Origin of the sequence: Serratia sp. CY32780 (assembly GCF_052169135.1) — a bacterium.
Taxonomy (GTDB): domain Bacteria; phylum Pseudomonadota; class Gammaproteobacteria; order Enterobacterales; family Enterobacteriaceae; genus Serratia; species Serratia sarumanii.
In genome coordinates, this window is record NZ_JBJNLI010000001.1 from 2,414,182 (window position 1) to 2,471,469 (window position 57,288).

Sequence of the window (57,288 nt, forward strand, 5' to 3'; positions counted from 1 at the left end):
CGCCTGGAAATCATCGAACACCGCTTTGGGGGTGCCCTGCGGATTGGCGTCGGTTTTTACCATCAGCGGCGGCACCGCGCTGATCAGCACCGCTTTGGACACCTTGTCCTCGGCGTGGCGCACGATATAGCGCACCACTTCGCCGCCGCCCGTCGAGTGGCCCACGTGCATCGCGCCCTGCACGCCGAGGTGTTTTACCACCGCGGCGACGTCATCGGCGTAGTGGTCCATGTCGTGCCCTTCCGACACCTGGCTGGAGCGGCCGTGGCCGCGGCGATCGTGCGCCACCACGCGGAACCCTTTGTTCACGAAGAACAGCATCTGGGCATCCCAGTCGTCGCTGGACAGCGGCCAGCCGTGGTGGAAGTAGATAACCTTGCCGTTTTTGGGGCCCCAATCCTTGTAGAAAATCTCGACGCCATCGCTGGTTGTTACGTAACCCATGTCGTTTCTCCCATTTACACTATGGTTAAAAAAGAAGGTTTATACTGCGCGCGGCGCCGGGATCTCTGGCTCCCTCATCCCGGTTGGCCGACGATCTTGCGTTGATCGTTTAACGAGTATAGGTTTAAAGCTCACTTTAAGGTCAAACAGGATTCGGCAAACCGCATTCCCGCTTTCACTCGGCATCAGGAGAATTCAAGTGCAGGGAGATGACATCCTCATGACGATGGAGCAACGGCTTGCCGCCCAGCGCCATGCCTTCCTGCGCGACGGCGCACCGACGATCGCTCAGCGCAAAACCGCCCTGCGCCGCCTGCGGAGCGCCATTTTGGCCCAGCGCGGTGCGCTGACGGCGGCCGTCAGCGCGGACTTCGGCCACCGCTCGCCTTACGAAACCGAAATTCTGGAGATCCTGGTCACCGTGCAGTCGATCGATTATCTGCTGCGCCACCTGAAGCGCTTTATGCAGCCGGAACGCCGCCACGTCGCCCTGCCGTACCAGGCCGGGCGCGCCTACGTGCAATACCAACCTAAAGGCGTGATTGGCGTCATGGCGCCGTGGAACTATCCCTTCTCGTTGACCTTCATCCCGCTGGCCACCGCCCTGGCCGCCGGCAACCGCGTGATGCTGAAACCTTCGGAGCTCACGCCGCGCACCAGCCAGCTTATCGAAACGATGCTGGCAGCGCTGTTTCCCGCCGATGAGGTCGCCGTGGTGACCGGCGGGCCGGACGTCGGGGCCGGGTTCAGTGAGCTGGCGTTCGATCACCTGGTGTTCACCGGCAGCACGGCGATCGGCCGTCAGGTCATGCAGGCGGCCGGTAAAAATCTGGTGCCCTTGACGCTCGAGCTGGGCGGCAAAAGCCCCGCCGTGGTGGCGCCCGGCGCGGTTAACGCCAGAACCGTTAACAGCCTGGCGTTCGGCAAGCTGTCGAACGCGGGCCAAACCTGCATCGCGCCCGACTTCCTGCTGATCCATCAGGACGATGTGGAAAACTTCATTGCGCTCTACGACGCGGCGGTCAAAGCGTTTTACCCCGACGGGCCGACGAGCCATGACTACGGCGCCATCATCAACGACAGGCACTACCACCGTTTGCAGGATCTGCTCACCGACGCCCAGGCGCGGGGCGCACGGATCGTTCCGGTGGGCCACCGCCCGGACTCGGCGGCGAAACGGCCGAAAACCCTCGCCCCCACGCTGATCGTCGGCGCCCCCGACGACAGCCGGATCATGCAAGAGGAGATCTTCGGGCCGCTGCTGCCGGTGCGCACCTACGCCGCCTTTGATGAAACGATCGACGTTATCAACGCCGGGCCGCGCCCACTGGCGCTGTACTACTTTGGCCCAGGCGGCACGCTGCAGGACAGGCTGCTGGCACGCACCACCTCCGGCAACGTCAGCGTCAACGCCACCCTGCTGCACTTTGCCCAGGACGATCTGCCGTTCGGCGGCATCGGCCCCAGCGGCATGGGGGCCTGTCACGGCATCGAAGGATTCCGGGCGCTGAGCCATGCCAAGGGCGTCTTTATCCAAAGCCGCTGGCGCTTCACCGATCTGCTGCGCGCGCCGTTCGGCAGGCTGGCAGACGCGGTACTCAAGGTGATGCTGCGGCGCCGATAGAGCGCCGCGCTGACTATCAATAACACAGCCATGAATCGCCGCAAGCTATCACAGTATTCAATCATTCCTATTTTATCTCTCCGCCGCCGCTGACTAAGCTTAGCCATGAGTCGCCCTTTGCCCGTTAGCGGCCGGGGCGATGTGATTCCATTGAGTTCAGTTATTTAGCGCAACACCCGACGCAAGCCTTACCCGCATGCCTTGTTAACCGCTCCACGCCCGGCGGCTGGAGCACCCTTACGGAAGCAGAGAGCGCATTATGACAACTGAAAGCAAATGCCCGTTTTCGGGCGGCAAGCAGCCCGCACCGCAGAACGGCCCCACCAATCAGGATTGGTGGCCCAATCAGCTCAGCCTGAAACCGCTGCATCAGCACTCCCCCCTGTCCGATCCGATGGATAAAGACTTCAACTACGCCGACGCCTTCAACAGTCTCGATCTGGCGGCGGTCAAACAGGATCTTCACGCCCTGATGACCGACTCGCAGGAATGGTGGCCGGCGGACTTCGGCCACTACGGCGGCCTGTTCATCCGTATGGCCTGGCACAGCGCCGGCACCTACCGCATCGGCGACGGCCGCGGCGGCGCGGGCGAAGGCCAGCAGCGCTTCGCCCCGCTCAACAGTTGGCCGGACAACGTCAGCCTCGACAAGGCGCGCCGCCTGCTGTGGCCGATCAAACAGAAATACGGCCGCAACATCTCCTGGGCCGACCTGATTATCCTGACCGGCAACGTGGCGCTGGAATCGATGGGCTTCAAAACCTTCGGCTACGCCGGCGGCCGTGCCGACACCTGGGAGCCGGACGACGTCTACTGGGGCTCGGAGAAGATCTGGCTGGAGCTGAGCGGCGGGCCAAACAGCCGCTACTCGGGCGACCGCGACCTGGAGAACCCGCTGGCGGCGGTGCAGATGGGCCTGATCTACGTCAACCCGGAAGGCCCGGACGGCAATCCCGATCCGGTGGCCGCCGCGCGCGACATCCGTGAAACCTTCGCCCGCATGGCGATGAACGACGAAGAAACCGTGGCGCTGATCGCCGGCGGCCACACCTTCGGCAAGACCCACGGCGCCGGTCCGGCGTCTAACGTCGGCGCCGATCCGGAAGCGGCCGGGCTGGAGTCGCAGGGCCTCGGCTGGCACAGCACCTTCGGCACCGGCGTCGGCAAAGACGCAATCACCAGCGGCCTGGAAGTCACCTGGACCACCACCCCAACCCAGTGGAACCACGATTTCTTCCGCCACCTGTTCGAATACGAATGGGAACTGAGCCAAAGCCCGGCCGGCGCGCACCAGTGGGTGGCGAAAGACATCGGTGAAACCATTCCCGACGCCTTCGATCCGAACAAGAAACGCCGCCCGACCATGCTGACCACCGACCTTTCGCTGCGCTTCGATCCGGCCTACGAGAAGATTTCGCGCCGCTTCTATGAGCATCCGGAAGAGTTGGCCGACGCCTTCGCCCGCGCCTGGTTCAAGCTGACCCACCGCGATATGGGGCCGCGCCCTCGCTACCTCGGCCCGGAAGTGCCGCAGGAAGAGCTGATTTGGCAGGATCCGATCCCGGCGGTCGATCATCCGCTGATCGACGAGCAGGACATCGCCGCGCTGAAAAACGCCGTGCTGGCTTCCGGCCTGCCGGTATCGGCACTGGTCTCCACCGCCTGGGCTTCCGCTTCGAGCTTCCGCGGTTCCGACAAACGCGGCGGCGCCAACGGTGCGCGCATTCGCCTGGCGCCGCAAAAAGACTGGGCGGTCAACCAACCTGCGCAGCTCGCCGCAACGCTGGCCAAGCTGGAGAGCATCCAACGCGCCTTCAATGATGCGCAGGCCGGCGGCAAGCGCGTCTCGCTGGCGGATCTGATCGTACTGGCCGGCGCCGCAGGCGTGGAACAGGCGGCGAAGAATGCCGGTTTGGCCCTGACGCTGCCGTTCGCGCCGGGCCGCATGGACGCTTCGCAGGAGCAGACCGACGTGGACTCCTTCGAGGCGATGGAGCCGCTCGCCGACGGTTTCCGCAACTTCCTGAAGGGCAAATACCGCGTGCCGGCCGAGACGCTGCTGGTCGACAAGGCGCAGCTGCTGACCCTGACCGCGCCAGAAATGACGGTGCTGGTCGGCGGGCTGCGGGTACTCGGTGCCAACGTCGGCGGCACGCCGCACGGCGTATTCACCCAGCGGCCGCAGGCGCTGACCAACGACTTCTTCGTCAACCTGCTCGACATGGGCACCACCTGGCACCCGGTGAGTGAGGACGGCCTGTTCGAAGGGCGCGATCGCCGCAGCGGCGCGGTCAAATGGACCGGCACCCGCGTCGATCTGGTGTTCGGTTCACACGCGCAACTGCGCGCGCTGGCCGAAGTCTACGGCAGCGCCGACGCGCAGGAGAAGTTCGCCCACGACTTCGTCGCCGCCTGGAACAAAGTGATGAACCTCGATCGTTTCGATCTGGCGTAAACTCCCCGCAACGGCCTGCTTCGGCAGGCCGTTTTTTCTCCCGAGATCAACACCGCCTCCGCTCAACGCCGGCCACAGTGCCCGTCGTTATATTTTATTTTCCGCTTATTCGTATTTACTCAACAAGTCATATAAAAATTTGATGGGCGGCAATTCTTTTAATGCTGTATTTATATTTAGACGGCAATGAAGACCGTAAACTCAGCTGGCTAATGCGATATATCCCATCCAGGAGAACACCGTTATGGATTATCCTCGATTCGCCTCAGCGCGCGGCGAGGCGGGCCTTATGACCCTCGCCGTTCCTTAGCGACAGCGGGCTTAGCCGGCAAAGGCACCCCACCGTTTTTATGCCAATAAAAAGAGAGGTTCGCACCTGCGCGATATTCGCTTAGGCGCCAAAATTTCGCCCTTATTTAATGTTTCACGACGCGCATTGCGTTTTTAGTTTTTATTTTTCAGCCGACGGGAAAGCTCATAGGAAATCACGCTTCACTCAGGAAAATAACCGCTACCTGGAGGTCATCATGCAACATATTATCGGTATTTCTTCTCGTCGGCTGAGGATATCAGCCCTTGCGCTGCTGCTCCCTGCCGTATCATGGGCGGCCGATACGGCGTCTCTCGCCGTGGGGCCGCAATATGACACCACCCATGTCTACGTCGAACGCGGCAAAATGGATGCCTTTGTCGACAGCATCCTGAAAACCTTCGGCGGCACCAGCACCGAACGCGTGCTGGTCAACGTCACGCCCACGCCGAGCGAAACCTACTCCCAGCTGATACTGACGCCGGCCGGCAGCTTCTCGGTGTTCGATTTCAAAACGCCGATCCCACACCCGTTCGGCGCCGAGCGCAACGGTTTTCTGGTCAGGGATATGGACGCCGCCATCCGCCAGGCCAGGGCCGCCGGTGCCGATGTGCAGGTTGCGCCTTTCGACGATCCGATTGGCCGCGACGCGGTGATCCAGTGGCCCGGCGGCGTCAACATGCAGCTCTATTGGCACACCAAGGCGCCCAACTACAAGCCGCTGCTGAGCGTGCCGGAAAACCGCCTGTATCTCTCCGCCTACCGCGTCGACGATTTCCTGAAAAGCTACCAGGCGTTCTCGCACGCCACGGTGGTGAGCGACGAACAGGTCAGCGATACGGCGATCGGCCGCAGCGACAGCGGCAAGATCCGCCAGATCGAACTGGACTCGCGCTTCGGCAAAACGCGCATTTTCGTCACCGACGGGCATCTGCCTTATCCGTTCGGCCATGAGCGCACCGGCTATGGCGTCGACGATCTGCCGGCCACGCTGGCCAAAGCGACGGCCAGCGGCGCGCAGGTGCTGTGGCGCTCGACGGCAGCGGAGCGCCGCACCTCGGCGCTGGTGCGTTTCCCCGGCGGCTACATCGCCGAAATCCACCAGACGGCTAAATAAACCCAAGGCGCGCTGCGGCGCGCTTTTTTCTTCGGATACCCATGATGAAACGCACGCTTCCCGCACTGTTGCTGTTCTCCTCGCTCCCCGCCCTGGCGGCGGAACCCGCCGCTTCCCCCTGGAAAAACATCCCGTTGGGCGATGCGGCCACCCTGTCTTTCGACGGTTCACTGCGCGAGCGCTATGAATGGACGGATCAACGCGATCTGAGCGGCGGACGCGACGACACCTTCATGCAGCGCCTGCTGATTGGCGCGCGCCTCGACTACGGCGACGACTTTGGCGCCTATCTCCAGTTGGGATCGTCACTGGCCACGCCGCGCGATCGCGGGCGCAAGCCGACCGACGAAGATCATGCCTATCTCGGCCAGGGCTATGTGGACTTAAAACTGCCCACCGCCTATGGCCTCGGCACCCTGCGGGCCGGCCGCCAGGAGATTGCGCTGGGTTCGCTGCACCTGATGGGCACCCGCGACGGCCCCAACGTGCGTCGTTCTTTCGACGCCATCCGCGCCAGCTGGGCCAAGGATAAAAACCGCCTCGACGCCTTTATCGGCCACCCCGTCACCCTCAAAACCGGCAGTTTCGACGACGATACCGACAACAGCCAAAAGGTGTGGGGGCTGTACGGCACCACGCCGCTGGCAGCGCTGGCATCCTCGCTCGATCTTTACACCTTTGGCTTTGAGGATAACGACGCCCACTACGCGCAGCTCAGCGGGCAAGAACGGCGCTATACCGTCGGCGCGCGCATTTTCGGCGCGGCGCAGGGGTTCGACTGGGATAATGAAGCCGCCTGGCAGTTCGGCAGCGCAGAACAGCGCGACATCCGCGCCTGGTCGGCGTCGGCGCACGCCGGGTATACGGTGAGCGACTGGCGCTGGCAGCCGCGCTTTGGCGGCAAGATTGGCATCGCCAGCGGCGATAAAAACGGTCACGATGGGCAGCTCAATACCTTTAACGCCATGTACCCCAAGCTGCCCTACCTGACCGAAAACGGGCTGGTGGCGCCGGCTAACCTGATCGCCATTCATCCTTCGGTCACGACTACGCCGTGGCAAACCCTGTCCATCGATTTCAGCTGGGACGCGTTGTGGCGGCAACGCCGCGAGGATGCCTTCTACCTCGGGCCGATGCGCCCGGTGAAGGGCAGCGCGCAAGGATCGCGCTTTATCGGCAATCAGTATCAGGTCGAAACCATCTGGACGCCGCGCAGCGATCTTCAGTTCAAGGTGGCCTATGTCTACTTCGACCTCGGCCACAGCCTGCAGCAGCATGCCGGGCTGAAAAACATGAACTTCATCCTGGCGCAGGGCACCTACAGCTTTTAATTATCAAGCAAGTTAATCGGTGTACGCGAGCGCCCTTAATAATCCCTTACTCAATTAATGACGTTCGCCGGCGTGTAGCCGCCTATATGCATTGCGGCAATGGTGGCTACTCGTCGCCATTTACAGATGAAAATTAATGAAAAGCAAAAAGATAAATCAGTTAGGTAAACTCCACGAGCCAATTACAGAGTAATATTAAATAAAGATTTAATTCCACCTGGTTATTTAAGTACGCCTTTTACACATATCTTATGTAAAAGATTCATATAAGAATAACTCATTAATAAAATAATTATGCCTATACTGCTTTCAGCCAACCATTGCGCGCCATTAATTCCTCACCGTGATTAATGATAAGGACATATCCCGCTTGAGTGCGATATTCAAGACAAACAAGGAGGCAAGCCAATGATAACCCAATACCCCCCCCTATTTTCAAACCTGTGTACGAGCATATAGAGCGTTAAGTGCAATATTGTCAACGTCCAAAGGAGTTTGATATGTCATTAGCTACCGATAAAATCTCAGATTATTTAACCGATTATGAAAGAGGCGATCGCGAGGGAAGCAGCAAGCCTTCATACGCCACGGAAGACGTTTCAGATCTGTTGCTGAGGAGCCATTATTCCGCCAATGGCAAAGGCGTGACTGACCATGCGGCAACAATAACCTACTCTTTCCCCGTATATACCGACAGCGATAAGCCAGGATCCGCACAGCTTACCGCCGCCCAACAGGCCCAAACCAAGCTTTCATTGCAGTCCTGGTCAGACGTGGCCAATATCGCCTTCACCGAGGTCAAAGGCACCGATGCCAAAAGCGCTGATATAAAGTTTGGTTTTTATAAGGCGGCCAGCGGAGGCAATTACACCTCCTATGAAAGTACGCAAAACGACCTGAAAAGCACCATCTGGATCAGCGGCAACAAAGGCTACGACGCTTCGAATCCGCAGACCAATAACTATGCCAGGGATACGCTGACCCACGAAATAGGGCATGCGCTCGGGCTCTCCCACCCCGGAAATTATGATGCCTCCAACGCGACTTACCCCACCTACACCAACTCGGCGAAATATTATGAGGACGACCATCAATATTCTTTGATGAGCTATTTTAGTGAACAAAACACCGGCGCCGACTATAAAGGCGTATGGCCCTCGGGGCCGCAGCTGGATGATATTACCGCCATTCAGAAGCTGTACGGCGCGAACACCACCACGCGCACCGGTGATACCACCTATGGTTTCAACTCGAATACGGATCGAGACTTTTTGAGCGTTAAGGCGTCCACGGACAAAATCGTGGCGGCTATCTGGGATGCCGGCGGCAACGACACGCTGGATTTTTCAGGCTACAGCCAAGATCAGCGCATCAACATTAACGAAGGCTCATTCTCAGATGTGGGCGGATTGAAGGCGAATATCGCCATCGCCTATGGCGCGCAGATTGAAAATATCATCGGCGGCAGCGGTGCCGATATCTTAGTGGGCAACGCACTGAACAATACGCTCAAAGGCGGCGCAGGCAACGATATCATTTACGGTGCCGACGGCGCCGATCAGCTCTGGGGCAATGCAGGCGCCGACACCTTCGTCTTCAGCGCAGCCGACGACAGCCAGGCCGCCGCGCCGGACTGGATCCGTGATTTCCAAACGGCGGTGGATAAAATCGATCTGTCGTGGCTCAACCAGACGGTTAAGGCCGAGGGGGGCGAGTTGCACTTCGTCGATAATTTAAGCGGCTCGCTGTATGAAGCGGCGCTGAATTATGACTCGCAGCAGAATGTCACCGATCTGGCGATCAATCTCTCCGGCCATAACCAGCCTGATTTCCTGGTTAAAATCGTTGGGCAGGTCGACGCTTCCGCCGATATTCTCGTCTAGCCAAGAAATCCGCAGTCCGGCGCGAACGCCGGACTGTTTATCTCTTTTCAGGCCTGCCGATGGCGTTTTTTGCGCGGTTCCCACATCACCAAAGCAGTAAATGGGTGTGAGGAGCAACGGAACAATAAACGCACTTAAGCAGTCAATTTAAATGATTATTACTCTATAAATCAATAAGTTATTACGTCATCACCAGAAATCATCCGTTCTTCTTTCTTGTCTCATCCATCACACAGCAAATGATAGTCATTATCATTTGATATCTATTCCTGATGCCCATAACCTACTGTTCATGCATACAGTTTTCGTAATTTTTAACCATCTTCGTCTTAAATGCGCAGCGTCGTTAACTGTCTGTAAAGCGTTACCATGTGCCATTTCCATGGCAGGAACTTATTAATAAACTGAGGAATTATCATGGCTGAACAAAAGAAAAATGCCCAGGTACAGAGTGGCGTCAACGACGACATCACCGAACTAAAGTCGCTGACTACACTGCGCAAACGGGTCGTCAGCGACGGTGAAATCGTCTCCAAATCTGCCAACGGCTTTCGACTGGCCAACGGCAACACCGGCGTAATGTTGCGTAACGACGGCAAGGATTTTTATGCCCTGACCACACCAACCGGACAGGCACAGGACGGGCAGTGGAACACGCTGCGCCCCTTTTCGTTCAATCTGGCTTCCGGTCGGGTGGCACTGCGCAACGGCGTAGATATCTCCGGCGGGGCGATGGTTTCGCATAATGCCGACATCTCCACCGCGACCACCGGCCCGGCTCCGCTTATCAACGGGCAGGTCTATAATGCGGCAACTATACATACCAAATTTACCAGCGGTAATATCACCACGACCATGCTGATGGGGTCACGCGTGGTCGCCGGCAAAGAGGATTATGGCCTGCTCTCTTACCGCGACTGGCAGGGAAACTGGAATGAACTCCGGGTCAAACCCAATGCCGAGCTGTCTGTTGGACAACTGACCAAGCGCAACGCTCACGGCTGGTTCACTGCAAGCCCGCCTGAGAATGTCGATAAATCGCAGGAATCCCTTACCAACGGGCTTTATTTACCTAATCCAGGTAATAAACACGTAAAAATTTATCACCACGACCATGTGAAGTACAACGAGCTGGTCATTAACGTGAGTGACGGCAATAAAAATAGCTGGTTCGTTTTCAAAGAAGACGGCTATGCCGTCACCGGCGGCGGGTGGAACATCAGCTCTGACGTCCGTATGAAAACGGAAATAACCCCAATCGACGGCGCCCTGGACAAGCTGGCCAACATCGGCGGCTACACCTACCTCAAACAGGGCGTGCCGGAAGCCGGCGTGATTGCACAAGAAGTGGAAGAAATTCTCCCCCAATCCGTGACCCAGACCGAGCTGAAACTCAATGACGGCAGCGTGCTGAAAGACGCCCGCAGCATCAATATCAACGGCGTAGTCGCGTTGCTGGTTGAAGCGCTTAAGGAAGAACGCTCACTGCGCGAAGCAGAGCGAGAGGCTTTTGAAAGACGACTGGTTGCCTTGGAAAAAGGCATTGAGCGCGCCTGATTAACAATATTGGGGGGTTAGCACTGAATACCTCTCAGCGCCTTTACAGGCGAGTACCACGCTTACAACACGATGACGGAAAGGAACTCAATTATGAATGGATTTAATTACGGTGATGGTAAAGGGAGGGAGCGTCAAGGCGGTGTAAATGCAGAAGCTGCTTCCCGGTTCAATAATGTCTGCGTTATTCGCAGCTCGGCAGCGCGTCGATTACATCGTTCTATTTGAAGAGGGATCGGATTATGACACGATATGAAGATACAACGCAGTATGAACGCGATGTAATGACTTCAATGGGATACAAGTGGAATGGACATGGGTGGCAACGAGGGTTTGACTTATCAGATAGCAATATGGTTGTAGAAGCATGGGTTGGCGAGGGTTTACCTGATAGACAGAAGGAATTGAGTAATATTACCCATATCTGGGATCAAAAAATTTCCGATATTAATAAACCGATAAGTGCTTTTGCTCCTGAAGATGATGATATCACGCCATTCAGTAATGAAGCAAAAGAGAGTTACCGTGAGGATTCAGATACAGCCATTCAGTTTGCAGCTAATAAAGCAAATGAAATTGACAACCAAATTAAAGAAATTCAAAAGGATATTGACGCATTAAGCAAGAAAGCTGAAAGTAGTCAACTGACTGAGTTCGAGAAAGCAAACCTAAAAGTAATTATTAGCAAGTTAAAGGTAAGTAAAGAACGCCTTACCATTCTTCGAAATGAAGCTAATAAACGAAAAGTACATCAGGAATATTTAAAGCTGAATAATGAAGACTGGTTCTTCTCTAGAGAAAAGCCCACCTCCTGGGTTAGGGAGCAGCAATCATTAAACAGAAAGGAAATGGGTAAAAAACTGGAAGAAGAGAAGAGAATACAGTCAGAAATTGACACAGCCAAACAAAATATTGAACATTTAGAAAATGAACAGCGTGAGAAGGAAGAGGAAGTCCGCAAAGCTGAGGAAGCTCGCAAGGCAGAGGAAGCCCGTCGAGCTGAAGAAGCCCGCAAAGCCGAAGAGGCCCGTAAGGCAGAGGAAGTCCGTCGAGCTGAAGAAGCCCGCAAGGCTGAAGCAGCTCGGAAAGCGCTGTTCGCCAAAGCCGGCGTACTGGACGCCCCGGTCTATACACCCGGCATGATAAAAGCGGCCAATGCCGCGATGGCCACGGCCGGGGTCATGGTGCTCAACCGCGCGGGCGGTATGGTACAATTATCAACATGGATCAACAGCGTGATGACCAGCGCCAGTGAGCTGGCCGGCTGGGTATCCGGTGGAGTGTGGCGCGGCGCCGTCGAAGTTTCCCGGGTTACCACGCTCACTGCGGTAGCTCCGGCAGTCGGCGCCTTCGTTGTCGGATTCTGGCCGGGGAAAGCCGGTGAAAGTCAGAGCGATATTGATAAATTGCTGGGTCGTGATTTAACACAGATGTTTACCGTTCCGGCCAGCCTGGTTGCCGCAGGGAAAACACCGATTCAGCCGGAAATGACCACGGTCGATTTACCGGTGCGCGGGTTTATTCGCAGAGGGAATAGCGGTCAGCAAGAGGTAATACTGGTCAAAACAGGAACGGGCGGCGTCTCTGCTACCGTGCCGGTGTATCGGCCGGTTCGCGATGAAAAAACCGGCCTGGACCGGATAACCTTGCCGGCGGTTGCCGGTGCGCCGGGGCGAACCATTTTGATAAACCCGGGCACCGCCCCGTCGGGTCCGTGGCATACCGGCAATCCTGCGTCTGCAGCGCCGGTAACGCCGGTGCATACCGGTACGGAGATAAAGCAGGCCGACAGTATCGTCACGACGACGTTCCCTGCAGATGACATGCCACTGCAGGATTTTATCTACTGGCAGCCTGATGCAACGGGAACCGGTGTTGAGCCTGTCTATGTCATGCTCAGTGGTATCTATGGTGAAACTAACGCTAAAGGGCAATACAGTGGTCGCGACTACAACACGGACAAGGCCGGTGGCCCAATTCAGAATCTGGACTGGAAAACCGCCACCATTGACCGCGTCGGCGTGGACAAAGTGAAGCTGCATACCGGGCGGTTTGGCGAATCTCCCGATAACAAGGTGATGATTGACCGCCTGGAAAATATCCTGAAGGGAGAAATACAGCCCACCGATACCGACAAGCGTTTTTACACCCACGAAATCAGGGAATTGGAGCGTTATAGAGCAGTTGGTGTTCCTGATGGAATATCACCTGATGACGATGGTGCTACATGGAATAACACTCATACGGCGACGTTGGAAGATTACAAATTAAGTAGCGATCGCTCTCTGTTATATACACCAGAAGCATTAAAAGCTGGTGATGAATAAATCTGGAGGTTATATATGATTGATTTTAAACCTATGTTTGAAAATGAACAAATCCGAGACATAGTTTTATTCTTGTCGGGACGAAAAGAAAACGGGATATCTCATCCTCAATTAGATGGGTATTGCACTATGTATGGTAATAAACGTATATCAAACATTGAACTGATTTCATTAGTGAAAAGCATGCGAGAAAAAGGGGATGTATCATCTAATGGAAAAGGTGGCTATAAAAGAGGTCCAAACTGGAAAGAACCCGCATTCGTAACCGAGAAAAAATACGGTATTGAGTAATTACCAGTGCCTTCCATAAGTGCGTTTTAAGCAGCGTCCAACAAACGAGAGTTTGTTGGACGTTTTCGTTGATGGCTAATTCCACGCCAGATTGGTTTTCAGTCCAGCCCTGGGGCAGAAAACAACGGTTTTGGCTCCGTTGCTCCCCCCAAATCGCGCAGACGAGCTCACACCGCCTCCAGCTCCGCCGCCAGGGTGGCGACCAGCTCCGCCGCCGGCATCGGCCGCGCCAGGCCCACGCCCTGCCCGGCCCACAGCGACATAAACTCTCCGCGCCCGGCCTTGGCCGCCGCCTGGCGGATATCGCCGGTGAGCGCGTTCTGCACCGGATAAGGCAGGATCTGCGCCTCTTCCGCGCGCATCTGGCGCATGAAATCATTGACGATGCCGCGCGCCGGGCGGCCGCTGAAGGCGCGCGTCAGGCGCGTGCTGTCATCACCGGCGTTGCTCAGCGCCGCCCGCCAGGCTTCGGCGATGCCCGACTCCGGGCTGCACAGGAACGCGGTGCCCAGCTGCGCCGCCTGCGCGCCCAGCAAGCGCGCCGCCGCGATGCCGCGCCCGTTCATGATGCCGCCCGCGGCGATCACCGGGATCTTCACCGCCGCCACTACCTGCGGCAGCAGGGCCATCAGGCCGACGCAGGATTGTTCGATGTCGCCGAGGAAGGTCGGGCGGTGGCCGCCCGCCTCCGAGCCCGAGACGCAAACGAAGTCGGCGCCCGCCTCTTCCCAGGCGCGGGCTTCCGCCACCGTGGTGGCGGTGCCGATCACCCGCGAGCCGGCCTTCTTGAACTGCGTGACCGTGGCGCGCGGCAGCACGCCGAAGGTGAAGCTGGCCACCGGCGGCGCCGCCTCCAGCAAGGCCGCAATCTGGTCACGGTTGTTTTCGGCGAATTGAGTGGGGATCGGCGGCTCGCTCAGCCCCAGCGCTTCGCGGAACGGCCGCAACAGGTGCTGGGCGCGCTTCAGCTCGGCGAGATCCGGGTGCTGCTCATCGAGCAGAAACAGGTTGATGTTGAACGGCGCGGCGGTCTGCGCGCGGATCTGCTGCACCCGTTCGAGGATCACCGCCGGTGAAAACAGCGCCGCCGCGCACGAGCCCAGCCCTCCGGCGTTACTCACCGCCACCGCCAACGCCGGCGGCGACGCGCCGTTCATCGGCCCCTGAACGATCGGATAGCGCAGCCCAAGCTCGCGGGCAAAAGCAGAAGGTGCCGTCATCAATGTGTCTCCCTGTGCTGACTACATTCGTCTTACGGCGGCCGCGCCGCCGAACCGACCAAAAGCATAGCACCTTCTCACCGCCTGGCCGTGCAGTTAATGCTTCACCTGCCGCCGGTCAAGCGACAGGAAGTGATGCACCACCGGTTTCTCCGGCCCGATATGGAAGCGCAGCGCCTCCTGCTGCAGATCGGCGTCGGCGTGCGACACCCGCTGGTGCTGGCGCAGGTGCTCCGCCCAGGACTCCACCAGGAACCACTCCATAATGCATTCCGGATCGCCGGTGTGCTCGGTGATGCCCCAGGCGTAAGCGCCATCGCGGCGACGCGCGTGCTCCAGCATCAGCAGCGTGCGCAAGAACTGTGGCCGATCCTGCTCACGGATGCGGTACTCCACCTGAATCATTACCGGGCCGCGATCGTTCTCGACCGGCGTGTTGACCAACGGCTCCGGCCAATGGTTCGACGGCTGCAGATCGGCTTCGCCGGTCGGCAAGCGCAGGCGGTGGAACAGCAGCCCCGCCGCCAGCAGGCCGACGCCGCCGACCAGCAGCGTGGCGGCCACGCCCAGCTCCTGCGCCACCAGCCCCCACAGCAGGCTGCCCGCCGCCATCGCGCCGTTGAACACCATCAGGTAGATGGCCAGGCCGCGGCCGCGCACCCAGTTGGGCAGCACGCCCTGCGCTGCGCCGTTGAGCGTGGTCAGCGCGATAATCCAGCCGGCGCCCAGCACCAACAGCAGCACCACCGCCAGCCACTGCGGCGGCGCCAGCGACAGAGCCGCCATCACCACGGCGGTCAGCACCGCCGCCAGCAACACCAGCCCGTCGGCATTCAGCCGCTGGCGCAGGCGCGGCAGCGCGATCGCCCCGAGGATCGCCCCGGCGCCCACCGCCCCCAGCAGCACGCCGTAAAAACCGGCGCTGCCGCCCAGCATGCGGCGCGCCACCAGCGGCAGCAGCGCCCAAACCGAGCTGGAGAAAGCGAAGAACACCGCCGCCCGCAGCAGTACCACGTGCAGTTCGCGGCTGGAACGGGCATAGCGCAGCCCGGCGCGGAAGGCGCCGAAGAAGTGTTCCGACAGGCCGCTGTCCTCGGCCTTCGGCCGCTTCCACCACAGCAACGCCGCGATCACCAGCACATAGCTCATCACGTCCGCGCCGTAGGCCGCGCCGGCGCCGAAGCTGGCCAGCAGCAGCCCGCCGGCCGCCGGGCCGATGGAGCGGGCGATGTTGATGCCGAGCGAGTTCAGCGCCACGGCGTTTTTCAGCTCGGTGCGCGGCACCAGCTCCGGCACGATCGCCTGCCAGGTCGGCCCCATCAGCGCCGCACCGATGCCGCCGACGAAGGTCAGCGCCAGCAGGTATTCCACCGTCAACGCACCGGTCTGCGACAGCACCAGCAGGCTGCCGCTGACGCAGGCCAGCAAAATTTGCACGAAGATCAGAAAGCGCCGCCGATCGAGGATGTCCGACAGTACCCCGGCCGGGATCGCCAGCAGGAACACCGGCAGCGTGGCGGCGGTCTGCATCAGCGCCACCGCCGAAGGGTTACTCGACAGATCGGTAATCAGCCACGAGCTGGCGACGTCGCGCATAAAGCTGCCGACGTTGCCGAGCACCGTGGCGCCCCACAGCACCGCAAATAAGGGGATTTTCAGCGGCGCGAAGCCGCCCGCCGCCGCCTTGTTGTCCGTCTGTTCAGCCATCCGTTCGCTCCTTCAAATCGTTAAATGCCACCAGCAACAGCGCGCCGGCCAGCCCAAGGTGTTCAAAAAATCCGTTCATCATCTGGCCGCGTTCCGCCCCGTCGAACTGCCAGAACGGATTGGCCATCAGCGTCGCCATCAGGGTAAAACCGGCCAGCGCCAACGCGCCGAGCCAGCGATAAAAGCCGCTTAGGATCAGCGCCGACGCCGCCAGTTCCAGCAGCGTCACCAGCACGGCGAACAGCGCCGCCGGCTGCAGACCGAAATGGGTCATCTCGGCGATGGCGCCTTCGACGTTCAGCGCCTTGACCAATCCGCCCTGAATGTAGGCGGCGCAAATGGCGAGCAGCAGCAGCCAGCGCACCGCGGGCGCATGCAGCCGCTGCGCGCAGCGGGCGGCGATAGCAGTCAGGTTCATCGCGCCCCCTTAGAACGGCGAATTCTGGATAAAGGCCAGCAGATCGGCGTTGAAGCGATCGGGATCGACCTGCGCCAAGCCGTGAGCGCCGCCGGCGTAAACGTTCAGCTCCGCCTGTTGCATAAGCTTAGCGGCTTTCAGCGCCGAGGCGCCGATCGGCACGATCCGATCGGCGTCGCCATGCACCAGCAGCGTCGGCCTGTCGATCGCCAGCAGATCGGCGGTGAAGTCCACTTCGGAGAACGCGCTCACGCCGTCGTACTGCCCTTTCATGCCGCCCTGCATGCCCATCAGCCAGAAGTGGTCGATCAGCCCCGCATTGCTCTCCACCTCGTCGCAGGGGAGACCGTAGAACGGCACCGCCAGATCTTTGAAGAACTGCGAGCGGTTGCCCGCCACGCCGCTGCGAATGCCGTCGAAGGCCGCCATCGGTGCGCCTTCCGGGTTGGCCGGCGTTTGCAGCATCAGCGGCGGCACGGCGCCCACCAGCACCACCTTCGCCACTCGATCGCTGCCGTGGCGGCCGATGTAGCGCGCCACTTCGCCGCCGCCGATGGCGTGGCCGACCAGGATCAGATCGCGCAGATCCAGCGTTTCGATCAGCAGGGCCAGATCGTCGGCGTATTGGTTGATGTCGTTGCCGTGCCAGGTCTGATCCGAACGGCCGTGGCCGCGGCGATCGTGGGCGATCACGCGGAATCCGCTCTGGCCGAAAAACAGCAGCTGGTTGTCCCAGGCATCGGCGGACAGCGGCCAACCGTGGGAGAACAGGATCGGCTGGCCGCGGCCCCAATCCTTATAGAAAATGCGCGCGCCATCGGGCGCGGTGAGGATGCTCATGACGTGTTCCCCGCTCGGTATTGAATTGGATTTTGTACCGGGTAACAGTACGGCAGGCGCAAAGGCAGTGATAACGGAATAATTTTCGCATGATCGCGAGTTTTTTTGCTGAAGAGGCCGGCGTCGCCGCCGGCGCAAAACGTCAGATGTTTTCCAGATCGATACCGCGCGTTTTCGGGCCGAACAGCCCGATCACCAGCATCACGATCAGCATGCTGGCGACGATAAACGCGATCACCCCCAGCGAGCCGCCGTACTGCAGGATAATGCCGATGATGATGCTGCTGAACACCGTCGACAGCCGGCTGAAGGAGTAGCAGAAACCGACGGCGCGGGCGCGAATATGGGTCGGGAAGATCTCGGATTGATACGAGTGGTAGCTGTAGGTCAGCCAGGCGTTGGACCAGGTGATGAAGAAGCCGCACAGGATCAGCCACAGCGGGTTGTTCTGCAGCGCGAACAGCGAGCCGAAGACCACCGTCACCAGGCAAGACAACACGATCTGCCACTTATTCTCCATCTTGTCGGCGTAGAAGCTGCACAGCAGCGAGCCCAGCGGGTAGGCCAGCGTGATGAAGAAAGCGTACAGCAGGCTGTGGGTGACCGATGCGCCCTTGCCCGACAGCAGCGCCGGCAACCAGTTGCCGAAGCCGAAGAAGCCGATGGCCTGAAAGAAATTCATCACCACCAGCATCAGCGTGCGATCGCGATACTGCGGCGCCCAGATGTCGCGAAAGCGGCCGCGCAGCGGCGCCCCCTCAGCATCGTCCACCGGGCGCGACGGGAAGTCCGTAGCCGTCACGCCGCAGCGCCGTTCCATATCCCGCATCACCTGCCGGGCCTGCGCATAGCGCCGCTGCTGCACCAGCCAGCGCGGCGACTCCGGCAGCCCCTTGCGCACCAGCCAGATCACCAGCGAGGCCAGCGCGCCGGCGATCACCACGTAGCGCCAGCCGCTCAGGCCCCAAATCGTCTGCGGCACCAGCCACCAGGACATCAACGCCACCGCCGGCACCGACAGGAACTGCACGAAGAACGCGAAGGCGAAAGCCCGGGTGCGCAGATGCGCAGGCACCCACTCCGTCAGATAAGTGTCGATGGTCACCAGCTCAATGCCGAGCCCGACGCCCACCAGAAAGCGCAGAAAGATCACCCACTCCGCCTGCTGTTGAAACGCCAGCAGCAGCGAGAAGGCGCCATACCAGATCAGGGCGAACATAAAGGTGGCGCGGCGGCCGAAGCGATCGGCGTACGGGCTCAGCAGGCTGGCGCCGACGAACAGGCCAAGAAAGGTGGCGGAGGCGAAGGCCGCCTGGTCCGATACGCCGAAGACGCCCTGCGCGCCGGTGTGGAAAATGCCGTCGGCGATAAGGCCGGTGCTGATATAGCCGGTCTGGAACAGATCGTAGAGTTCGAAAAAGCCGCCCAGCGACAGCAGAATGATAAAGCGCCACAGGCCGGCCGACGCGGGCAAGGCGTCGATTCTGGCCGCCAGATCCCGCGCATGGATCGGCGACGCCGCTACAGAGTCACTCACCGTTAACCTCGCATTAACATTTTTGATGACTTTCTATGCTAGCGAAGCGGCGTCGGAGTTAAATTTTTAATTAGCAGACTATGAAAAAAAGTTAAGCATAAAACGCTGCAGCAGCCTGTTTTATAGCAGGAAAATGCAACGCGGGATGCCGTAGCGGCATCCCGAATCGGTGGCTTAACGGCTGGGGTGCTGCTGCAGCCGTTCGCTGCGGTAGAAGCTCAGCAGGCACCAGCCGAGGGCGATCAGCGCCAGCGGCGCGGCGACGAAGCCGATGTTGCCCATGCCCAGATGCAGGCTTACCTGGTTGCCCAGCAGCGCGCCGCTGCCGATGCCGAAGTTGTACAGGCCGGAGAAGATCGCCATCGCCACGTCGGTGGCGTCCGGCGCCAGGCTCAGCACTTTGGCCTGCATCGACAGGCCGATGGCCATGATCGCCATGCCCCAGAAGATGCACAGCACCGTCAGGTGGCTTTCGCTGCCGGCGGCCGGCAACAACAGCAGCAGGCTCAAGGCCAGCAGCGCGATGGCGCCGATAAAGAAGCCGGAAGGAAAACGCTCGCTGTAGCGGCTGAACAGCAGGCTGCCGACGATGCCGGCGGCGCCGAACAGCAGCAGCATCAGCGTGGTGAAGTTCTCCGACAGCCCGGCCACGGTCTGGATAAACGGCTCGATGTAGCTGTAGGCGGTGAAATGCGCCGTCACCACGATGACGGTCAGCATGTACAGAGCCAGCAGCGCCGGGCGTTTGAACAGCAGCGGCACGCTGGCCAGCGAACCGGAGTGCTCGCTTTTCAGCACCGGCAGCAGGCGCCACAGCAGCACCAGCGCCAGGGTGGCGCACACCGCGATGCCGATAAAGGTCATGCGCCAGCCGAGCAGTTGCCCCACCACCCGCCCGAGCGGCAGCCCGAGCACCATCGCCAGCGCGGTACCGCCCGCCAGCAGGCTCAGCGCCTGGGCTTTCTTGCCCGGCGGCGCCACGCGGATCGCCAGCGAAGCGGTGATCGACCAGAACACCGAGTGCGCCAGCGCCACGCCGGCGCGCGAGATGACCAGCGTGGTGAAGTTCCAGGCCACGGCGGTCAGCACGTGGCTGGCGATAAACAGCATGAACACGCCGATCAGCAGCTTGCGGCGCTCGATTTTGCTGGTCAGCAGCATGCACGCCAATGAGGCGGCGGCGACGATCCAGGCGTAGATGGTGATGATCAGGCCGACCTGTTCGGTTTGCATCGAGAAGCTGGCGGCGATGTCGCTCAACAGACCGACCGGAATAAATTCGGTGGTGTTGAAGATAAAGGCCGAGACGGCGAGGATAACCACGCGCAACCAGGCGGTTGAGCGCGAAACGGGAGCATGTTCCATGGTAAACAAAATCCGGACAGGTGCGGGCAAGTAGCGATATTTTAACCAACCGGCCCGCTAAATGCGATACGCGTCACACTTTAATTGTGTGGTTTTTTTCGCCGCATTTCGACACATTCGCAGACACACGGTTGCACAAATGCTGTGCTAATCTATTGAAGCGTACCAATTTTTCCTGCCGCTCTTCCCCCCGGCCGCCGCAGACGACGCGCCGCGCCGAAGAACTGCGCGCAGTGTCCATTTGGCGTTTTCTGAGGCGAGGTCATTATGTCCGCGATTTATGATTGGTCCGTGCTCGCATTGCGCAATGTTTACGATCGCCGCATTCAGGGCAAGCCGGTGCTCGACAGCGCCGCGCTGTTCCCCGACGCCGAACGTTTCACCGCCCAGTGGCGGCAGATCCGCGAAGAGGCGCTGACCGTCGCCCACGATCTGCACAATATTCCCCGCTTTCACGAGATCATGATCCAGCAGGCGTCGATTTCCGCCAACGACGCGCGCGACTGGCGCATGTTCATCATGAAGGCCTACGGCCAGCCGATCGCCCGCAACCTGGCGCGCTGCCCGACGCTGGCGGCGTTAATCGCTTCGTCCCCGGACGTGCTGTCCGCCTCGCTCTCCTTCCTGGCGCCCGGCAAGCAGGTGCCGCCCCACCGCGGGCCGTTTCGCGGCATTCTGCGCGGCTATCTGGTGCTGGACATGCCCAAACGCGCCGACGGCGCGCCGGCGGCGGTGCTGAAAGTGGACGGCCGCGAATACCGGCTGCACGAGGGGGAGTTCATGCTGTGGGACGACACCTTCGAACACGAAGTGTGGAACGACAGCCCGCAGGTGCGCACCGTGCTGCTGCTGGACATCCGCCGCCGCGACATGCCCGGCGGGCTGCGGCTGCTCTCCAGCGCCATCATCGCCCTGGTGCGGCTGAACGTGCGCTGGATGCAGAAACAGTTCTGACTGCGGCGCTCAGGCGCTTAACCGTCCTGAGAGGTCGGGCATTGCTGCGCCAGCCACTGCTCGGTGGTGGTGGTGGCTATGCCCTGGCGCGCATTGAAGGTTTTCGCCTTATCCCAGGCCACGCCGTCGGGCCGGGCGAAAGCCAGCCGGTATTTGGCGCCGACGTCACGCGGATGGTTACGCACCTCCTCCTGCAGCCGCTCTTTGTCCAACAGGACTCTGTTGACCTCTACGCCCCAGTGCGCCTGCATGACATCGGCAAGCTCGCGGTAGGTCAGCGTGTCCCCGGCGATATAGACCACCTGGTTGCGAAACGCGGGCCGATGGAAAAAAATCGCGGCCGTCAGCCGGCCAATGTCCTCGGGGGTGGTCAGCGTCACCGCGTAGCCCCAGTCGCCCAGCGCGCGCACCGTTTTGGTTGCCGCATCCACCACGCCAAAACCCGAGTCAAACAGGTAGCTGGTGAAAATACCCGTGGAAACAATCACCCACTCCGTCGCCTTCTGCGCACGCAGCAGATGGCGCACTTCGAGCTGTTCATCCCACACCTGTTGCCCGCTGCCTGTGCCGACAACATCGTAGTCCACGCCGAACTGCCACGGGAAGTAACGCGCCACGCCCGCCTGCAAAACGGCCCAGGTGATCTTTATCTGCGTGCCCGCCCCGCCGACAAAGCCGCTGCAGTTGATCACCGCGTCAAAGCAACGCAGCAGCGCGCTCAGCTCATCCACGCTGTTTTGCTGCAGATCGCCTTCCACTACAGCGATACCGAGCCGCGCCAGCGCATCCCGCCGCGCCCGATGCGGGCCGGTGACGGCGCGAGCGGCCTCCGGCCGGAGGAGCACGCTGATTTTTAAAGCGTGGTGTAACCGGGCCTGCCGGCTCATCGCGCGCAATACCGGCAGCCCCAGTTCACCGGCGCCGAGTATGAGCACGGTATTGATGGATGGATTTGTGGATTTCATTCTTGCCTCCTGTCTTGACACTGCGCCATCCTGACAGCTGACAAAAACGGGTTCAATTAGGTACACGCGTGATACTGGAGATGAATATGACGAGCGTTCGGGAAGCGCTGTTGCAATTTTCGCAGGCGTTCTGTGAAGAATTGAGCGACGACGATGAAGGGTTGAAGCGTGAGGTCCTCGCGCATGCGGGCAACCGTTGGTCGCTGGGGGTATTGCATATCCTGGGCACCCACGGGCCGCTGCGCCACGGCGAAATAGGCCGCCAATTAGCGGGCGTGACGCAGAGAATGCTGACGCGGACGCTGCGCCATCTCGAGCGGGACGGGTTGATATCGCGCTGCGATTATCAGGAAAAGCTGCCCCGCGTGGTTTACACCATCACCGACGCGGGGGAAGAGATGCTGCTCAACATGCTGCCGCTCTGGTCGTGGATTATCGCCTCCGCCGATGCCTTCAGGGCGGCCCGCTCGCACTACGATGATCAAGAACGTCACGCCACCGAGAGATGACTGCGGTCCTCCCTGCCCAAAGGGCGGCGTTCAGCCGCCACCCAGATAGGCCTTTCTCACCTCCGGATCGTTCAACAGCTCCTGGCCGCTGCCGGTGAGGCGGATCTGGCCGTTGACCATCACATAACCGCGATCGGACAGCTTCAGCGCGTGGTTGGCGTTCTGCTCCACCAGAAACAGCGTCATGCCGCTGCGGGTCAGCTCGCGCAGCACGCCGAAGATCTGCCGCACCACGATCGGCGCCAGCCCCAGACTCGGCTCGTCCAACAGCAGCAGCTTCGGCCGGCTCATCAGCGCGCGGGCAATCGCCAACATCTGCTGCTCGCCGCCGGACAGGGTCATCGCTCGCTGGTTGCGCCGTTCCTTGAGGCGCGGAAACAGCTCGAACATGCGCTGCAGATCCTCCGCCAGATAGCGGTTGCCGACGGTGATGGTGCCCATCAGCAGGTTCTCCTCCACGCTCATGTCCGGAAAGATGCGCCGCCCTTCCGGCGCTTGCGCGATTCCGCCGGCCGCCACGTAGTGCGTGGAGCGGCGGCTGATGTCCTCGCCGCCAAACAGGATCTGCCCGCCGGCGATGCGCGGCTGGCCGAAGATCGACATCAACAGCGTGGACTTGCCCGCGCCGTTGGCGCCGATCAGCGCCACCGTCTCCCCGGCGTTGACCTGCAGCGACACCTTGCGCAGCGCCTGGATCGGCCCGTAAAACACGTCCACTTCGCGAAATTCCAGCATCGCTTCGCTCATCCCGCCAGCTCCTCTTCGTCCGCGCCCAGGTAGGCGGCGATCACCGCCTCGTTGTGCTGGATCTCCTGCGGCGTGCCGCGGGCGATCACGTCGCCGTGATCGAGCACGATCACCCGATCGGAGATCTCCATCACCATGCCCATGTCATGCTCGATCAGCAGCACCGTGATGCCGTGATGCTGGCGCAGGAAACGGATGATGCGGCTCAGCGTGGCCGTTTCCACCGGGTTCAGCCCGGCGGCCGGTTCGTCGAGGCAGATCATCTCCGGCGCGGTGCACATGGCACGCGCGATCTCCAGCCGCCGCTGCTGGCCGTAGGACATCTCCCCCGCCAGCCGGTTGGCGCAGTCCACCAGATCCACCACCTCCAGCCAGTAGAAGGCGTGATCCAGCGCGGCGCTCTCCGCCCGGCGGTAGCCCGGCGTATTCAGTACCCCGGCGATCAGGTTGCGGTTGCTCTGCATGTGCTGCGCCACCAGCAGGTTCTCCACCACCGACATTTCGCGGAACAGACGGATATTCTGGAAGGTGCGCGCCAGCCCGGCGCGGTTGACCAAATGAGTGCCGCCGAACATCTTGTAATAGAGACGCGAGCCAAGCCGCTTCGGGCGTATCCAGTCGCCGGCGCGGAACTTCTGCCCCAGCACCCGGATCACGTCGGTCGGCCGCTTGTGGGTATTGAGCAGGATCGCGCCGCCGCTGGCGCGGTAAAAGCCGGTCAGGCAGTTGAATACCGTGGTCTTGCCGGCGCCGTTGGGGCCAATCAGGGCGGTGATGGAGCCGCGCTCCACCTCCAGATTGACGTCGTTCAGCGCCTTGATGCCGCCAAAGCGCATCATCAGGTGCTCCACCCGCAAAATGGCGTCGCTCATGGCGCCACCCCCTTGCGTTCGGCGAAGCTGGCGCGGCTGATGCGCACCAGCCCGCGCGGCCGCCAGATCATCATCGCCACCATCAGCACGCCGAACAGCAGCACCCGGTATTCGGCGAAGCTGCGCAGCAGCTCCGGCGCCACCGTCAGCACGAAGGCCGCCAGCACCACGCCGAGGGTGGAGCCCATGCCGCCCAGCACCACGATCGCCAGGATCAGCGCCGACTCGAAGAAGGTGAACGAGGTCGGGTTGACGAAGCCCTGATAGGTGGCGAAAAACACCCCCGCCAGCCCGGCGGTGGAGGCGCCCAGCATAAAGGCCGACAGCTTTACCAGCACGTGATTGAGCCCGAGAGAGCGGCAGGCGATCTCATCCTCGCGCAGCGCCTCCCAGGCGCGGCCGATCGGCATGCGCGTCAGCCGGTGCTTGATGTACAGCACCAGCAGCACCACCAAAAACAGCACCGCGTAGATGAAGATGAACTTGAGGTTGGGGTTGTAATCGATGCCGAGAAACTCGTGGATCGGCACCCCGCCGTCTTTGGCGCGGCGGCCGAACTCCAGGCCGAACACCGTCGGCGCCGGCACCGAGACGCCGTTCGGCCCGCCGGTGAGCGACATCCAGTTGTTCAGCACCAGCCGGATGATCTCCCCAAACCCCAGCGTGACGATCGCCAGGTAGTCGCCGTGCATGCGCAGCACCGGAAAGCCCAGCAGCGCACCGGCCAGCGCCGCCATCAGCGCCCCCAGCGGCAGCATCGCCCAAAATCCCAGCCCGAGGTACTGATAGCCCAGCGCCAGCCCGTAGGCGCCGATGGCGTAAAACGCCACGTACCCCAGATCGAGCAGCCCCGCCAGGCCGACCACGATATTCAGCCCCAGGCCGAGCAGCACGTAGATCAGGCCGAGGATCGCCACCGTCAGCAGGTATTTGGTGGCGACGAACGGGAACAGCAGCGCGATCGCCGCCATCAGCGGCAGGAGCCAGCGCAGGTTGGATTTATAGCCCAGCGGCCGCACGTAAACGCCGTCGTTGCCGCCGTCGAAGCGCGCCAGCACCCTGCGCCCCGGCGCGGTTTGCAGGAACAGGCTCAGCAGCAGCCGCCCGGCCATCACCGCGACGATAATCCACACCAGCCGGTGCGGCTCGAAGTTGAAGCTGTAGCCGTTCAGCACGATGCCGACGATCGGCCCGAACACGATCAGGGCGATCAGCCCGGCCAAGACGGCGTCCAGCAGGCTGCGTTTAACGTCCAGCCCGCCGTTGATCACGGATTGCGACATGGCGTTCTCCTTAAACCTTGGCGATCAGCGGCCGGCCAAGCAGGCCCTGCGGACGGAAGATCAAGATCGCCACCAGCAACCCGAAGGAGAACACGTCCTTGTAATCCGAGTTCACCATGCCGGCGAACTGCGCCTCCGCCACCCCGAGCAGCAGCCCGCCCAGCATGGCCCCCGGCAGCGAGCCGATGCCGCCCAGCACCGCGGCGGTGAAGGCCTTGATGCCGATGATAAAGCCGACGTAAAAATCGAAGGTGCCGTAGTTCATGGTGATCAGCACCCCGGCCAGCCCGGCCATGGCGGCGCCGATCACGAACACCAGCGAGATCACCCGATCGGTATTGATGCCGAGAATCGAAGCCATTTTGCGATCCTGCTGGGTGGCGCGGCAGATGCGCCCCAGCCGGGTGCGCTGAATGATGTAGGTGAGGATCGCCATGCCGAGCAGCGACGCCACCAGAATAAACACCTTGGTGTAAGTGATCTGCACCACGCCGCCGTCGAACTCCAGGCGGAACACGCCGCTCAGCAGCGTCGGGATGCCCTGCTGGCGCGGCCCCTGGCTTATCTGCGCGTAGTTTTGCAGGATTAACGACATGCCGATGGCGGAGATCAAGGGCGCCAGGCGGGTGGAGTTGCGCAGCGGCTTGTAGGCGATGCGCTCGATCACCCAGCCGTACACCCCGGTGATGACGATGGTGAACACCAGCGTGCCGAGGATCAGCAGCGGGAACGAGTGCAGCCCGAAGAACGACAGCAGCGCCAAACCGATGGCGCACAGGTAGGCGGAGATCATGTACACCTCGCCGTGGGCGAAGTTGATCATGCCGATGATGCCGTAAACCATGGTGTAGCCGATGGCGATCAGGCCATACACCGCACCGAGGGTCAGGCCGTTGATCAGCTGTTGCAGAAAGAATACATCCATAATGAGCAGTCTCGCCTGGTAAGGCCGCCAACGCAGTCCGACGCGGCCCAAAGGTCATCGCGGAACGGGCTCGCCAGAGCGGCGAGCCCGTCGGTCATAGGGTTACAACTTCAAGGTTCGGCCGTTTACAGCTGGTGATATTTGCCCTTGTCATCCCATTGGTAGACCACGTAGTCCGAGACCTTCAGGTCGCCCTTCTGGTCCCAGGCTTTTTTGCCCATCACGGTGTCAACGTCGTGCGACTTCAGCCATTCGGCGGCCTTGGCGCTGTCTTTGCCGCCGGTGGCGTTGAAGGCGGCGGCGATCGCCTGGATCGAGGCGTAGGAGTAGAGGGTGTACCCTTCCGGCTCAAAGCCGCTGGCGCGGAACTTGGCGATCACCGCCTTGCCTTCCGGGATCTGACGCGGATCGTTGCCGAAGGTCATCAGCACGCCGTTGGTGTACTGCGGCCCGCCGGCGGCGGTCACCAGTTCTTCGGTCACCACGCAGTCGCCGGAGAAGAACTTGGCGGTCACGCCCTGCTCGCGCATCTGGCGCACCAGCGGCCCGGCTTCCGGATGGCAGCCGCCGAAGTAGACCACGTCCGGCTTGACCGAGGCGATCTTGGTCACCAGCGCGTTGAAGTCTTTCTCGCCGCGCGACAGCCCCTCATACAGCACTTCCTTGACCCCGCGCTTGTTCATCGCCGCCTTCGCCGCGTCCGCCAGCCCCTGGCCATAGGTGTCTTTATCGTGGATCACCGCGATGCGCTTGGCCTTCAGGGTGTCCAGCATGTAGTTGGTGGCGATCACGCCCTGCTGATCGTCGCGCCCACACATGCGGAACATGGTCTTCATGCCGCGCTCGGTGATCTGCGGGTTGGTGGAGCCGGGGGTGATGGCGATGATGCCGGCCTCGTCATACACCTCGGAGGCGGGCATGGTGGAAGAGGAGCAGAAGTGGCCGACCACCGCCGAGACCTTTTCCTGATCCACCAGCCGGTTGGCGACCGCGACCGCCTGTTTCGGTTCGCAGGCGTCATCCCCCTGCACCAGCTTGATTTTTTCCCCTTTGATGCCGCCGGCGGCGTTGATGTCCGCCGCCGCCTGAGAAGCGCCGCGCCAATACTGATCGCCGTAGGTGGCGTTAGGCCCGGAGAACGGCCCGGCGACGCCGATGACGATATCGGCCTGCGCGGAAAACGCCGTACCTAAACAACCGATGAGCAAAGCAGCGAGCGGACTTTTTATCAATTTCGATGACATTGTTATCTTCCTCAGCACTGGTGTAGCGGAACGCCCTGGGGCGCGGAACTTTCACTTTATGTGTAGACGGGGAAAATAATTTTCTTGAGAGCGCAGTCGCATTCCCCAAAAATGGGTAAGCAAAAATCCAGCCATTGTGACGACGAATACATATTATTTGCTTATTCATCCTACATATCAGTTGCGGCGCGGCGTTTGACGGGGTTAACGGGGGATAAGCCGTACGGCTAAGAGGGAAGGTGCAGGATAGCGAGAGTGACCCTGCACCATCGCCGTGCAACGGCTTGTGCAAACGACGTCAAAACGATTTGGGATACAAAAATCAGCGCATAGCGATGAAAAATGCCGAAAAACAGCGCAAGGTGCTCATTCCCTCAGCAAACGCGCTTTTTTTGCAGTTTAGCGCTTTGACAAACCCCAGGCGCCCCGCTATTATTCGCCCCGTTCACACGATTCCTCTGTAGTTCAGTCGGTAGAACGGCGGACTGTTAATCCGTATGTCACTGGTTCGAGTCCAGTCAGAGGAGCCATATTTAGAAAAGCCCGCTCAGGGAAACCCGAGCGGGCTTTTTGCTTTCACGCTAAATGCGTCGACAGGCAACGTTACTCTTTGGCTATCGGCGCGGCATTTTCATCAATTTTTACCTTACCCTGAATATCAGCAATCTTCTTCTCCAGATCCGCCACCTGCGCTTTGCTGTGCAGCAAGGTATAGGTCAGATCAAACTGCGCACTGGCGCCAGGCTGCAATTGCTTAACGCGTTTTTGTTCGCGCTCGATGGTGACCGGGTAGGCATAGCTGGTGCCCGGCTCAATCCCCGTCACATATCCCTGTTTTAACGTATCGGTATTCTTCCACAGCGTCAGGACGGGCAATTGGCGGGTATCGAACTGAATCGCCACCCCTTTGTCGCCCGCGTGATTGACCAGCGCCGCCAGTGTCTGATGATTCGGATCCGATAATGGCTTAATGTTAAAGACCATTTCATCGAACCCTTTGGTGGGGCCGGCATAGGTTCCCCAGGTCTTCAACCCGGCTTTGGCATAGTCGTTAAACGGGCTGATGCTGGCCATCGGCGCCAGGAAGCGGGCGCCATTTTCCAGAATCGGCGCGCCGAAATTGCTGTGGTAGATAATCTGGTAGTCGTGGGGATAATCCGCCCGGTTGGTTAACACATCATGCAGGCTGAAACTGTTGCTGCCGGGTACGTAGCGCAGTTCGGTCAGGGTTTGCAGATCGGCTTTTTTGAATGTGCTCTCTTTGATCAGGCCGCGAATACGAATTTCATACGGCGCCGTATCCGCTACCTCAACCTCAACCAGTGAGGCCGGCGTATTGCCCGCTTTACCGTGCAAGGTGTAAATTTGCCCTCCTTCGGTCACCGGATGACCGGTCCACTCATAGCCGCAGCGCACCATCATCTCATTGAAACCTTCCAGCCAGCCGAGCCCATTGCGGCTTTCCAGGTTGATAAAGGCGGGGTTGACCACCTCTTTGACCGGAGAATCCCACCCCATTTTCGCGCCAAATCCTTCCGCCCGCAGGAGGTTCATGCCGCGCGTGGGACTCAGCGTGATGGTCAGGCCATCCTCGCTGCGGATAATCACGACTTTGCTGCCTTCTTGCTTGCCGCCGTGCAACACTTTCTGCTCAATGCTGAACGTTTTATCCTTAACCTTCAGCGCCTCACTCGAAATCTTCCAGTTTCCTTTCTCCACGCCATCTTCAGCGCTGGTCAGCACCCAACTCTGCGCCGCCACCTGCCCTGAAATCAGGGCCGAAAACACCGCCATAACCCACGTTTTCTTCATTTCCCTTCCCCTTTAGCTGAATCGATTTTTTTACTCACGAGAGAAATCTACTGTTAAGCAGGTTAAAGAAATGTGATGAACTTCACCGGGAGAATATTTGAATAAATAGTGCGATAAAAATACGAATTTGTTCGCAGTTTTAATGAAACACGTTGAGTTATTGCACGTTAAATGAGCGATTAATCAACATAAGTCGTATCGTTTCAGCTTTGAGCAGGGGATGGTTTATCGCGAAGATACGGCGGGTGGCTTGTTAACGCTATCTGGCTCAAACGGCAGCGCCCATACAGCCAGCACGCCTTGAGCCTCTTTGCTTTCACGGCTGCCTCCTGATATCGGGGGCGCCATATTGCGAACAGCCCGCTCAGGGAAACCCGAGCGGGATTTTTGCTTTTTTGCCGTTAGCGCTTACAGCACAAATTCGTAGTGAGAGCCGTCCGGCAGTTCAACATCCAGGCGCAGCTTGCCGCCGGCCGCCTCAACATAGCGTTTGAGCGAAGACAGTTTCAGATCGCGGCCCGGTTTTTCCATCACTGCAACGGTCGGTTGCCGGATACCCAGCGCCTGCGCCATTTCAACCTGCGTTTTCTGCACCTTCTCGCGCAGCTCGGCAAGGTGGATGTTCAGCATGATGTCAGCCGCCAGCGCTTGCGCTTTGGCCACGACCTCGGGCTTTTCATCCGCAATAAGCTGTTCCAGCGTTCTGCCCATCGCGTCACTCCTTCTCGTTTAATGTGTTCAGCCAGTTCGTGAATTCCCGATCGGCAATCTGAAGCATTCGATCGTAAAAACGCTTTTCATTGCCGGCTTTATTGCCCGCGCAAAGTACAATGCCGATACGGTACGGATCGAAGGCGAAGAATGCCCGCAACGGTTCGCCATGGCTCTGAATGCGCAGCTCTTTCATATTGCTGTAACGCGAACCTTTAACCGTATCGGCATAGGGTCTGGGCAGCCCCGGCCCCTTTTCCCGCAGGATCATCAATGTGGCAAGCACGCCAGCCCGATCTGCATCGTGGAGTGAGCTAAACCAGTTATCAAACGCATCCGTTGTTTTAATTTCCCACACGGGACCTCCTTGCAAATATAGATCAACAACTATATAGATGTAAAGCTATAGCAGAGAGGCGTCAGAATGGCATGCAAAAGCATTCGTGGTTACTGCAAGGCTGAACTTACATCCGGACATTTTGCAAACGCAGTGCGAGACATTCACCTTTTTACGAGCGGTAACGGACAATCGGTCAGAGGCACCGGGCGTTTCCCCGCCGCCCCTTTATGAACCCTGTCACAAAATGCGCATAACGTTTTCGGCGCTCTGCGCAGCGGGCGGTGAGCGATAAGTTTGTTAACGCCACGTTACATCGGGTTAGGCAACATTGTTAACGGCGATTGATGCGCCAAACGCATCGCGCCATGCGTTTATTGCGCTTATTTAGTTTATTTTCCTGAGCGAGTCTTCAGCAACAGGCGCGGCGTCAGGCGCCCATAACAAACTGGAGATAAAGATGCATTCCTCTACCTCACCCATGACCACCCGGGCCAAAGCCGGCGCGATCCTGCGCGTCACCTCCGGCAACTTTCTGGAACAGTTCGACTTCTTTCTGTTCGGCTTTTACGCTACCTACATCGCACACACCTTTTTCCCGGCCAGCAGCGAATTTGCCTCGCTGATGATGACCTTCGCGGTATTCGGCGCCGGTTTTCTGATGCGCCCCATTGGCGCCATCGTGCTTGGCGCCTACATCGATAAAGTCGGTCGCCGCAAAGGACTGATCGTCACCCTGTCGATCATGGCCGCGGGCACCTTCCTGATCGTATTGATCCCCTCTTACCAGAGCATCGGGCTTTGGGCGCCGCTGCTGGTGCTGTGCGGGCGCCTGCTGCAAGGCTTCTCGGCGGGTGCGGAGCTGGGCGGCGTGTCCGTCTATCTGGCCGAAATCGCCACGCCGGGCCGTAAGGGCTTCTACACCAGCTGGCAGTCCGGCAGCCAGCAGGTGGCGATCATGGTGGCGGCGGCAATGGGCTTCGCGCTCAATGCGGCGCTGGAAGAAAGCGCCATTCGCGAATGGGGCTGGCGCCTGCCTTTCCTGTTCGGCTGCCTGATTGTTCCCTTCATCTTCTTGCTGCGCCGCAAGCTGGAAGAGACGCAGGAATTTACCGCCCGCCGTCACCACCTGGCGATGCGCGACGTGTTTAAAACCCTGCTGAAAAACTGGCCGGTGGTGATGGCCGGCATGCTGATGGTCGCCATGACCACCACCGCGTTTTACCTGATCACCGTGTATGCGCCGACCTTCGGCAAAAAGGTGCTGTTGCTCAGCGCCTCTGACAGCTTGCTGGTCACTTTACTGGTCGCGATTTCCAACTTCATCTGGCTGCCCATCGGCGGTGCGCTGTCGGATCGCTTCGGCCGCAAACCGGTGCTGGTCGCCATGACGCTGCTGACGCTGGCCACCGCCTACCCGGCGCTGAGCCTGCTCGCCGCCGCCCCCAGCTTCAGCATGATGCTGGCCGTGCTGCTGTGGCTGTCCTTCATTTACGGCCTCTACAACGGCGCCATGATCCCGGCCTTAACCGAGATCATGCCAACGGAAGTGCGGGTGGCCGGGTTCTCGCTGGCCTACAGCCTGGCGACGGCGGTGTTCGGCGGCTTTACGCCGGTGATCTCCACCGCGTTGATCGAATACACCGGCGATAAGGCTTCACCGGGCTACTGGATGAGCTTCGCCGCGCTGTGCGCCTTGCTGGCGACGCTGTATCTGTATCGCCGCATCGCCATGCCGCTGCAAACCGCACGCTAACGCGCCATCGCCATAAGGAATCATGCCATGCAAAAACTCACTCGTTCGATCCTCGCCGCGCTGGTGTGCGCCTCCTTCAGCACCGCGGCGCTGGCCAAAGACGTGACCGTGATGATCTCCGGCGGCTTCAAGGCCGCGCTGGAGAAACTGGCCCCGGAATATGAAGCCCAAAGCGGCGACAAAATCATTCTGGTGTCCGGCCCTTCCATGGGGAAAACGCCGCAGGCGATCCCCGCGCGGCTGGCGCGCGGAGAGCAAGCCGATGTGGTGATCATGGTGGGCGACGCGCTGACCCAACTGGACAAAGGCGGCTGGATCCAGCCGGGTTCGCGCGTGGAGCTGGCCGATTCGCCGATCGGCATGGTGGTGAAACAGGGCGCGCCCAAGCCGGCGATAAAAACGGATGCCGAGCTGCGTAATGCCTTGCTGCAAGCCGACTCTTTCGTCTATTCCGACAGCGCCAGCGGCCGCTACATCAGCGGCCAACTGTTCAAAAAGCTGGGCATCGAGGAACAGGTGAAAGGAAAAGCGCACATGGTTGAGCGCATTCCGGTGGCCTCTGAAGTGGCGCAGGGGAAATACGCGTTGGGCTTCCAGCAGGTCAGCGAATTGCTGCCCGTGGCGGGCGTCACCTTTATCGGCGAACTGCCGGAAAACGTGCAGTACATCACCCGCTTCGCCGGCGCGGTAACGGCCAAGGCGGAACATCGCCGCGAAGGCAAAGCGCTGCTGGAGTTCCTCGCCTCCTCTCAGGCACAGCCGACCATTCGCGCGACCGGCATGCGAAGCGTGCCGGCGCAGCAGCCGGTCAGGCAGAGTGATACCGTTCAGTAATCAGCTTTTCCAGCTCGGCGGCGACGAAAGACTGCATGCGGCCGCCGCGCCGGATCAGGCCCACGGTGCGTTTCACCACCGGCTCGACCAGCGGCACCGACGTCAACACCGAATGCTCTGAAGCGGGCATCGACATGGCGGGCACGGCGGCAATGCCGATGCCCGCCTCAACCATGCCCAGCATGGTCGTCACATGGCGAGTTTCGCACACGCTGGGGCGCTCCGGCACGAGGTGTTCCAGGCGCTGATCGAGCAGATTGCGATTGCCGGAGGTTTTATCCAGCGACACGTAATCCTGCTGATAAAATTCCCGCCAGGTGAGGCTCTTTTTAGCGGCGAGCGGATGGTCGCGCCGGCAAGCGGCCACGTAAACGTCCCCCACCAACGGCACAAATTCAAGGTTAGGCTGCAGCCGCCCGGCAAAGCAGATGCCGAAGTCAGCCTGGCCGCCGGTGACCGCCTCAATCACATTGCCCGCGCTGCCGTCGATCAGCTTAACGCGCACGCGCGGATAGCGAAGCCGGAAACGGCGTATCACGTCGGGCATGAAATAGTAGGCCGCCGACGGCACCGTGGCGACGGTGACCAGCCCGGTACGCTCCTGGCTGACCTTATCGATATCGGCCAACACCGCTTCGACATTCATCAGCAGCTGATCCGAACGCTCGGCAAACGCCTGCCCGTACAGCGTCAGCGTCACGCGCCGGGTGGTGCGATCGAACAGTTTGCTGCCCAGCGCGTTTTCCAGCTTCTCAATCCTGCGGCTCAGGGCCGACTGCGACAGGCAGATGGACTCCGCGGCCAGCCGAAAATTGCCGTACTCCACCAGCGCGCGGAAGGCATAAAGATCGTTGAGATCAAAATTCACGGGCATAGCGGCCGACTCTCCTTGCTGAACGCAAAACATCGATGATAACCGCTTATAGCACCATGGCAACCGGCCTGGCAATTGAGCCACCCAAGCCCTTATCGCCCCAGCAGCACCATTCCCCAAATAATGATAGTCATCACCACCGCCACCAGCTGCGCAGCGCCGCCCAGATCTTTAGCGCGTTTGGATAACGGATGTAATTCCAGCGAAATGCGATCGACCACGGTTTCAATCGCCGTATTAAGCAGCTCAACCACCAATAGCAGAAAACTGCAGGCGATTAATAACAGCCGTTCTATATTTGTAATATCTAAACCAAATGTAACAACCAGTAAAATGGCGTTAATAACCAATAATTGGCGAAACGCATCTTCGGTAAGCACGGCGTCAATAAATCCGGCCCAGGAATTCCTTATGCTGTAGGTTAATCGGCTTATTCCTTTTTTCTTTTCCACAGGCATGCAATCAGCTCTCGTCAATACTGCCACAATCACTCGCGAATAAATCACGCGGCGTGAATTTATCTCGAGTTTATTAATTAAAGGCCTTAACCGTTCTCTTCCCGGAGGCGCTGCATTCACTCACGCGCCGTCACCCTGCCCCTGAAACGGCACCGCCCGAAAATGCCCCGGCGCGGTTATTATTCTGAGAACGTGAAAAGGCGATGCGTTATCAGCCGGTTAAAGCGTTTTCTCGTATAAGCGGTAGCGCTTATAGGGAACCGCGCCGATGCGTTCTAAAATCGTCCGCATGCCGGTATTGGTTTCCAGGATCCACGACATTTCCAGCGCGTCGATATTGCGCTTGGCGAAAGGCTCGCGCAGCGCCTCAATCAGCAGCAGCGCAATAATCGGCCCGATGCGGCTGAATTGATATTCCTGGCGCACGCCCATCAACGGCACGCGCGCGGTGCGCACGCCGCTGACTTTCAGCCGCCACAAGAGCTTCGCCCAACCAAGCGGCAATAACCGGCCCTGCAGATCGGCAATCGCTTCGTTGATGTTCGGCAGACCGACGATAAAGGCGCAGGGGGCGCCATCCACCTCGGCGATATGGATCATATCGTCGGGCACCAGAAACTTCAGCTGATCCCCCATGGTGGCGAACTCGTGCTCGGTGAACGGGACAAACCCCCAGTTATGCTGCCATCCGGAGTTGAACACCTCGCGCAGCACCTGCATCTCCTCGCGAAAGCGCTTGCGGTTGAGGCGGCGAACGGTCACCTTTTTGCGCACCTGATCCATCATCCGGGTTAACGACGGCGAAAAATGCAGGTCGGTTCTTTTCATCCAATAGGCAAGCAAATCAATCCCTTCGCTGTAGCCCTGCTGCGCTATTTGCGCCGCATAGTAGGGCTTCGCGTGCGTCATCAGGGCGGAAGGCGGCGTATCGAACCCTTCGACCAACAGGCCGCTTTCCTGATTGATATTGAGGCTGAACGGCCCGGTGATTTTGCGCGCGCCTTTCGACCTCAGCCACTCCTCCGCCACCGTGAATAAGGTGCTGAAAACGGCGGGATCGTCAACGGCGTCAATCATGCCGAAGTGGCCGGTATCCTCGCCATGCAACTCCCGGTGCAGAGCATCGATTTGCGCCGTGATGCGCCCAACGACTTTGCCCTGTTTTTTGGCCACCCATGCCTGCCATTCAATATGGTCGGTGCCGGGATTCTTCTTTGACAGGTGCTCTTCGCGCTCTACATGCAGCGGCTCAATCCAGTTCGGATCATCGCGAAACAGTTGCGAGGGGAAAGCAATAAATTCTTTAAGTTCGCGTTTACTCAGAACTTTCTCAACACGGATCATAAATAGCCTTACGTTTTAATAAAATAATTAAATAAGCGCGCGACAACGCCTTTAGCATTTTTTATGCTGTTCTCATTTATTGGATTGTGTATTGCCTCCGGTTCAATGATAAGAAAAACCGAATATTACCCCCTGTGAATCAGCGCATTATTGCACCCGACATTCACCCTGTGATGTCCGTAATTGATAAAAAAGGAAACAGAAAGCGGCGCAGCCAGGCTACGCTAATGGTGCTCTTTTATTATTTCGTGCTGTTACGGCAAAAGAAACTCGCCGCTTTTAGTGTACCGACTTTAATCAGGAGGTGTGCCGCCATCTTTACCACTTAATGCTCTTTTTAAGATTAGCCTTAAATGAATCGTTCACTTTTGGATTTCTTGCGGCATACTGTTTAGGAAGTGTTTAAGTTCCAAGATAGCCATGCATGAGGTCATAACCTATGAGCCGACAGTTATTTCCTGCCCGAAAGAGACAGGCTAAAGAACGGCGCTGCCCGGATATTACAATAGCCTTTCGTATATCGCCAGGGTGCCGCTCAAGGCTGATAACACGGGCTACTCACGCTCTGCCCGGTTAATAACCGGCGTGCCCTCAAGCACGGCAATATACGCTGTTCGCGGAATGAAGATGGTTGAATAACAAACTTATTCAAAACCTATTCATAGTAAAACATCAATTACCTCGCCAAGAGCGATTTCTCTCTTTTGGTGATTTTTAATCTATGGCTAAGTTTGTCTATGTCTGAAACAAGTTCCGTTCATTCTCTTCCCATGCGCTATGCGGACTTCCCCACCTTAGTGGACGCGTTGGATTACGCGGCGCTGGGCAATACGGGAATGAATTTTTACGACCGTCGCAATCAACTCGTGACCGTTCTCGAATATCGCACGCTACAGCAAAAAGCGATCTCGGGCGCGCGGCGTTTATTGTCCCTGAAACTCAAGAAAGGCGATCGCGTGGCGCTTATCGCCGAAACCAGCGCGGGATTCGTCGAAGCCTTTTTCGCTTGCCAATACGCCGGCCTGGTGGCGGTGCCGTTGGCGATCCCGATGGGCGTGGGCCAGCGCGACTCCTACACCGCCAAGCTGAAAGGGCTGATCGCCAGCTGCAACCCCGCGGCGATCGTCAGCAGCGAAGAGTGGACGCCGCTGATCGCGTCGGCCACGGAAAACACCTCGGCGCTGCACATCCTCAGCGACGCGGACTTTAACGCCTTGCCGGAGCCGGAGATCGCCTTGCCGGCGCCTTCGCCCGACGATATCGCCTATCTCCAATACACCTCGGGCAGCACCCGCTTTCCACGCGGCGTGATCATTACCCAGCGGGCGGCGATGGCGAACCTGAACGCGATCAGTCGCGACGGGATCAAGCTGCGCGCGGGCGACCGCTGCGTTTCGTGGCTGCCCTTCTATCACGATATGGGCCTGGTCGGTTTCCTGCTGACGCCGGTGGCGACCCAGCTGTCCGTCGATTATCTGCGCACGCAAGATTTCGCCATGCGCCCGATGCAGTGGCTGAAACTGATTGCCAAGAATCGCGGTACGGTGTCCGTCGCCCCGCCGTTCGGCTACGATCTGTGCCTGCGTCGCAGCAACGCCAAAGAGCTGGCCGATCTGGATCTTTCCAGCTGGCGGGTCGCGGGCGTGGGCGCCGAGCCGATCCCGGCCGAGCTGCTCGGCCAGTTCGGCGAACACTTCAGCAGCATCAACTTCGACAGCAAAGCCTTCATGCCGTGCTACGGCCTGGCCGAGAACACCCTGGCGGTGAGTTTTTCCGATCCCTGCTCCGGCCCGCAAACCAACGCGGTCGACCGCGATATTTTGGAGTACGAGGGTAAAGCGGTCGCGCCCGGCAAGAAAACCCGCGCCGTCTCGACCTTCGTCAACTGCGGCCGAGCGCTGCCCGGCCACCGCATCGAGATCCGCAGCGAAACCGGGCAACCGCTGCCGGAACGCCAGGTCGGCCATATCACGATCTCCGGCCCCAGCCTGATGAACGGCTATTTCTGCGACGACGAGTCCCAACAGCAAATTCAGGTGACCGGCTGGATGGATACCGGCGATCTGGGCTACCTGCTGGACGGCTATCTGTACGTCACCGGCCGCAAGAAGGATTTGATCATCATTCGCGGCCGCAATATCTGGCCGCAGGATATCGAGTACGTCGCGGAATCCGAACCGGAAATCCGTTCCGGCGATGCGATCGCCTTCGTAACCGAAGAGCACGACGAAGCGGCCAGGATCATTTTGCAAATCCAGTGCCGAGTCAGCTCGGAAGAACGCCGGGAACAAATCGTGCGTTCGCTGAGCGCGCGCATTCAAAGCGAGTTCGGCATCGCGGTGGACATCGAGCTGCTGCCGCCGCACAGCATTCCCCGCACGTCGTCGGGCAAACCCGCGCGCGCGGAGGCCAAAAAACGCTGGCTGAGCGCCTCGCTCTACCCGCACATGCCGCAGCTGGCCGGTTTCGCGCAATGAGCGGCACGGTGGCAGTGACGGGCGCGACCGGTTTTATCGGCCGGCACATCGTCCAGGAACTGCTGGCGCAAGGGTTTAACGTGCGCGCCCTGACGCGGCGCGCGGGAAAAGCCGCCGCCGACAACCTGCAGTGGATCCCCGGCGCGCTGGAGGATCGGCCCTCGCTCACCGAGCTGGTGCGCGGCGCGGAGTGCGTCGTGCACTGTGCGGGCCAGGTGCGCGGGCATGCGGAAGCGGTGTTCACCCGCTGCAACGTGACCGGCAGCCTGAACCTGATGCAGGCGGCCAAACAGAACGGCCGCTGCCGTCGCTTCCTGTTCATGTCGTCGCTGGCGGCCCGCCATCCGGCGCTGTCGTGGTACGCCCATTCAAAGCAGGCCGCCGAGCAGCAACTCATTGCCGCCAGCGGCGATATCGCGCTGGGGATTTTCCGCCCAACGGCGGTTTACGGGCCCGGCGATAAAGAGCTGAAACCGCTGTTCAACGGCCTGCTGCGCGGCGTGCTGCCCCGGCTGGGCGCGCCTGACGCCAGGCTCTCTTTTCTGCACGTGAGCGATTTGGCCAAGGCGGTCAGCCAATGGGTACAGGCCGAACCCGCGCAGCCGAATATTTACGAACTGTGTGACGGTGTGGTCGAAGGCTATAACTGGCTGCGCCTGCGGGACATCGGCGCCGCCGTGCGTCACGGGCCGGTGCGCCTGGTGGGCATTCCGCTGCCGCTGCTGAAAGCCCTGGCGGATATCAGCGTGGTGTGGAACCGCCTGGTCAAACAGGAGCCGATGCTGACGCGCAGCAAAATACGCGAATTAACCCATCACGACTGGTCCGCCAGTAATCACGCGCTGTCGCAACAGATTAATTGGTTTCCACAGGTAAGTTTGGAGCGCGCACTGCGCGAAGGGCTGTTTTAATTATTCCAAATAGAGGTGTGTCAACGTTCTTATGCTAAATCGCGATGCTGTAATGGATTATATCCTGACGTGTTTGCAAGGTATCGTCGAAGGCGGAGTGGAAATAAAACCTGATAGCGATCTCGTCAATGATCTTGGCCTGGAATCCATCAGAGTCCTGGATCTGCTGATGATGCTGGAAGATGAATTAGATATCTCCATTCCTATCAATATATTGCTTGATGTCAGAACGCCTGAGCAACTGCTTGACGCGCTGCGCCCTTATCTGGAGAAAAACCATGGGACTGTATGATAAGTTTGCGCGCCTCGCCAATGACCGCGAACAATTTCAAACGTCCGGTCTGAATCCGTTCGGCACCTGTATCGACGAAGTCTATTCCGCCACCCAGGGCCGCATCGGCGATCAAAAGATTGTCCTCGCCGGCACCAATAATTACCTTGGCCTGACGTTCGATGCGCAGGCGATCGCCGCCGGCCAGGCGGCCCTGGCCGCGCTCGGCACCGGCACCACCGGCTCGCGCATGGCGAACGGCAGCTACGGATCGCACCTGACGCTGGAACGGGAGCTGGCGGAATTCTTCGATCGCCCGAGCGCCATCGTATTCTCCACCGGCTACACCGCCAACCTGGGCGTCATCAGCACGCTGGCGGGGCCGGGCGCCGTGGTATTGATCGACGCGGACAGCCACGCAAGCATTTACGACGCCTGCGCCCTCGGCGGCGCGGAGATTATTCGCTTCCGCCACAATGACGCCGCCGATCTGGAGCGCCGCATGGTGCGCCTGGGCGAGCGTGCGCGCGAGGCGATCATTATCGTGGAAGGCATCTACAGCATGCTGGGCGACGTCGCCCCGCTGGTGGAAATCGTCGACATCAAGCGGCGGCTCGGCGGGTATCTGCTGGTCGACGAAGCGCACTCCTTCGGCGTGATGGGCGAGCACGGCCGCGGCCTGGCCGAAGCGCTGGGCGTCGAGCAAGACGTGGATATCATCCTGGGCACCTTCAGCAAAAGCCTGGCTTCGATCGGCGGTTTCGCCGTCGGCGGCAAGGGGATGGACGTGCTGCGCTACAGCAGCCGGCCGTATATCTTTACCGCGTCGCCGTCGCCGTCGAGCATCGCGTCGGTGCGCACGGCGCTGCAAAAAATCGCGCGCCATCCCGAACTGCGGGAAAAGCTGTGGAGCAACGCGCACCGCCTGTACCACGGCCTCGCCGAGCTGGGGTATACCCTGGGGCCGCGCATCAGCCCGGTGGTGCCGGTGATGATCGGTTCGAAGGAAGAAGGGCTGCGTTTCTGGCGCGAGCTGATCGCCCACGGCGTGTATGTAAACCTGGTGCTGCCACCGGCCGCGCCGGCGGGCGTTACCCTGCTGCGCTGCAGCGTCAATGCCGCGCACAGCGATGAAGAAATAGACACCATCGTGCGCGCCTTTGCGGCGCTGAAAAAATAAGGCCTTTCCCTCTCGGCCGCGGCGGCGGTGCCGAAAATGGCATCGCCGCCCTGCCGAACCGATGCGCGCCTCAGTGCGCAGCCGTTGATACTTCCTCAGCGGAATAGCGATAACCCTGCGCCGCCATAAATTCCGCGATGGCTTTTTCCGCCGCCGAAAGCACCTCCTCGATCGGCCGATCGGCATCGAGATCCACGATGTCGGCGCCTTCGAACGTCAATAACGGCGTGACGGCGATCTTCTTCTCCAGCGCCGCTTTGCGGTGATCGGGTTTGCGCGCGCAGGCCACCGCCAGACTGACATTCAGCTTGAGCACCAGATCCGGTTTTTGCCCCGCCATCCATTGGAACGCCGCCCGCTCGCGCGCCGCCAGCCAACGGACAAACCGGCTCCCTTCAACGTCGACGGGAAAAACCGTGCCGTCGTAAGCGCCGGGGATCTGCGCCTGCGGAAAACGGTCGGTCAACACGATGAACCCTTGCCGCCGATACGCCAGCATGCGGCGAAACCGCAGCAAGCGCCGCCCCACGAAAGCGATGATCACCGCCGACGGCAGCAGGCCAATGCGGGATTTTTTCGTTTTGACTTTTTTGGTATTGCTCTCGATAGCCTTGCCCACCGAGCGCCCGAGCAGCGGCAACTTCGCCGCCGCGCGGCCGACGTTGCCCGCCTGTTTGCCCAGATGCACCTGCACCGCCGGGCCATAATGTTTCATATACGCGATCAGATGTTCACAAACGGTGGACTTACCCGATCCGTCGCTGCCGATAACCGCAATCAGCGGCGGAAATTTTGCACTCATAATAAGACTCTCTTTCAATACACCAGAAACGGCGTGCCATATTTGAAGCGAACTACCGCTTATCATTGCCGTGGCGGCCGCGTGGAAAAAATTTTCCGTAACGCGACGCCAAAAAAGCACAAAAAATTAAGCGAAAATTGAAAAGCCCTGCTCTTTTTTCGCCGTGAGCCCGGCCGGAAATTAACATAAAAAGCGAAACCGGCGCACGCACCAACAATTAGCACAAAATAACAAGAACGAACGCCATAAATATCAATTCAAATAACGAACAGGAATTCCCATCTCATTATTTTATCGCAGCAAAGCACAATAAATATCTTGAACCCAAGGCGTATTGGAATACAATAGTTTTTTTCGCATTGGATCAATTATTGTGAGTCAGCAGATAAGACCTTCATCTGATCGCTCGCCCGTGCGCGTAATAGCGATAACCGGCTGTGACGGCTCGGGAAAATCCACGTTAGCCGCCCGCCTGGTCAACGCCTTATCGCCGCAAGAACCTGCCGAACTGCTTTATCTCGGCCAGTCTTCCGGGCGCATTGGCGAATGGATCAGTTCGCTGCCGATTATTGGCGCCCCTTTCGGGCGTTATTTATTGAAGAAGTCGCAGCGCGTGCATGAGCGCCCTTCCACGCCGCCGGATAATGCCACGGCGCTGGTGATTTTTTTACTCTCCTATTGGCGCGTTTATAAATTCCGTCGCATGCTGAAGAAAAGCCGCAGCGGCGCATTGCTGATCACCGATCGTTATCCGCAGGCCGAAGTGGCGGGGTTTCGTTTCGATGGCCCGCAGCTGGCGAAAACCGCCGGCGGCAATCGCTGGATCCGCTGGCTGAGAAAGCGCGAACAAAACCTCTACCAATGGATGGCGTCTTATCAGCCCTTATTATTAATTCGGCTGGATATTGACGAACAAACGGCCTATTCACGCAAACCCGATCACTCATTGGCGGCGTTGCGTGAAAAGATCGCCGTCATCCCGCACCTGACGTTTAACGGCGCTAACATATTGGATTTAGACGGCCGCGAGCCAGCCAATCGTATTTTCGACGAGTCTCTGCGCGCCGTTAAAATATCGCTGAGGGCCGCCAATGCCTAGCCGCCAAATAACCTTTTCGTACCGAAACAGATGAAAAAAAATAAACTCACCGCCGAACAGAATACCTCTTCCGCCTGCATCACCGGGCTGATTGCCGTGGTGGGCAGCGACGGCACCGGCAAGTCCACGCTGACCGCCGATCTGGTCAAGAACCTGCAGCAACATCGCCCCACGGAGCGGCGCTATTTGGGGCTGATCTCCGGCGAAGACGGCGACAAAATCAAGAAATTGCCGTTCATCGGCGTGTGGCTGGAACGGCGCCTGGCGGCCAAATCCGATAAAACCCAGCGCATGAGCAACAGGCCGCCGGCGCTGTGGGCGGCGCTGATCATGTACGGCTTTTCGCTGTGGCGCGCCTCCAACCTGCGCAAGGTGCGGCGGCTGGCGCAGAGCGGCGTGCTGGTGATCAGCGATCGCTACCCGCAGGCGGAAATTTCAGGTTTTTACTACGACGGGCCCGGCATCGGCGTGGAACGCGCAAAAGGCTGGCTATTGAGCCGCCTGGCGGCGCGCGAACGCCGTTTATATCAACGCATGGCCGTCTATCGGCCGGCGCTGATCATTCGCCTCGATATCGACGTCGATACGGCGTTTTCTCGCAAGCCCGATCACAGCTATGAAGAGCTGAAAGACAAGATTTCCGCCATGGTGCGCCTGCAGTACAACGGCGCGCGCATCATCGAGCTGGACGCCAGAGCCCCTTACGACGAGGTGCTGAGCAACGCGCTCAACGCCATTTCCGCCGTGGTGAACCCCGCGAAGTGCCCACAGAGCGACATCGGGCAACCCGGCGAAAACGCCGGCGAAGAAACTCAGGTTTATTAAACGCATACAGGGCAAGCGCATGACAGCGGAACACAAGATGCAGCAAAACAACGATAACGGCTGGTTTGGGTTATGAAACGGTGGTTTTCCGATGGCGCATTTCGCTCCATTTTACGTAATGCCGCCTACTTAGGCTCCGGCAGCGTGGCCAGCGCGCTGCTCGGCCTGCTGGCGCTCTCCTGCGCCGGTAAAGGCATGTCGCCTGAAATGTTCGGCGTGCTGGTGGTGATCCAGGCCTATACCAAAGCGGTCAGCGATTTCATCAAATTCCAGACCTGGCAGTTTGTGGTGCAATTCGGCACCCCGGCGCTGGAGCATCAAAACACCGGGCGCTTCCGCGACGTCGTCGCCTTCTCCTTCGGGCTGGATATCGCCAGCGGCGTCATCGCCGTGCTGGGCGGCATGATCATGCTGCCTTTCTTGTCTCACGCCCTGGGGCTGGACAGCGAAAGCTTCTGGCTCGCCATGCTGTACTGCACCCTGATCCCGTCGATGACCTCGTCCACGCCGACCGGCGTGCTGCGCGCCTTCAACCGCTTCGATCTCATCGCCATCCAGCAGGCCATCAAGCCGTTCCTGCAGGCGGTGGGCAGCGTCATCTCCTATTATTTCGATCTGGGATTCCCCGGCTTTATCGTCACCTGGTATGCCTCTAACCTGATCGGCGGCACGCTGTTTTGGTGGTTCACCGCGCGCGAGCTGCGCCGCCGCGATATCCACGGCGCGCTGAGGCCACGGCTGTTCAACGTCGCGCGCCGCATCGAGGGCGCCTGGAACTTCGTCTGGACCACCAACATCGCCCATACCATCTGGGCCGCGCGCAACTCCTGCACCACCGTGCTGGTGGGCGTGGTACTCGGGCCGGCCGCCGCCGGGCTGTTCAAGATCGCCATGACCTTCTTCGATGCGACGGGCACCCCGGCCAAGCTGCTGGAGAAAAGCTTCTATCCCGAGATCATGCGCCTGGATCCGCGCACCAAGACCCCGTGGCTGCTGGGCCTGCGCTCCTCGCTGCTGGCCGGCGGCATCGGCCTGGCCGTCGCGGTGTTGATGCTGCTGGTGGGCAAGCCGCTCATTTCCGCCGTCTTCGGGCAGCAATACCTGGAAGCCTATGACCTGATTCAAATCATGCTGGGCGCGATCATCGTTTCCATGATGGGCTTCCCGCAGGAATCCTTACTGTTTATGGCAGGCAAGCAGCGCGCCTTCCTGATCGCGCAGGCGACGGCCTCGGCGGCCTACATTGCGCTGCTGGTTTCGATGGCATATGCCTTCGGCGTGCAGGGCGCCGCCTTCGCTTATCTACTGGGGCAATGTTTAGACGTTCTGTTATCCCTGATACCGACGATCGGCGCCTACCGCAATCGCTTTATGTTGGGGCTGAATGTGCCCAAAGAGAGTAATTAATGACCGCTAACGATAATTGGAAGAAGTTCTCCGCCGAAACCACCCAGGCGCTGTTTGTCGCGGTGGAAGAGGATGACCTGGTTGAGGCGAATATCAGCCTGCCGCAGCAGATTGATTTGCAGTGTTCCCCCGAGAGCATTCGGGACAACTACGCGCTGTGCCTGCAGTTTTGGGAAGACGGCTTTTCCCGCCGCGAGCTGCTGCAACTGGTGAACGGTTTCCTGCAAGATCCGCAGTTGGCGGCGCCCACCCGCATGCGCTACAAATATATCCGCGCCCGCTACAAGCACCTGCGCTTCGCCCAGCAGCTGTACGGCGCGCCCCACCGCGCCAACCGCCTGTTCCACACCACCACCGTGGTGCTCGGCCATTTTCAGGACGCGTTTCGCAACGGCAACCAGAAAAACCTGACGCTGTACGGCAACCTGCTGCGGCTGCTGCTCAGCAAGCCGGTGTGGTCATATGTGCGCTATGCGCTGCGCCACACCCGGCTGGAAAGCGCACAGGGCTTTATCGCCTACCGCCAGGAGCAAATGCGCCAGCTGCAGACGCTGATCGCCAGCCCGGCGCTGACCGGGCACCAGTTCCACAACGTGCGCAAAATCGTCAGCCGCCAGGTGTCGTTTTACGACACGCTGAGATCGATCGACCCCGACAATCGCGAAGCCCGGCAGATCTCGCGCTTCCTGGCGGCGATTAACGGCCTGATGGGCGACCGGCACGACGTGATGGTGGCGGACAAACTGGCCGGCGGCGATATCTACGATCGGCCGGCGATCCTGGATATCGACATTCGCCAGCGCCTTGAGCTGCTGCTGGCGAGCTTTCCGCTGTCGTTTTCCCCGCCGGCCGTCGCTGCGGGCAGATAAGCGCGTTGCAAGGAGCCATGATGACGTTGCTTCGCTTGTTGATCTTCACGCTGCTGCTGTCGCCGCTGGCGGCATCCGCGCATAACTTCGTGCAGGGCCGGCCGGTGGCGCCAATCGCCATCGCCGATCGCGGCGAACTGCTTCTGCGCAACGGCGATTTCAGCTACCGGCCGTGGAACAGCGCAAAACTGGTGGGCAAAGTGCGGGTGATCCAATACATCGCCGGGCGCACCTCCGCCAAGAAGAAGAACTCGCTGCTGATCAACGCCGTCAAGGACGCGAACCTGCCGGGCGATCGCTTCCAGCCCACCACCATCGTCAACACCGACGATGCGATACCAGGCTCCGGCTTCTTCGTGCGCGGCAAGATCGAGAAAAACAAGCGGAATTACCCCTGGGCGCAGTTCATCGTCGACAGCGACGGGCTGGGGCGCATGGCCTGGCGGCTGCCGGAGGAGAGCTCCACCATCGTGGTGCTGGACCAGGCCGGGCGCGTGCAGTGGGCGAAGGACGGCGCACTCACCCCGCAGGAAGTTGATCAGGTGATTGCCCTGCTGCGCACCCTGATCGACCGGGAGACGCCATGAAGCGCACACCGCCGGGAGCCGATGACGCATGTCTTTAATTGAACGCTATATCACGGTTGAGATCCGCCGCCTGGTGATGATGATCGCCGGGTTTCTGATCTTTATGTTCGCCAGCTACTCCGCCCAGCGCTACCTGACCGACGCCGCCAACGGCACGCTGGCGCTGCGGGTGGTGGCCGACGTGGTGTTCTATAAGTCGCTGATCGCGCTGGAGATGATATTGCCCGTCGCGCTGTATGTCTCGGTGGCGGTGGCGCTGAGCCAGCTGTACAGCGATGCGGAAATCACCGCCATGCTGGCCGCCGGCGCCAGCCCGCTGCGGCTGTACAAGGCGGTGCTGATACTGGCCGTGCCGCTGGCGATAGCGGTCACGCTGCTGTCGCTGTATGGCAGGCCCTGGGCGTACGCCAATATTTATCAGCTGCAGCAAGAGTCGCAGTCGGTGCTGGACGTGAGCCACCTGCAGGCCGACAAATTCAACGTTAGCGGCAACGGCCGCATGATCCTCGCCAATCACGTCGACAAAACGGCCAACCACCTGACGGATGCCCTGATTTATGTGCGCGGCGGCCATCACACCAACCTGTACCGCGCGCAGTCGGTGGAGGTGCTCGACGCCTCCCCCGCCAGCCCCGCCGTGCGGCTGAAAACCGGCACCGCCTATGTGCTGGATCGCCAGGGCACCGACGACAACGGGCAGAACTACGACAACTTCGACATCGCGCTCAAACCGTTCGTACCCAGCGCCGAGAGCCGGCACAAATCGGCCTCGCCGGCGGAGCTGGCGCGCTCCGCCGATCCGGGTGACGCCGCCGAACTACAATGGCGCGAAAGCCGCGGGCTGACCACCGTGCTGATGGTGCTGTTGGCGATCCCCTTTAGCCGCATCAAGCCGCGACAAGGGCGCTACGCCGCGCTGCTGCCCCTGACGGTGCTGTTTACCGCGATTTTCTATGGCGGCAACATTTGCCGCACGCTGGTGGCCAACGGCTCTCTGCCGACGATCCCCGGCGTTTGGCTGGTGCCGCTGGCGATGGCTGCCGGCATCGCCCTGCTGCTGGCGCGCGACTTATCCCTGCTGCGGAAACCCTCCCGATGACTATTTTTAGCCGTTACCTGATCCGCAACGTGTTCATCGGCTTCGCCGCCGCGGCCGGGCTGCTCATCCCGCTGTTCACCACCTTTACGCTGATCAACGAGCTGGAGGACGTGACCCCGGGCGGCTACCGCTGGCAGCAGGCGCTGCTGGTGACCGTGCTGACCCTGCCGCGCAGCCTGGTCGATCTGGGGCCGTTTATCGCGCTGCTCGGCGGCATCGTCGGGCTGGGGCAGCTATCTAAAACCCTGGAGCTGACCGCGATCCGCGCCGCCGGGATGTCGATATTCCGCATCGCGCTGGTGATGCTCGCCGCCGGGCTGCTGATGAACCTGTCGCTCGGCGCCCTCGATGAATGGGCGGCCTCGCCGCTGCAGCAACGCGCGCTGCAGATGAAGAACAACGCCCTGGCGCAGTCGAACGCTAACGACGTCACCGTGAACCCGCTGTGGGCGCGGCGCGGCAATGAGTTTGTGACGGTCAAAACCGTCGATGAGAACGACCAGCCCCACGGCATTGAGATCTTCCGTTATCAGGCCAACCGCGCGCTGGAATCTTACATTTACGCCGACAGCGCCAGCACCGCCGCCGACGGCAGCTGGCTGCTGCACAACGTGATGCAGAAAAGCTGGCAAGGCAGAAAAGAGACGATTGAGCGGCATAGCAGCCTGCCGTGGCGCTCGCTGTTCGCCGTGCCGAGCCTGAAAGAGCTGACCCTGCCGGCCGGCAGCTTCTCGCTCCAACAGCTGGAGCGCTATATCGATTACCTGCAGGGCTCGGGGCAGCCCAGCACCGAATACCGCCTGGCGCTGTGGAAAAAACTCGGCCAGCCCCTGCTGGTGCTGGCGATGATTTTGCTGGCCATCCCGTTTACCTTCACCGCCCCGCGCGCCCCCGGCATGGGCAACCGGTTAGCGCTTGGCGTCATCATCGGGCTGCTGACCTACATCGCTTACCAGATCGTTCTCAACCTGGGGTTGCTGTTCGCCCTCAACGCGCCCTTCACCGCCCTCGTCCCGCCGCTGCTGATTTTGGCGCTGGCGTTGGTGCTGGTTTATCGGTTTGATCGGCGGGGTTAAAAACCCGCAGCAGCCTTTGGAAAACAAGAACTTTCCGGTTAACCTTTGGCCGGCTTTACAAATTGGCCTGAGCCGTTATCATCCCTTATCTGGTGTCCTATGCGCCGTTAGCTACTGCTGACTGCCGTTCGATAACATGCCCCTCAGGGCGCCATCGAGTGCAAGGAGTGCGAGCGCCCGCCTGAACAGGCCAAGACGCAGCAAGCAAAGGAAGAGACACGCTATGTTTTCCCGTTTGAAACTGCTGTATATCGCCGATGATATTATTTCACCTGATGAATTCCCCCGTATAGTCAGCCCTTCCAGCGCCTGTCACAGCCTTTCATACATGCCGGACAATGACATTCTGTCGCTTTTTTCTGGTTTTCGCGGTGGCGAACGGATCCGCCGTGAAGTCGGCGTTACGCAAAACGGAATAAGCTCTAACCTGCGCGCAAGAGTGCAGAGCGACCTGATGAGCGGCGTTGTCGTAGCGGTCGAAACCCGGCCCGGCGTGTTGGCGACGATGGGGCCATTTTACGCCGACATCGACGGCTACCTGATACCGCAGGGAAGACAAGAGCCCAACTACCCGGTGGACAAGATAGTGAAGCGGTACGAAGAGGCCGTGAAGTCTTATGGCGGCCGCCGGGCGCGCCCGTCCGTCTTCCCCGCACAAGTCACGCGGGCCAAACCGGCCCTTGGCCCGGATATCCCGGCGCAAGGTGGAAGAGCCTCACAGTCGGTCGTGTCTGGCCCGTTGACCAAAGCGCAACGCTGGCAGGAGCGAAAATACCTCATTGGCCGCGGGCAACGGAGTATCTACCCGGATGCCCGAATCGCCTCGGAACGCCTGGCGGCAAACAATGTCGCCGTCGAGAAGGCAAAGCTGGCGGAGAATATCTACAAGACCACGAATCCGCTAAAGGATACACCCGACGTTCCCGAGGGCTGGAAAGATATCAGTAACGATAATGCGGCCCTGAGTAAAATTGGGCTAAACAGAAATATGCTCTTCGACAGAGATGAATCGCCGGATTTTTTGGCAAGGGTATATCAACCTGACAACAGTATTTTTGGTAAAGAGATGAATCCGACAGTCGTGTTCAGAGGATCAAGAGCGCCAGAGTTCCCGGAGGGAATCGGCAGCGCCGCCAAAAAGGCCCTTAGGGGCGATTTGTCAGGAATTAAAAATGTGAATGACTGGATAAATAATGGTGCTCAGGGGATGGGGACGAGCTCAGACTATTATAAACAGGCGGTTAAAATAGGATTACAAGTAAAGAACTCCTCCGGTGTCGATATTTCTGGTCATTCATTGGGCGGGGGAATGGCCTCCGCCGCATCAATGACCAGTGGAAAACCCGCCTGGACGTTTAATGCAGCCGGGCTCCATCATGGAACTGTAGGGAAATACGGAGCTGAAATGATTGGTTCAGCCAAGAACATACAGGCCTATCGAGTTGAGGGAGAACTATTAACTACGTTACAGGAGGTTAATAACGAAAGTGACTATGAGCTTATAAAAAATGCCCTGCCCGATGCTTTGCAAAAACCCTGGGGCACAGCATTGCCTTTCACCTTGAAAGAGTGGTCATCACTGGCGCTGCCTGATGCCGCCGGCATACCACACACTCTTGCCGGTGGGACAGGAACCTTGCTCGATAAACACGGTATAGACCAGACAATAAAGTTGATTGAAGATCAGAAAGACGAGGATGTCGCCACCATCAGGGGGAGAATATGAGCAAGTGGATAATGGCAATGGCGTTACTGTTTACTGTTCTCATGATGCAAGGATGCAAAAAAAACATGGAATATGAACCACAGGATTTTTTTGAAGGCCGTCAATTGGAAGTCGCACAGCTGATTTATGATGGCGATGAAGTGAAACTGAATGAGAAGCTTCCTTCAATAAGCAAGGAAGAACTGAATCGACCAGTGAAAGCAGACATGACCCTGCTGTTTTGGTCGGTGTTGAACTCAATCTATGATAAAAACACGCCGGAAAGGCTGAAAATAATAACCGACCTGGTTAAAGCTGGCGCAGACCCGTTGCAGCCCAGACCAGAGGGAGGAAGCAGCCCGGCGGAATTCGTCATGAAAGCCGACAAGGGGATTTGGGTCAAAGCCATGCTCGACGGCGGTTTACCGCCAAACGCAAAAGATAAGGTATTCAATGAGCCCATTGTATTCCAAACAATCAAAGCCAAGAACACTGAAACGTTAAAGGTGATGCTGGATTATGGCGCGGATATAAATATCAGAGACTCCTTGCAACAAACCTTATTAATGGATGCTTTTTTTAGCTCAGCCTTTGAGCACATGACCCTACTGCTCAATCGAGGGGCAAATCCTAACCCGGTAAATATAAACAATCTTTCGCTGTTAACAGCAGTGAATCGGCAAATAAAAGACAGCCAAGATGGCTCAGAATACAATGTACAGTGTAAGAAAATACTCGAGCTCATGTTTTTGAAAGGAGCAAAGGAAACACAGTAATTTCATCAACGCAGATCTGACAGCTGCCGATTTTTTATACCTGGGCTGTCAGATTGCATCTGGTTTTCGATAAACACGCTATAGACCACACAATAAAACTGATTGAAGAGACGAGGATGTCACCATTCTCAGGGGAAAACATGAGCAAATCGATAATGACAATAGCGCTGCTGTTTACTGTCCTCATGGTGCAAGGATGCAACAAAAGCATGGAATATGAACCACAGGATTTTTTTGAAGGCCGGCAGCTGGACATCGCACAGCTGATTTATGATGGCGATGAAGTGAAACTGAAAGAGAAGCTTCCTTCAATAAGCAAGGAAGAACTGAATCGACCAGTGAAAGCAGACATGACCCTGCTGTTTTGGTCGGTGCTAAACGCAATCTATGATAAAAATACGCCGGAAAGGCTGAAAATAATAACCAACCTGGTTAAAGCTGGCGCAGACCCGTTGCAGCCCAGACCGGAAGGGGGAAGCAGCCCGGCGGAATTTGTCATGAAAGCCGACAAGGGAATTTGGATCAAGGCCATGCTCGACGGAGGTTTACCGCCAAACGCAAAAGACAAGGTATTCAATCAACCCATTATATTCGAAGCTTTAGAAACGAAAAACCCTGAAACGTTAAAGGTGATGCTGGATTATGGTGCGGATATAAATACAATGGATTCATTGGGGAATACCATATTAATAAGCTCTCTGGATTCTCGTTCGTTTGATCATACTATACTTCTGTTGGAGAGAGGTGCAGATAATAAAATCAAGGGTAAGTTTGGTTGGACTATGGGCAATCAGCTCCAACGCTTTATAGATAGAGGGGTAGGCGATGCCGAGGATAAAGAGAAAATTAACAAGATAAAAGAGTTATTAATTAAAAACGGTGGAGACTGGCCTCCTCTACCTGTAGAGAATTGAGACTCCCTTAAGGTCAGCGTCGAAGACATGGAATATGCCGCTCAGAGGCAGAATGGCAACCGCCATCCAGCCCCTGCTTGCCCAGCCGACGTTAACGCAATTCCTTCGCTATGGCACTAAACATCAGCGATGCCTCCAGCGGTTGCGCGCTGAAGGACGGCTCCGCCTGCGGCCAGGTAGACCACTGGACGATCACCAGATTCTCCGCCTGATTGACCATAATCATCTGGCCGAAGATCCCCAGCGCCCACAGAGAATGCTTGAGGGAAGCCTGCGGGGCTGGTTCCACGTTGGCCGCATTCACCGGCACTTCGTTGTTCCACCACTGGTAGCCGTAGATGCCGTCAGGATGCGCCGCCGACACCGAGCCTGCCGCCCGCGTCCAGTTGGACGACTGGGCTACCCAATCTTCCGGCAAGATCTGTTTGCCGTCCGGCAACCTCCCGTTATGCAGGATGAACTCGCCGAAGCGCCCCCAGTCTTCCAGCGTGGCGTTGAACCCGTGCGCACCCACGTCATGCTGGCCTTTGGCGTAGGCATGCCACACGCCGTCGCTCGCCATGCCGTAGGGCTGCCAGATGCTTTGCTGCAGATAGGCCGCCAGCGGCATGCCGGTGGCGCGCTCCAGCACGTCGCCCAGCAGCCACGCGCCGCCGGAGGAGTAAGACCAGTTCTGCCCGGCCGGATGCGCACGCTGCAAACCGGCCACCAGCTTGCGCACGCAGGCGTAGGTACCGGGCCTGGCTTCACACTCGGTCAGCTGCGCGAAGTCCGATTTCGGGTTGGTGTAATCCTCATTCCACGCCACGCCGGAGGTGTGGGTGATCAGCTGCCTGAGGGTCACGCCGTCCCACGCGGTGCCTTTCAGATCGGGTTCGTATTGCGTGATGAGATCGTCGAGCGAGTGGATCTTGCCCTGTTTAATCGCCACGCCCACCAGCGTGGCGACCACCGATTTGCCTACCGAGCGCGACGTCCACAGGGTGGCGTCGGTATTGCCCTGCCCCAGGTATTTCCAGGCGATTTTGCCGTCCTTCAATACCAGCATGCCGCTGACGTTCTGGCGCTGCAGGTAATCCTGCAGGCTGTAGGTTTTGCCATTCACCCGATAGCTGGCGTCCGTTAGCGGTTTAGCGGCAGCCGGCAGCGGGGCGGCATTGCCGTGATGGAACACATCCCCCGCATAGTTGCGGTAGTCGTTACGAAAACCGATCACCCGGTCGCTCTGGCTCCAGGTGAGCATCTTGTGCGTGTCCGGCAATTGCGTATCGAAAGGCGCGGGACAGGCGCTGAGTTCGGTGCCCGCACAGGCGGCCAGCGCGGCGGGCGCTAGCAGGCCGCTGCAGAGACTAATGACAACGCCCGCCAGCAGGCTGCGGTTAAACACTTTGTTTTTCATATTTTTTCTCGCTTAGCTCAGGAAGGCGTTCAGCTTAAAAAAACGCGGCCTATAATAAAAAACGCCTGATGGGGGAAAATCCCCCGCAAAATCGACGGGAGAACCGCGTGCCGAGCCTGATTTATTCCTTTGCCCAACTGGAAGCCTTCACCGCCGTGGCCGAGCACGGCAGCCTGGCGAAAGCCGCGCTCAAGCTGGGCAAAGACCGCACGACGCTGCGCGATTTGATTGATTTTCTCGAGGATGGTTTGGGCTATGCGCTGTTCTTGCGCGAGGGGCGCAGCCTGCACCTGACGCCGGAGGGCGAACAGCTGCAGCGCCAGGCGCACCTGCTGATGCGCCAGGTGAAGGCGTTCGAGGCATTTGCCAAAGACGTGCCCAAGAGCGCGGCGCAGGAAATATCGCTGGTTTACGATCCCTTTACGCCCCGCGCGCTGCTGCAGGCGCTGATTGCCGCTATGGCCCAACGCAACACGCGGCTGAGCCTGATTAACGCCTCACGCGACGAAGCGGAAAGGCTGCTGGCAAACGGCCAGGCCGATCTGGGGATCTGTCAGGCGCGCCACCGCAGCGTGGGCGACACCATGGAGTGGCGCGCCTTAGGGGCGATAGAGATGGATTTCTACGCCGCCGAAACGCTTTTCCCCGGCGCGGAACAGCCGCTTTCGCTGCTGGAGCTCTCGCTCACGCCGCAGGTGATCATGCACCCGGATTCTGACGAGCCCGTGGCGCGACGCCTGCAAATTTCAGGGCACACAATCTTCACTAACGAACTGGAAATGCTGCGCGCCCTGCTCGAACAGGGCTGCGGCTGGGGATTCCTGCCGACGCATATGCATGCGGAACAGTGGAAAAACGTCAGCACGCTGCGCACCGAAGTGGGCAGCCAGGGGATCAGCCAAACCATGGTGACCATCTGGAAGCCGGGCAATGACCGGCGGGCGCTGATTGATGAGACGTTGGGGTTGTTGCCGGGGTTGTGGAGAGGGGTTGGGGGTGAAAAGTTGCTGTAGATTAGCGGTGTTGTTACCGGTAGTCGATCGTAGAACTCATGGTCCGCGTTCCTTTTTCGATCGTTCTTAAGCAGGGATAGCAATTTTCTGCCTATGAGCCCCTCGCGTCTTCACTCCACCGCTGCGCTGGTTTATTGCTTTGAGGGGCGGCTTTGAGCGAAGAGCGGACGTTTGCGTAGCGCTCTGTACAAAAAAATGAATATGCTAACTTAAAATGGGAATTTATTGCTCATAGGAAAGCAGCTTTAGAAATCATTCAGTGTGATTTTCATCTTTTGATTTTTCAATAAAGTTTTTTACCTGCCTTACTTTCTCTCTTAACACCTTGTTTTGGCTATAACTTTCGAGCTGATTAAATTTGTAGAAACTATATTTTCTCAATTCTGATTCAGCACACATTTTCATCAATATTAAGGCATCAGGGTAATCTACAAGTTTTTCGTTTTCGATGTAGTAACGTCGGTAGCTTAATATATCGAAAATTTCAACCTCATCCTCATCATTGACTACAACCCTACTGAATAGCGAAAAATTCCTCTTAAAATTCATCATAAATTCAAAATCAAGGTCATTATTTAAAAATATTTTTTGCGCACAATAATTGACAAAATTATTGATGTCACGTTCGAAATCCACCTTATTTTTCTGCTTATCAGTCTCTTCCCTGATTATATCTATTTCGATTTGTTCTAATGATTTTTGATTTTTATTATCTTTCTGTTTTTCATATGCTGATTGGATGCGTTCATCCGTAATCCCCAACCCTCCTAGAATTAAATTACGCTCTTTATAATGTCTTCTGTCTGGAGTAAAAACATACTCATCTGCTTTTTCGATTCGTTGATAATGGTACTCATAAACAGGCTTGCCATCATAACTATCACTTAATAATATATAATACTGAAAGGTTGAAAACAACTCAATATAACACCATAATAAAGAAGGATCTTTTTTCGAAGTAAATAGAATTAAATTATGTGAAGGATAATTAGCCAAACTTGCTTTATCATTTTCAATGAATCCATCAATTATACTCAAAGGAGCATATTGAACTAAAGTTATTCTTTCATCAATATATCCGTGATTGTCTTCTGAGATTTTTAACGCTAAATTTAAAGTCTCTCTCGAAATTCCGTGTGTGCAGGCAAAACCAATGGCAATTTTCGCAACCCCCCTTTTAAAAGCAATATTCTCCATAGGAAACTGATATTGCACATTGCAATCAATGTCGTCGCACATAATTATTTCAGGAGGGGTATCCAATTCCATGCTCTGGATTTCTTTTTGAACTATTGATTTATGGTTCTCAAAATTTTTCTTTTGGGAGTAGATAATAACTTTTTTATAATCCTCAGTAAACCTATGAAAGGGTTTGATGGGAGAGACTTTAAAATTTTTCCAAAAAACTTTAGTATCTTTAAGGTTCATGCCATAAGCATCTTTTTCGCTTATTATCGTACCGGGTATGGACGGACTTTTGTTTGCCTTCCTGTCTGTTTTTATATCAAGCCGTGTTGCTATTCCTTCAAATATAGCATTAAAAGGATTATCTATTTTTCGGCTGAGATCGCCACCACATTTTTTGCAAAGGATGCCCTTGCTGACTAAATTTCCACCTATGGCCTGTTGTATAACATGCTCTCCATGGTCTACTGTAGAATTTTCATTAAAATCATTTCCGCAAAGATAACATACGTCCATAACTTATCCTTAAGGTAAAAAAATTTTTAGCATTAGTGATTATATGTTATTAGGGAATTTTTTAGAAATGTAATTTTTAACAGTTTTCTGGTGATTTAATGATAAACCGCACCCGCTTATTTATGCGTTAATCAAATGACATGACTCAACGGTAACTTGCATAACAAGCTCTTTGAGAGTAATGCGCAAACGACTACCTATGCTTGATTTTTTTCCATCGGTTAACAGTAAATCATTTTAATGAATTCCGCTTCTGGCAGGAAACCGCCGGTCTGGAGGCTGGCATACCCGTTAAGAGGGAGCGAACATTAATGGTTAAGTTAACGGACGTCTAAAAGCACAGCTTTTAGACGTCAAGCGAACGGCAAAAGCAACAGTTGATCACATTTTAGAGTGATCTTGCTGCACGCCCCGGGGTCATGAACTCTTGGCCAGTAATTTCAGAGGATATTTCATCAATAAATTGAGTTGGGGCTATCTGGATGAATTCACTTAAAAGCCAGTTATGCTGGCTAACGAAATGCTTGACTAAATAATCTGGGTTATATCTTGCCAACTCGCTTAGGCGATGCATTGCTCCAAACATTAGTGGGACTATATGTCGTTCTATAAATTATGGCAGGTTGCGTTTGTCTCGTTTTAAATGCCAAAGACGCATAGGTCCGTGGATATAGAATACATATTTTCTAGTGTCTTGGTGGTATTTTGTTAGTTGCTGTAGATTTGTTGTTTGGTTTCCATTTCCTCTCTGCCACTTAAATCATTTCTTTCTTCTTACTCGATAGCAAGTATTGTCACCGACATCCTTTTCAAAAGTGGGTGGCAGAGTTCTTAAAGTCTGCCCGTGAACATAGTGAGGATCGAGAATTGCAGTAAACCACGAATTTACGGATGCTGGCGCATGTACGTACTCAGATTCTTTTATCGGCAAGAATAGTCACATATTGTTCATGTCAACTCCTAGTAATTCAGTCAATCTTGAAATGAGTCGTTGCTTTCTCTCACTCGGAGTTAGTTCATTATTGTTCATTATTGCTTTATAATTTATATAGATTTCTCTAAACTCTGTATCTGAAAAGCCTATAGTGATATTTTCACCTTCAACAACCTCTGATGTTTTTGCTAT

At 58.1% G+C, this 57,288-nt stretch carries 51 protein-coding genes and 1 tRNA gene (2 of these 52 cut by a window edge); 28 read left to right on the plus strand and 24 right to left on the minus strand.

Annotated elements, in window-relative coordinates; all coding sequences use genetic code 11:
* Positions 1-444, minus strand: partial view of an alpha/beta fold hydrolase gene (locus tag ACJ8HH_RS11730; protein WP_060420350.1) — the 5' portion only. The gene continues 387 nt to the left of window position 1, outside the view; only the first 444 of its 831 coding nucleotides appear in the window; the start codon lies at positions 442-444; its stop codon lies beyond the left edge, outside the window.
* Positions 445-664: 220 nt separating this feature from the next.
* On the opposite strand from ACJ8HH_RS11730, the gene ACJ8HH_RS11735 reads away from it, so the two are divergent.
* From ACJ8HH_RS11735 to ACJ8HH_RS11770, 8 genes are all read left to right on the plus strand, one after another.
* Positions 665-2,068: a coniferyl aldehyde dehydrogenase gene (locus ACJ8HH_RS11735; RefSeq protein WP_060451693.1), complete on the plus strand. Its 1,404-nt coding sequence runs from the start codon at positions 665-667 to the stop codon at positions 2,066-2,068.
* A gap of 259 nt (positions 2,069-2,327) precedes the next feature.
* Positions 2,328-4,523 carry a catalase/peroxidase HPI gene (gene katG / locus ACJ8HH_RS11740; protein ID WP_060451694.1) on the plus strand — a complete coding sequence of 732 codons (2,196 nt, stop codon included), beginning with the start codon at positions 2,328-2,330 and terminating at the stop codon, positions 4,521-4,523.
* A 629-nt stretch (positions 4,524-5,152) separates the two neighbouring features.
* Positions 5,153-5,950: a glyoxalase gene (locus ACJ8HH_RS11745; RefSeq protein WP_080430332.1), complete on the plus strand. Its 798-nt coding sequence runs from the start codon at positions 5,153-5,155 to the stop codon at positions 5,948-5,950.
* Positions 5,951-5,994: 44 nt separating this feature from the next.
* On the plus strand, positions 5,995-7,281 hold the full coding sequence (locus tag ACJ8HH_RS11750; RefSeq protein ID WP_353434150.1) for an alginate export family protein: 1,287 nt from the start codon (positions 5,995-5,997) through the stop codon (positions 7,279-7,281).
* 500 nt (positions 7,282-7,781) lie between these two features.
* Entirely contained in the window at positions 7,782-9,164 is a 1,383-nt protein-coding gene (locus ACJ8HH_RS11755; protein WP_033654938.1) for a serralysin family metalloprotease, read from the plus strand.
* Positions 9,165-9,581: 417 nt separating this feature from the next.
* A complete protein-coding gene (locus ACJ8HH_RS11760; protein ID WP_060388025.1) occupies positions 9,582-10,721 on the plus strand; it encodes a tail fiber domain-containing protein in 1,140 nt (379 codons plus the stop codon).
* Between the two features lie 242 nt (positions 10,722-10,963).
* On the plus strand, positions 10,964-13,048 hold the full coding sequence (locus tag ACJ8HH_RS11765; RefSeq protein ID WP_230200014.1) for an S-type pyocin domain-containing protein: 2,085 nt from the start codon (positions 10,964-10,966) through the stop codon (positions 13,046-13,048).
* Positions 13,049-13,063: 15 nt separating this feature from the next.
* A complete protein-coding gene (locus tag ACJ8HH_RS11770; RefSeq protein ID WP_071796825.1) occupies positions 13,064-13,339 on the plus strand; it encodes a hypothetical protein in 276 nt (91 codons plus the stop codon).
* 167 nt (positions 13,340-13,506) lie between these two features.
* Here the strand turns inward: ACJ8HH_RS11770 and ACJ8HH_RS11775 are convergent, their stop codons facing one another.
* From ACJ8HH_RS11775 to ACJ8HH_RS11800, 6 genes are all read right to left on the minus strand, one after another.
* The gene (locus ACJ8HH_RS11775) at positions 13,507-14,559 is read right to left on the minus strand and encodes an NAD(P)H-dependent flavin oxidoreductase (RefSeq protein ID WP_060451696.1); all 1,053 of its coding nucleotides are present in this window, start codon (positions 14,557-14,559) and stop codon (positions 13,507-13,509) included.
* 96 nt (positions 14,560-14,655) lie between these two features.
* Positions 14,656-16,266 (minus strand): MFS transporter, encoded by a 1,611-nt coding sequence (locus ACJ8HH_RS11780; protein ID WP_060451697.1) that lies wholly within the window; start codon positions 16,264-16,266, stop codon positions 14,656-14,658.
* Complete coding sequence (locus ACJ8HH_RS11785; protein WP_033639880.1) at positions 16,259-16,684, minus strand: DoxX family protein; 426 nt, start codon at positions 16,682-16,684, stop codon at positions 16,259-16,261. The genes ACJ8HH_RS11780 and ACJ8HH_RS11785 overlap by 8 nt, the downstream gene beginning before the upstream one ends.
* Before the next feature lie 9 nt (positions 16,685-16,693).
* On the minus strand, positions 16,694-17,524 hold the full coding sequence (locus tag ACJ8HH_RS11790) for an alpha/beta fold hydrolase (protein ID WP_060451698.1): 831 nt from the start codon (positions 17,522-17,524) through the stop codon (positions 16,694-16,696).
* A 142-nt stretch (positions 17,525-17,666) separates the two neighbouring features.
* Positions 17,667-19,061, minus strand: coding sequence for an MFS transporter (locus tag ACJ8HH_RS11795; protein WP_173585569.1), 1,395 nt, complete (start codon positions 19,059-19,061; stop codon positions 17,667-17,669).
* 174 nt (positions 19,062-19,235) lie between these two features.
* The gene (locus tag ACJ8HH_RS11800) at positions 19,236-20,426 is read right to left on the minus strand and encodes a sugar transporter (protein WP_060421811.1); all 1,191 of its coding nucleotides are present in this window, start codon (positions 20,424-20,426) and stop codon (positions 19,236-19,238) included.
* A gap of 267 nt (positions 20,427-20,693) precedes the next feature.
* On the opposite strand from ACJ8HH_RS11800, the gene ACJ8HH_RS11805 reads away from it, so the two are divergent.
* Complete coding sequence (locus ACJ8HH_RS11805; RefSeq protein WP_033654946.1) at positions 20,694-21,380, plus strand: aspartyl/asparaginyl beta-hydroxylase domain-containing protein; 687 nt, start codon at positions 20,694-20,696, stop codon at positions 21,378-21,380.
* A gap of 17 nt (positions 21,381-21,397) precedes the next feature.
* Here the strand turns inward: ACJ8HH_RS11805 and ACJ8HH_RS11810 are convergent, their stop codons facing one another.
* Entirely contained in the window at positions 21,398-22,345 is a 948-nt protein-coding gene (locus tag ACJ8HH_RS11810; protein WP_043147688.1) for an aromatic alcohol reductase, read from the minus strand.
* Between the two features lie 86 nt (positions 22,346-22,431).
* Here ACJ8HH_RS11810 and ACJ8HH_RS11815 point away from each other — a divergent pair, with 86 nt between their 5' ends.
* Positions 22,432-22,854 carry a winged helix-turn-helix transcriptional regulator gene (locus ACJ8HH_RS11815; RefSeq protein ID WP_049195252.1) on the plus strand — a complete coding sequence of 141 codons (423 nt, stop codon included), beginning with the start codon at positions 22,432-22,434 and terminating at the stop codon, positions 22,852-22,854.
* A 30-nt stretch (positions 22,855-22,884) separates the two neighbouring features.
* Here the strand turns inward: ACJ8HH_RS11815 and ACJ8HH_RS11820 are convergent, their stop codons facing one another.
* From ACJ8HH_RS11820 to ACJ8HH_RS11840, 5 genes are all read right to left on the minus strand, one after another.
* On the minus strand, positions 22,885-23,601 hold the full coding sequence (locus ACJ8HH_RS11820) for an ABC transporter ATP-binding protein (protein ID WP_033647952.1): 717 nt from the start codon (positions 23,599-23,601) through the stop codon (positions 22,885-22,887).
* Positions 23,598-24,473, minus strand: a complete 876-nt coding sequence (locus ACJ8HH_RS11825; protein ID WP_060451699.1) for an ABC transporter ATP-binding protein — start codon at positions 24,471-24,473, stop codon at positions 23,598-23,600. The genes ACJ8HH_RS11820 and ACJ8HH_RS11825 overlap by 4 nt, the downstream gene beginning before the upstream one ends.
* Positions 24,470-25,756, minus strand: coding sequence for a high-affinity branched-chain amino acid ABC transporter permease LivM (livM, locus tag ACJ8HH_RS11830; RefSeq protein WP_060451700.1), 1,287 nt, complete (start codon positions 25,754-25,756; stop codon positions 24,470-24,472). The genes ACJ8HH_RS11825 and livM overlap by 4 nt, the downstream gene beginning before the upstream one ends.
* Before the next feature lie 10 nt (positions 25,757-25,766).
* Positions 25,767-26,681 (minus strand): ABC transporter permease subunit, encoded by a 915-nt coding sequence (locus tag ACJ8HH_RS11835; protein WP_004928592.1) that lies wholly within the window; start codon positions 26,679-26,681, stop codon positions 25,767-25,769.
* A gap of 125 nt (positions 26,682-26,806) precedes the next feature.
* Positions 26,807-27,925 carry a branched-chain amino acid ABC transporter substrate-binding protein gene (locus ACJ8HH_RS11840; RefSeq protein ID WP_033647954.1) on the minus strand — a complete coding sequence of 373 codons (1,119 nt, stop codon included), beginning with the start codon at positions 27,923-27,925 and terminating at the stop codon, positions 26,807-26,809.
* Positions 27,926-28,379: 454 nt separating this feature from the next.
* Here ACJ8HH_RS11840 and ACJ8HH_RS11845 point away from each other — a divergent pair.
* A tRNA-Asn gene (locus ACJ8HH_RS11845) sits at positions 28,380-28,455 on the plus strand.
* 73 nt (positions 28,456-28,528) lie between these two features.
* Here ACJ8HH_RS11845 and ACJ8HH_RS11850 read toward each other — a convergent pair.
* The 3 genes from ACJ8HH_RS11850 to ACJ8HH_RS11860 all read right to left on the minus strand — a co-directional run bounded on the left by ACJ8HH_RS11850 (position 28,529) and on the right by ACJ8HH_RS11860 (position 30,806).
* Entirely contained in the window at positions 28,529-29,737 is a 1,209-nt protein-coding gene (locus ACJ8HH_RS11850) for an aldose 1-epimerase family protein (protein WP_049235464.1), read from the minus strand.
* Between the two features lie 408 nt (positions 29,738-30,145).
* Positions 30,146-30,448, minus strand: coding sequence for an XRE family transcriptional regulator (locus ACJ8HH_RS11855; protein ID WP_033635213.1), 303 nt, complete (start codon positions 30,446-30,448; stop codon positions 30,146-30,148).
* Positions 30,449-30,452: 4 nt separating this feature from the next.
* Positions 30,453-30,806 carry a type II toxin-antitoxin system RelE/ParE family toxin gene (locus ACJ8HH_RS11860; RefSeq protein WP_049213252.1) on the minus strand — a complete coding sequence of 118 codons (354 nt, stop codon included), beginning with the start codon at positions 30,804-30,806 and terminating at the stop codon, positions 30,453-30,455.
* Positions 30,807-31,245: 439 nt separating this feature from the next.
* Here ACJ8HH_RS11860 and ACJ8HH_RS11865 point away from each other — a divergent pair, with 439 nt between their 5' ends.
* The gene (locus ACJ8HH_RS11865; protein WP_043147692.1) at positions 31,246-32,541 is read left to right on the plus strand and encodes an MFS transporter; all 1,296 of its coding nucleotides are present in this window, start codon (positions 31,246-31,248) and stop codon (positions 32,539-32,541) included.
* A 27-nt stretch (positions 32,542-32,568) separates the two neighbouring features.
* On the plus strand, positions 32,569-33,375 hold the full coding sequence (locus ACJ8HH_RS11870) for a substrate-binding domain-containing protein (protein ID WP_033647958.1): 807 nt from the start codon (positions 32,569-32,571) through the stop codon (positions 33,373-33,375).
* On the opposite strand, the gene ACJ8HH_RS11875 is transcribed toward ACJ8HH_RS11870, so the two are convergent.
* From ACJ8HH_RS11875 to ACJ8HH_RS11885, 3 genes are all read right to left on the minus strand, one after another.
* Positions 33,350-34,249, minus strand: coding sequence for a LysR family transcriptional regulator (locus ACJ8HH_RS11875; protein ID WP_033647959.1), 900 nt, complete (start codon positions 34,247-34,249; stop codon positions 33,350-33,352). The genes ACJ8HH_RS11870 and ACJ8HH_RS11875 overlap by 26 nt on opposite strands.
* Positions 34,250-34,341: 92 nt before the next feature.
* The gene (locus ACJ8HH_RS11880) at positions 34,342-34,707 is read right to left on the minus strand and encodes a diacylglycerol kinase (protein ID WP_033635218.1); all 366 of its coding nucleotides are present in this window, start codon (positions 34,705-34,707) and stop codon (positions 34,342-34,344) included.
* 219 nt (positions 34,708-34,926) lie between these two features.
* The gene (locus tag ACJ8HH_RS11885) at positions 34,927-36,051 is read right to left on the minus strand and encodes a hypothetical protein (RefSeq protein ID WP_039565146.1); all 1,125 of its coding nucleotides are present in this window, start codon (positions 36,049-36,051) and stop codon (positions 34,927-34,929) included.
* 737 nt (positions 36,052-36,788) lie between these two features.
* Here ACJ8HH_RS11885 and ACJ8HH_RS11890 point away from each other — a divergent pair.
* From ACJ8HH_RS11890 to spt, 4 genes are read left to right on the plus strand one after another with little or no spacing between them, the layout of a single operon-like run.
* A complete protein-coding gene (locus ACJ8HH_RS11890) occupies positions 36,789-38,528 on the plus strand; it encodes a fatty acyl-AMP ligase (RefSeq protein ID WP_033655213.1) in 1,740 nt (579 codons plus the stop codon).
* On the plus strand, positions 38,525-39,439 hold the full coding sequence (locus ACJ8HH_RS11895) for an NAD-dependent epimerase/dehydratase family protein (protein WP_060451701.1): 915 nt from the start codon (positions 38,525-38,527) through the stop codon (positions 39,437-39,439). The genes ACJ8HH_RS11890 and ACJ8HH_RS11895 overlap by 4 nt, the downstream gene beginning before the upstream one ends.
* A 31-nt stretch (positions 39,440-39,470) precedes the next feature.
* Entirely contained in the window at positions 39,471-39,731 is a 261-nt protein-coding gene (locus ACJ8HH_RS11900) for an acyl carrier protein (protein WP_015378483.1), read from the plus strand.
* Positions 39,718-40,890 (plus strand): serine palmitoyltransferase, encoded by a 1,173-nt coding sequence (gene spt, locus ACJ8HH_RS11905; RefSeq protein ID WP_004935542.1) that lies wholly within the window; start codon positions 39,718-39,720, stop codon positions 40,888-40,890. The genes ACJ8HH_RS11900 and spt overlap by 14 nt, the downstream gene beginning before the upstream one ends.
* Before the next feature lie 70 nt (positions 40,891-40,960).
* Here spt and ACJ8HH_RS11910 read toward each other — a convergent pair whose 3' ends face one another.
* Complete coding sequence (locus ACJ8HH_RS11910; RefSeq protein WP_033647963.1) at positions 40,961-41,692, minus strand: ATP-binding protein; 732 nt, start codon at positions 41,690-41,692, stop codon at positions 40,961-40,963.
* Positions 41,693-42,065: 373 nt separating this feature from the next.
* Between ACJ8HH_RS11910 and ACJ8HH_RS11915 the strand changes: the two genes are divergently transcribed.
* The 10 genes from ACJ8HH_RS11915 (at position 42,066) to ACJ8HH_RS11960 (ending at position 52,049) form a co-directional block, all read left to right on the plus strand.
* Positions 42,066-42,791 (plus strand): lipoprotein, encoded by a 726-nt coding sequence (locus ACJ8HH_RS11915; protein ID WP_033655211.1) that lies wholly within the window; start codon positions 42,066-42,068, stop codon positions 42,789-42,791.
* 30 nt (positions 42,792-42,821) lie between these two features.
* Positions 42,822-43,616, plus strand: coding sequence for a hypothetical protein (locus ACJ8HH_RS11920; protein ID WP_043147699.1), 795 nt, complete (start codon positions 42,822-42,824; stop codon positions 43,614-43,616).
* A 72-nt stretch (positions 43,617-43,688) separates the two neighbouring features.
* Complete coding sequence (locus ACJ8HH_RS11925) at positions 43,689-45,023, plus strand: lipopolysaccharide biosynthesis protein (protein ID WP_049200021.1); 1,335 nt, start codon at positions 43,689-43,691, stop codon at positions 45,021-45,023.
* Positions 45,023-45,892, plus strand: coding sequence for a hypothetical protein (locus ACJ8HH_RS11930; RefSeq protein ID WP_060451702.1), 870 nt, complete (start codon positions 45,023-45,025; stop codon positions 45,890-45,892). Before ACJ8HH_RS11925 ends, ACJ8HH_RS11930 begins: the two co-directional genes overlap by 1 nt.
* Positions 45,893-45,912: 20 nt before the next feature.
* The gene (locus tag ACJ8HH_RS11935; protein WP_060388037.1) at positions 45,913-46,479 is read left to right on the plus strand and encodes a YtfJ family protein; all 567 of its coding nucleotides are present in this window, start codon (positions 45,913-45,915) and stop codon (positions 46,477-46,479) included.
* 28 nt (positions 46,480-46,507) lie between these two features.
* Positions 46,508-47,578, plus strand: a complete 1,071-nt coding sequence (gene lptF / locus ACJ8HH_RS11940; RefSeq protein WP_049195339.1) for an LPS export ABC transporter permease LptF — start codon at positions 46,508-46,510, stop codon at positions 47,576-47,578.
* On the plus strand, positions 47,575-48,654 hold the full coding sequence (gene lptG / locus ACJ8HH_RS11945; protein WP_060388038.1) for an LPS export ABC transporter permease LptG: 1,080 nt from the start codon (positions 47,575-47,577) through the stop codon (positions 48,652-48,654). The genes lptF and lptG overlap by 4 nt, the downstream gene beginning before the upstream one ends.
* A 223-nt stretch (positions 48,655-48,877) precedes the next feature.
* Positions 48,878-50,380 (plus strand): phospholipase, encoded by a 1,503-nt coding sequence (locus ACJ8HH_RS11950; RefSeq protein WP_197766253.1) that lies wholly within the window; start codon positions 48,878-48,880, stop codon positions 50,378-50,380.
* Positions 50,377-51,135, plus strand: coding sequence for an ankyrin repeat domain-containing protein (locus ACJ8HH_RS11955; RefSeq protein WP_060451703.1), 759 nt, complete (start codon positions 50,377-50,379; stop codon positions 51,133-51,135). The genes ACJ8HH_RS11950 and ACJ8HH_RS11955 overlap by 4 nt, the downstream gene beginning before the upstream one ends.
* A gap of 140 nt (positions 51,136-51,275) precedes the next feature.
* Complete coding sequence (locus ACJ8HH_RS11960) at positions 51,276-52,049, plus strand: ankyrin repeat domain-containing protein (protein WP_442520231.1); 774 nt, start codon at positions 51,276-51,278, stop codon at positions 52,047-52,049.
* Positions 52,050-52,140: 91 nt separating this feature from the next.
* Here ACJ8HH_RS11960 and ACJ8HH_RS11965 read toward each other — a convergent pair whose 3' ends face one another.
* The gene (locus tag ACJ8HH_RS11965; protein ID WP_060451705.1) at positions 52,141-53,448 is read right to left on the minus strand and encodes a serine hydrolase domain-containing protein; all 1,308 of its coding nucleotides are present in this window, start codon (positions 53,446-53,448) and stop codon (positions 52,141-52,143) included.
* Between the two features lie 107 nt (positions 53,449-53,555).
* On the opposite strand from ACJ8HH_RS11965, the gene ACJ8HH_RS11970 reads away from it, so the two are divergent.
* The gene (locus ACJ8HH_RS11970; protein WP_060451706.1) at positions 53,556-54,461 is read left to right on the plus strand and encodes a LysR family transcriptional regulator; all 906 of its coding nucleotides are present in this window, start codon (positions 53,556-53,558) and stop codon (positions 54,459-54,461) included.
* A 252-nt stretch (positions 54,462-54,713) separates the two neighbouring features.
* Here ACJ8HH_RS11970 and ACJ8HH_RS11975 read toward each other — a convergent pair whose 3' ends face one another.
* The 3 genes from ACJ8HH_RS11975 to ACJ8HH_RS11985 form a co-directional block, all read right to left on the minus strand.
* Positions 54,714-56,162 carry an HNH endonuclease gene (locus ACJ8HH_RS11975; RefSeq protein WP_072274570.1) on the minus strand — a complete coding sequence of 483 codons (1,449 nt, stop codon included), beginning with the start codon at positions 56,160-56,162 and terminating at the stop codon, positions 54,714-54,716.
* A gap of 388 nt (positions 56,163-56,550) precedes the next feature.
* Positions 56,551-56,748 carry a YaaC family protein gene (locus tag ACJ8HH_RS11980; RefSeq protein ID WP_072274571.1) on the minus strand — a complete coding sequence of 66 codons (198 nt, stop codon included), beginning with the start codon at positions 56,746-56,748 and terminating at the stop codon, positions 56,551-56,553.
* Between the two features lie 351 nt (positions 56,749-57,099).
* Positions 57,100-57,288, minus strand: partial view of an HNH endonuclease gene (locus ACJ8HH_RS11985; protein ID WP_072274572.1) — the 3' end only. It continues 510 nt past the right edge of the window; only the last 189 of its 699 coding nucleotides appear in the window; its start codon lies beyond the right edge, outside the window; the stop codon is at positions 57,100-57,102.

Excerpts from the sequence above, each read along its gene's own strand:
- ACJ8HH_RS11735 (WP_060451693.1), top strand. The coding sequence starts at position 665 with ATGACGATGGAGCAACGGCTTGCCGCCCAGCGCCATGCCTTCCTGCGC.
- katG (WP_060451694.1), top strand. The coding sequence starts at position 2,328 with ATGACAACTGAAAGCAAATGCCCGTTTTCGGGCGGCAAGCAGCCCGCA.
- ACJ8HH_RS11750 (WP_353434150.1), top strand. The coding sequence starts at position 5,995 with ATGAAACGCACGCTTCCCGCACTGTTGCTGTTCTCCTCGCTCCCCGCC.
- ACJ8HH_RS11755 (WP_033654938.1), top strand. The coding sequence starts at position 7,782 with ATGTCATTAGCTACCGATAAAATCTCAGATTATTTAACCGATTATGAA.
- ACJ8HH_RS11760 (WP_060388025.1), top strand. The coding sequence starts at position 9,582 with ATGGCTGAACAAAAGAAAAATGCCCAGGTACAGAGTGGCGTCAACGAC.
- ACJ8HH_RS11765 (WP_230200014.1), top strand. The coding sequence starts at position 10,964 with ATGACACGATATGAAGATACAACGCAGTATGAACGCGATGTAATGACT.
- ACJ8HH_RS11770 (WP_071796825.1), top strand. The coding sequence starts at position 13,064 with ATGATTGATTTTAAACCTATGTTTGAAAATGAACAAATCCGAGACATA.
- ACJ8HH_RS11775 (WP_060451696.1), bottom strand. The coding sequence starts at position 14,559 with ATGACGGCACCTTCTGCTTTTGCCCGCGAGCTTGGGCTGCGCTATCCG.
- ACJ8HH_RS11780 (WP_060451697.1), bottom strand. The coding sequence starts at position 16,266 with ATGGCTGAACAGACGGACAACAAGGCGGCGGCGGGCGGCTTCGCGCCG.
- ACJ8HH_RS11785 (WP_033639880.1), bottom strand. The coding sequence starts at position 16,684 with ATGAACCTGACTGCTATCGCCGCCCGCTGCGCGCAGCGGCTGCATGCG.
- ACJ8HH_RS11790 (WP_060451698.1), bottom strand. The coding sequence starts at position 17,524 with ATGAGCATCCTCACCGCGCCCGATGGCGCGCGCATTTTCTATAAGGAT.
- ACJ8HH_RS11800 (WP_060421811.1), bottom strand. The coding sequence starts at position 20,426 with ATGGAACATGCTCCCGTTTCGCGCTCAACCGCCTGGTTGCGCGTGGTT.
- ACJ8HH_RS11805 (WP_033654946.1), top strand. The coding sequence starts at position 20,694 with ATGTCCGCGATTTATGATTGGTCCGTGCTCGCATTGCGCAATGTTTAC.
- ACJ8HH_RS11810 (WP_043147688.1), bottom strand. The coding sequence starts at position 22,345 with ATGAAATCCACAAATCCATCCATCAATACCGTGCTCATACTCGGCGCC.
- ACJ8HH_RS11815 (WP_049195252.1), top strand. The coding sequence starts at position 22,432 with ATGACGAGCGTTCGGGAAGCGCTGTTGCAATTTTCGCAGGCGTTCTGT.
- ACJ8HH_RS11820 (WP_033647952.1), bottom strand. The coding sequence starts at position 23,601 with ATGAGCGAAGCGATGCTGGAATTTCGCGAAGTGGACGTGTTTTACGGG.
- ACJ8HH_RS11825 (WP_060451699.1), bottom strand. The coding sequence starts at position 24,473 with ATGAGCGACGCCATTTTGCGGGTGGAGCACCTGATGATGCGCTTTGGC.
- livM (WP_060451700.1), bottom strand. The coding sequence starts at position 25,756 with ATGTCGCAATCCGTGATCAACGGCGGGCTGGACGTTAAACGCAGCCTG.
- ACJ8HH_RS11835 (WP_004928592.1), bottom strand. The coding sequence starts at position 26,681 with ATGGATGTATTCTTTCTGCAACAGCTGATCAACGGCCTGACCCTCGGT.
- ACJ8HH_RS11840 (WP_033647954.1), bottom strand. The coding sequence starts at position 27,925 with ATGTCATCGAAATTGATAAAAAGTCCGCTCGCTGCTTTGCTCATCGGT.
- ACJ8HH_RS11850 (WP_049235464.1), bottom strand. The coding sequence starts at position 29,737 with ATGAAGAAAACGTGGGTTATGGCGGTGTTTTCGGCCCTGATTTCAGGG.
- ACJ8HH_RS11855 (WP_033635213.1), bottom strand. The coding sequence starts at position 30,448 with ATGGGCAGAACGCTGGAACAGCTTATTGCGGATGAAAAGCCCGAGGTC.
- ACJ8HH_RS11865 (WP_043147692.1), top strand. The coding sequence starts at position 31,246 with ATGCATTCCTCTACCTCACCCATGACCACCCGGGCCAAAGCCGGCGCG.
- ACJ8HH_RS11870 (WP_033647958.1), top strand. The coding sequence starts at position 32,569 with ATGCAAAAACTCACTCGTTCGATCCTCGCCGCGCTGGTGTGCGCCTCC.
- ACJ8HH_RS11875 (WP_033647959.1), bottom strand. The coding sequence starts at position 34,249 with ATGCCCGTGAATTTTGATCTCAACGATCTTTATGCCTTCCGCGCGCTG.
- ACJ8HH_RS11880 (WP_033635218.1), bottom strand. The coding sequence starts at position 34,707 with ATGCCTGTGGAAAAGAAAAAAGGAATAAGCCGATTAACCTACAGCATA.
- ACJ8HH_RS11885 (WP_039565146.1), bottom strand. The coding sequence starts at position 36,051 with ATGATCCGTGTTGAGAAAGTTCTGAGTAAACGCGAACTTAAAGAATTT.
- ACJ8HH_RS11890 (WP_033655213.1), top strand. The coding sequence starts at position 36,789 with ATGTCTGAAACAAGTTCCGTTCATTCTCTTCCCATGCGCTATGCGGAC.
- ACJ8HH_RS11895 (WP_060451701.1), top strand. The coding sequence starts at position 38,525 with ATGAGCGGCACGGTGGCAGTGACGGGCGCGACCGGTTTTATCGGCCGG.
- ACJ8HH_RS11900 (WP_015378483.1), top strand. The coding sequence starts at position 39,471 with ATGCTAAATCGCGATGCTGTAATGGATTATATCCTGACGTGTTTGCAA.
- spt (WP_004935542.1), top strand. The coding sequence starts at position 39,718 with ATGGGACTGTATGATAAGTTTGCGCGCCTCGCCAATGACCGCGAACAA.
- ACJ8HH_RS11910 (WP_033647963.1), bottom strand. The coding sequence starts at position 41,692 with ATGAGTGCAAAATTTCCGCCGCTGATTGCGGTTATCGGCAGCGACGGA.
- ACJ8HH_RS11920 (WP_043147699.1), top strand. The coding sequence starts at position 42,822 with ATGAAAAAAAATAAACTCACCGCCGAACAGAATACCTCTTCCGCCTGC.
- ACJ8HH_RS11925 (WP_049200021.1), top strand. The coding sequence starts at position 43,689 with ATGAAACGGTGGTTTTCCGATGGCGCATTTCGCTCCATTTTACGTAAT.
- ACJ8HH_RS11930 (WP_060451702.1), top strand. The coding sequence starts at position 45,023 with ATGACCGCTAACGATAATTGGAAGAAGTTCTCCGCCGAAACCACCCAG.
- ACJ8HH_RS11935 (WP_060388037.1), top strand. The coding sequence starts at position 45,913 with ATGACGTTGCTTCGCTTGTTGATCTTCACGCTGCTGCTGTCGCCGCTG.
- lptF (WP_049195339.1), top strand. The coding sequence starts at position 46,508 with ATGTCTTTAATTGAACGCTATATCACGGTTGAGATCCGCCGCCTGGTG.
- lptG (WP_060388038.1), top strand. The coding sequence starts at position 47,575 with ATGACTATTTTTAGCCGTTACCTGATCCGCAACGTGTTCATCGGCTTC.
- ACJ8HH_RS11950 (WP_197766253.1), top strand. The coding sequence starts at position 48,878 with ATGTTTTCCCGTTTGAAACTGCTGTATATCGCCGATGATATTATTTCA.
- ACJ8HH_RS11955 (WP_060451703.1), top strand. The coding sequence starts at position 50,377 with ATGAGCAAGTGGATAATGGCAATGGCGTTACTGTTTACTGTTCTCATG.
- ACJ8HH_RS11960 (WP_442520231.1), top strand. The coding sequence starts at position 51,276 with ATGAGCAAATCGATAATGACAATAGCGCTGCTGTTTACTGTCCTCATG.
- ACJ8HH_RS11965 (WP_060451705.1), bottom strand. The coding sequence starts at position 53,448 with ATGAAAAACAAAGTGTTTAACCGCAGCCTGCTGGCGGGCGTTGTCATT.
- ACJ8HH_RS11975 (WP_072274570.1), bottom strand. The coding sequence starts at position 56,162 with ATGGACGTATGTTATCTTTGCGGAAATGATTTTAATGAAAATTCTACA.
- ACJ8HH_RS11980 (WP_072274571.1), bottom strand. The coding sequence starts at position 56,748 with ATGTTTGGAGCAATGCATCGCCTAAGCGAGTTGGCAAGATATAACCCA.